Source organism: Bacillus sp. 22475 (assembly GCF_052044835.1).
GTDB classification, from domain to species: Bacteria; Bacillota; Bacilli; order Bacillales; family Bacillaceae_G; genus Bacillus_A; species Bacillus_A cereus.
In genome coordinates, this window is the sequence record NZ_JBQENW010000001.1 from 373,549 (window position 1) to 429,421 (window position 55,873).

Consider the following 55,873-nt stretch of genomic DNA (forward strand, 5'->3'; position numbering starts at 1 on the left):
TAAGTATGAAGCAGTTACACTTCGCGGAGATTCACAAGTGGTACTGCAGCAATTAGCCGGAGAATGGCCTTGTTATGATGAGCATTTAAACCATTATTTAGATCAAATTGAACAAAAGGCGAAGCAAATGAAATTAAAACTTGTATGTGAACCGATATCTAGAAAACAAAATAAAGAAGCACATCAATTAGCAACGCAAGCATTAGAAGGAACAGTTATTGATAGTCATAAAGAAATAACCGAATAGAGAGGTGCAAAGGTGGATAAAAAGCAACTCATTACAGAGGTAAATGACTTATTAGAAACGTATTGTGAAGGATGTTTTTTGCGAGAACATAATCGAAAGACAAATAGTAAGTATTATGCTCATTCATTTTGTATAAGGCAATGTACAGTTGGTGAAACATTGAAAAAGTATGGAGAACAGTTGTCATGAAAAAACATCCAGAGAAAATTCTCTGGATGTTTTTTTAGTGCTTTGCTTCGTTTAATTGCTGCTCGCATTTGCTTAGTTTCTTTTCCTCGTTCATTAAAAAGGGTTCATCTAAATCTACTGCAACAGATTTCATAATTTCAAGCTGTGAGCGAGCTGCTTCTACTGCAGTAGTAGCATGCTCTAATGTATCTGGATCCATTGAAATTGTTGCTGAGCCTACCATTTTTTGTGCTGTTTCTACACGGAATTTTACTTCTTCAAAATCATTTACTTCTGATCCCATTGTTACTGCCTCCTTTGTATATTGCGCATTTCACATAGTTTTTGCTCTGTAAAACGGAAATATACAAAGGAATAATAAAGGAGGTTACCAAGTAAGGTAACCTCCTGTTATATGTTGGATTAAAGTTTTACTACGTTAGCAGCTTGAGGTCCGCGGTTACCTTCAGTAATGTCGAAAGATACTTCTTGACCTTCTTCTAAAGCTTTGTAGCCGTCTCCTTGAATAGCAGAGAAATGTACGAATACATCGTCAGCGCCTTCCATTTCGATAAATCCAAAACCTTTTTCGTTGTTAAACCATTTTACTTTTCCTTGCATGTTATAATTCCTCCTAAAAGCGTTTACTATTTTCATTTAGTGAAATTCATTTAAAAAATAATATAAACTAAAAATGCTATATTCTTGAATATTCTGCTAAATGATTAATTTAAATATACACGAATTGGGAGAATTTAGTCAAGTAAGCGATTTTATTTTTTGTATTTTTAAATAATTTTTCAGTCAAATTTTTAAATAGGTATAGGACAGGCCGAGTATGTAATATTCTTAATTGAATGCTATACATAATGAGGTGAAAGAATGAATAAGTTTTATTTATTAGATAATGAAGGAATAAGAACGAGAACCGACATACCGGATTGGGTTGCAAAAGAATTTGAGATTTTTTCAAGTGTCGTGTTAGAACCAACTTTTCCATGTTATTTCGGTTTAACAGCTTTGAAAAAGAATGAACTTCGTTATTCATTTCTTTCTCATAATGATTGGAGTCATTTGCCGCATACAATGTTATCTTTTTTAGAGTTAATGAAAGAGAGGCCGATTGTAAGAAGGGGCTTTTTCCTTTTTATAGAACCGGAATGTGAAGAACAATCACTCGAATATTACCGCGATTCTTTTTGGAAAGTGCTACAGTATTTGCATGAAAACGATAATCAAGCATGGCCAAAGCAAATTCCTGAAGATCCAGACCATTATTTATGGGAATTTTCATTTGGTGGTGAGCCAATATTCGCATTTGGAAATGCGCCAGCTTATAAACAACGAAAAACTAGACATTTAGGAAATGCTCTCGTTATTGGGTTTCAGCCACGCACTATTTTTGATGGATTAGAGGGAGATCGTCCTAAAGGAGCATATTCAAGACAAATGGTCCGTGAGCGAGTTGAAAAGTGGGATCAATTGCCGAAACATCCGAACATTAGTCATTATGGTGACTCAGAGCATCGTGAATGGAAACAATATTTCATAGGAGACGATGTAGAACCAATAAAAGGGAAATGCCCTTTTCTTCATAAGATAAAAAAGTAAGAGCCATCACCTAGATGGCTCTTTTGTATATTTTGGATAAAAAAGGGTATTTTATTATGAAAGCTAGTCTATTTTTTCAAATTATATCATTAACTAGTAATAAAGAGAGTAGAAAGGATAGAGCGATGTTTGGAGCAATTATACAGCAAATCGTATTAGGTATTTCATTAGCTGCACCAGTAGGGCCGATTAATATTGAAATGTTAAAACGAGGAATTGAACGTGGGTTTTGGCATGCTTGGGTTGTTGGAATTGGTGGAATGACTGCAGATGTTTTATTTATGTTACTCATTTATTTCGGTTTATCTTCTGTGTTTATGTATACATATGTACAAGCCTTCATGTATTGCACGGGTTTTTTCTTGTTATTTTATTTAGGATTTCAAAGTGTAAAACAAGGAATTTTCCACTCGAATATGGAATATAAAAAAGAAGAGGTAGGTGGCCTTAAGCAATCGTTTATGGCAGGATTTTTAATTGCGATATCCAATCCATTAAATCTTGTTTTTTGGTTTGGTATATACGGAAGTACACTTAGCTCATTACTTACGAAGGTAACGAAACAAGAAGCTTTTTTGTACAGTCTTTGCATTATTGCTGGCATTATTTTATGGAATTTAAATATTGCTTTTTCTGTACATTTTGGAAGAACTTTATTAAAACCAAAAGCACTTGGCTACATAACAGCTGGAGCAGGTATTATTTTAGTAGGTTACTCTATACATTTTGCATACAAAGCTTTACAGTTGTTCACATAAGATTGAAGGGGAGATTTTTATGTATCGAACCACTATTGACGGAAAAGAAATTATCATTACGTTAGCGCCAAAAATCCGAAAAGAAATTACTGATAGAAATCCACTATATGAAGCGGTATTTCATAATGCTGCAAGATTGCTACAAACAAAGCAACCGACGTTTGCAGTAAATCATGAAATATTTGGTCTCATTATTGGAGAAGTGCAAAGAGGAGAAGTAACAGTGTTTGCAGTGGAACATATTATTCCGAAGCAAAATATATTTGGACCAAATAATTTTTTCTCGACAATAGAACAGCAGGCAAATTTGTAAAGTGAATAGAATAAGAATAGAAAAGAAATAGTCGTAACGATATGTTGCGGCTGTTTTTTGGGAAAAGGGGGAAACAAGATGAAGAAAGTGGGGAAAGAGTTCTTTTTACAACATGATATCGTTATTATGTATAGCATTCTATTTATTTTCATTATTATTTTAAAAATGCAATTTTTCTCTTGGGTTGGCATGTTAGCATGTATGTTTGGGATTGTTTTCTATACACTTAATGAATATATGACACATCGTTTTTTATTCCATATAAAGCCACCTAAAAACACATTTCTATTAAAAATGTTAAGAAGATTACATTATGATCACCACGTATATCCAGAGGATTTAAAACTTTTGTTTTTACCTGTATGGTTTAGTATACCTAGTTTTACTATTTATTTGCTTATAGCATATGGTATTACAAAAAGTGTTACTATTACACTTTCATTTGGAATCGGAATGATTATCATGCTGCTCGTTTACGAATGGAAACATTATATTGCCCATAGACCGATTCGTCCCGTCACTAAGCTTGGAAGATGGCTAAAAAAACAACATATATTACACCATTATAAAAACGAAAAGTTTTGGTTCGGTGTTTCAAATCCAGTATTCGATTTTATATTTGGAACACTTAAAGACGGAAAAGATGTTGAGTTAAGCGAAACAGCTCGTAATTTGGAAAAGGAAAAAAAGACAAAAGTAGTGCGTTAAGCACTGCTTTTGTCTTAATGAAGAAAAAAAGTAAGGTGTCACTTTATTTTGAAAAAGTATATTAAAAATTTGGGGGAAATTGCCGAAAAATGTCTATCGAAAAATCTTTGCATGAATGTATGGATTGTCTAAAATGAGTATAAGTTTCTGAATATTTATAAAATTTAGCCTTTAGGTATGCAAGGGGGAAGTGTATTTCAAGTAAGAGAGGGGATCGGTTAATGAAACGAGATGATACGTCAGCACGTAAGTTGCAAAATGAGGTGAATTATACAGAGGTTGTTCAGTCGGAAGAATTTCAATTGTTATTAAATACGAAAAAGAAGTTTATCATTCCAATGAGTATTTTCTTTTTTAGTTTTTTTATCGCATTACCTATTTTAACGTCGTATTCAAAGGTGCTTAATACACCTGCATTTGGTGACGTTACATGGGCGTGGGTATTTGCTTTTTCCCAATTTATTATGACATGGGCACTATGTATGATTTATAGCAAAAAAGCAGAGTCATTTGATGAAATCTCCCAAAAAATTCTGCAAGATATGCAAAAAGGGAGGGGCTGAACTTGAATACTACTGCATTTGCACTATTTTTAATTATTGTTCTTGGTACGCTCGTCATAACATATTTTGCATCGAAAAAAACGAAAAATGCGAGTGAATTTTATACGGCCGGAGGGGGATTAACTGGTTGGCAAAATGGTCTGGCCATCGCTGGAGATTACATGTCTGCTGCTTCATTTCTTGGTATAGCCGGAGCAATCGCATTAACTGGGTTTGATGGATTCTTTTATAGTATCGGTTTTTTAGTTGCTTATTTAGTTGTACTGTATCTTGTTGCAGAACCGCTTAGAAATTTAGGAAAGTACACTTTGGCGGATATGATTGCAGCACGCTTTGATGCGAAAAAAGTTCGCGGAGTTGCAGCTCTTAATACGATGACGATTTCTATCTTTTATATGATTGCACAATTAGTTGGCGCGGGTGCACTTATTAAATTATTATTAGGGATTGAATATACGACATCTGTATTAATCGTTGGAACACTTATGACGGTGTATGTTATTTTTGGAGGTATGACAGCAACGAGCTGGGTACAAATCGTAAAGGCTGTATTACTTATGGCTGGTACGTTTATTATTTCTGTTATCGTTTTCGCAAAATTTAACTTCAGCGTGACTGAAATGTTCGCTCAAATGAAAACAGCTACACCTTTAAAAGATTCATTTTTGAATCCAGGTGTAAAGTATAAGGATGGTCTTGATACACTTTCTTTAAATTTAGGACTAGTACTTGGTACAGCTGGATTACCACATATACTTGTCCGCTTTTTTACAGTACGTGATGCAAAAACTGCACGTCAATCTGTCGTATATGCGACGTGGTTAATTGGTGCATTTTATATTATGACGATTTTCTTAGGATTTGGTGCGGCAGCGTTTGTAGGAAATGAAGCGATTATTAAAGCAAACCCAGCTGGTAATATGGCGGCACCTTTATTAGCCAAAGCGTTAGGTGGAGACTTCTTATTTGCTTTCGTATCAGCAATTGCTTTTGCAACGATTTTGGCTGTAGTGGCAGGTCTTGTATTAACAGCAGCATCAGCATTCGCTCATGATTTTTATAATGAAATCATTCGTAAAGGAAAATCAACGGAAAAAGAGCAAGTATCCATGGCTCGTTATGCATCTATTGGAGTAGCGATACTATCTATCATACTTGCATTATTTGCCCAAACATTAAACGTAGCATTTTTAGTATCATTAGCATTTGCAGTTGCAGCGAGTGCAAATCTACCAGTAATTTTATTTACAATATATTGGAAGCGTTTTAATACAACGGGTGCTATTTCGGGTATGATTGTAGGTCTCGTATCAGCAATTGTTCTCGTAGCGTTGAGTCCGAATGTTTGGAACCCTGTAGCTGGAAAAGCTATTTTTGTTGGGGAAGCGTTATTCCCATATACGACACCAGGAATTATTTCAATTCCACTCGGATTTCTTGCAGCATATTTAGGAACGGTTTTATCTAGTAAGAAAGAAGATGAAGCGAAATTTGATGAAATTCTAGTGAAATCTAATACTGGTCATGGCATTAGCGATGCGTCTTCACATTAAATAAAAGAGGAGCTTTTCGATAGATAAGAAAAGCTCTTTTTTCTTTTGTCATTTTCTTGTAAATATTACTGATTTGTAAGTAGGATTTGTCTTAATTTTGTGGAATGAAAATAGCAGGGAGAAATTTAAGTCATCATGGCACCAGCGCAGCTTTTGTGAAAAATAAGTTGTTATGGAAGGTGGAAGTAATGATGAAAACGAAGCAAACTGATGAATTATTAGCAAAAGATGAGCAATATGTTTGGCACGGAATGCGTCCTTTTAGTCCAAATAGTACAATGGTAGGGGCAAAAGCTGAAGGGTGCTGGGTTGAAGATATACAAGGAAAAAGATATTTAGATGGTATGAGTGGCCTTTGGTGTGTGAATAGTGGATATGGAAGAAAAGAGCTCGCAGAAGCGGCTTATAAGCAATTACAAACATTATCATACTTTCCAATGTCACAATCCCATGAGCCAGCTATAAAGCTTGCTGAAAAGTTAAATGAGTGGCTTGGGGGAGAGTATGTTATTTTCTTCTCAAATAGTGGTTCAGAAGCGAACGAAACAGCTTTTAAAATAGCAAGACAATACTATGCTCAAAAAGGTGAACCACATCGTTATAAATTTATGTCACGTTACCGTGGGTATCACGGGAATACAATGGCGACAATGGCAGCGACGGGACAAGCGCAGCGTAGATATCAATATGAGCCGTTTGCTTCAGGTTTTTTACATGTAACACCACCGGATTGTTACCGTATGCCTGAAATTGAAGGACAGCATATTTATGATGTAGAATGTGTGAAAGAAGTCGATCGTGTTATGACGTGGGAATTAAGTGAAACAATTGCTGCGTTTATTATGGAACCTATTATTACAGGCGGGGGCATATTAATGCCACCACAAGACTATATGAAAGCTGTTCATGAGACGTGTCAAAAACACGGTGCCTTGCTTATTAGTGATGAAGTGATTTGCGGTTTTGGACGTACAGGAAAAGCATTCGGATTTATGAATTATGATGTGAAGCCAGATATTATTACAATGGCAAAAGGTATTACGAGCGCATATTTACCATTATCTGCAACAGCTGTGAAAAAAGAAATATATGAGGCTTTTAAAGGTAAAGGAGAATATGAATTTTTCCGCCATATTAATACATTTGGTGGAAATCCAGCAGCTTGTGCATTAGCACTTAAAAATTTAGAGATTATGGAAAATGAAAATTTAATTGAGCGATCTGCACAAATGGGTTCCCTTTTATTAGAGCAACTAAAAGATGAAATTGGGGAACATCCACTTGTTGGGAATATTAGAGGAAAAGGTCTATTAGTTGGGATTGAATTAGTAAATGATAAAGAGACGAAAGAGCCAATTGATAATGATAAAATAGCAAGTGTTGTAAATGCTTGTAAAGAAAAGGGCTTAATTATAGGACGAAACGGTATGACAACAGCAGGATATAATAACGTTTTAACATTAGCGCCGCCTCTTGTTATTTCAAGTGAAGAGATTGCTTTCGTTGTTGGAACGTTGAAGACAGCGATGGAGCGTATTTAATAAATAGAGAGAGGAGCGAGCTGTAATATAAGGCTCGCTCTTGTTTAGTAGGAGGGGACTTTTAATGGAGAAATATGATCCTAACAAACATTATCACATCGGATATTATGAAGACGGATATGATTTAGAAGTGACGGCGTACAAAAGAATAAATGAACCAGTTTGGGATGCTTATATTCCGCACTATGAGGCAGACGATTTTTATAAGAAAGTGGAGGGAATGAAGCTAGGTAAATATATAGATGATTATGGCATTATGGTGTATTCATTTGGGAATGATATTGATGATGATGAAGCACGAATTATTTTTGAAAAATGGTTAAAAAAGAACGGGATTGTTTAAAGATAAAACAAAAAGGAGATTGCTATCTTATAAAATAGCAATCTCCTTTTATTATAGTAAATTTATTTACTTGCTTTCATTGCTTTATCTTTTGCACCAAAAGTGTATTTTAACATTGGTGGTGTAATCATTGTAGTTAAAATAACGACAATAACGATTGCTGTAAAGTAATCTTGTGCCAATAGACCTGAAGAAAGTCCTGTTCCTGCGATGATAAGTGCAACTTCACCACGAGAAACCATTCCAGCACCGATAATTGCAGAAGACTTAGCGTCAAATCCAGTCATTCGTGCACCGAATCCACAGCCGATTAATTTCGTTAATACAGCGATAACAGTTAATGCTAAGATGAACCAAATTTGATTGCCGATACCGTCAAATGTAATATTCATACCGATACTAACGAAGAATACGGGAACGAACATAGCGTAAGCAATTGGTTCTACTTTCTTTTCTACTTCATGTTTGTAGTTTGTTTGAGAAATTGCAATACCAGCAGCGAAAGCACCGATAATACCAGCAATTCCTAATAATTCGCCGAAATATGCGAATGAGAAACAGATGATAAGAGCCGCGCTCACGATAGACTCAGATACGCGCAGTGGTGATAACCAGCGCATAATCGCAGGAACACCTTTCCATCCGATTAAAATAATAGAAGCGAAGAATACTACTTTCTTCAAGATAACCATTGTTAAGTTAACATCATCAGTACCTAAGAAGCTCATTGCAAATGCTAATAAAATAACAACAAGAATATCATCAAATACAGCGGCTCCAAGCATCGTCGTACTTTCACGTGTTTTCATTTTACCTAAATCACGAAGTGTTTGTACGGAAATACTAACACTTGTCGCACATAGAAGTAATCCTAAGAATACAGCGTTTCCTTGTTCCATTCCCATCACAAGACCGGAAACGTAACCACCTACGAATGGAAGAATGATACCTCCGAGTGCAACTGCTAAAGAAGAATTACGATTTGCGTTTAATTCTTCTAAGTCTGTTTCAAGTCCAGCCATAAACATTAAAAGAATAACCCCGACATTACTTAATTGAGTTAGAAGCTCTGAATTTTCAATCCAACCTAATACAGCTGGACCGATAACGATACCGACAATTAATTTACCTAGTACAGAAGGTTGACCTAATCTAACACTAAGATCACCAGCAAGCTTTGTACTTAATAAAATAAGTGCAATTTGAAAGAAAAATTCGAATTCCATCTGATCCTCTCCTCGTCATTTTTAATTTTATCATACGATTTCTCGGAATTTGCCTAATGAAAATATGTAAAACCCATTAAACAAAAGGGTCTGATTACAAGTTCTTTTGAACTCGTAATTTGAACCTGTAATTAATATATAATAAAATTTATTAAAAATCAATGAAAAAATAGCAGATTTTCATGATGGAATTTGATTTAGGTATGAAGGGAATGGCTATATAATAAGAAGAAATAAGGCAATATTTTTAATGAATTGGAGAAGGAAACATGTTATTAAATAAACGCTTTACAATTGGAGAAATGGCAAAAATGCATAATATCGCAGAATCTACATTGAGGTATTATGATGAAAAAGGAATTTTTCATCCGTCCATTGTTGATCCTCAAACGAATTATCGTTATTATACAATCGATCAATTTTCACTGTTAGATACGATTAAATTTTTACGCCAGTTAAATATTCCGTTAAAGGAAATTAAGAAATATATTGATGAAAGAAATCCAACATACGCACTCAATTTACTGGAAAAACAACAAGAAATGATGCTGAAGAAACAAAGAGAAATTGAATATGCCTTAGCAAAAATGGAACATAGAATTCATTTAATTAAGGAAGCAACAAAAGCAAAAGCTGAACAAATGGTAATTAAAGAGATCCCGCAGCGGAAAATTACAGCAATTGCGGTTGCTCCAAATACGACGGATGATATGTTTGAGTACTACATCCATTCGTTGCAAAAAAATATGAGGCAAATGGATGATAGTTTATTTTCTGGAGATATTGGTGTAACTGTTGCGAAAAAAGGATTAATGCAAAATGAGTTTCAAGCATATAGTAGTGTTTTCATTCTTTTGGATTACATGCCCTTTCAAGTGAATAGTTCAGATGAAATTAAAGCAGGTATATTTGCCTGTGTATATCACCACGGGCCATATGAAGAAACTGATGAAACATATAAGAAATTAATAAAATATATTGATCAAGAAGGATATAAAATAGACGGAGATTCGATTGAGATTGCATTAATTGATTGGTCTGTAACAGAAAATCCAGAGGAGCAAGTAACAGAAATTCAAATTCCTATAATGAAAAAACAAAGCAATAAGTTATAGGACTCGTATAATTACAAATGAGCATCAAACGCGATAATTAAGTTACCTATTTTTAAATTCACTATTGACCTTCAAGTTACTTGAAGGTTTAAACTGAGGAAAGAGAGTTGAAAAAAGGAGCATATTAGAGTATGGAAGCAACAGAAAAATTAAGAGAAAAACCCATAAAAAGTTTATTTATTTCTTATTTAATACCAGCTGTTCTAGGAATGGTATTAATGTCAGTTAATATTGTAATTGATGCGGTCATGATTAGTAGAGGAGTTGGGGCGAACGGTTTAGCAGGAGTAAACGTGGCTATTCCAGCGTTTTCGATTTTTTTCTCTATTTCATTATGGATCGGAATGGGCGGGGCAACGTTATATTCCATTGCATTAGGTGAAAATAAACGAGAAAGAGCAAGGTCTATTTTTACTCAATCCATGACGGTAGCAGTTGTTATCGTAGGTGTTTTAGCGGCTATTTGTTTATGGAGAATAGAAGATTTAGCGTACTTATTTGGTGCAAATGAAGTGATTTTACCATATGCGTTAGACTATTTACACGTATTATTAACATTTGGAATGATATACGTTTTAGAAAATATTTTAAGTACATTTATACGAAATGATGGAAATCCTAATTTAGCAATGGCAGGTCTTGTTGTAACGGCTGTATTAAATATAGTATTTGACTATATCTTTATTTTTATCTTTGGATGGGGGGTAACAGGTGCTGCTTCAGCGACTATTCTTTCGGCAGCGATTGGTTTCCTTGTATTATTAACTCATTTCTTTAGAAAAAGTAGTATTTTAAAATGGACGAAATTCCATTTTGAATGGGATACTGTCAAACAAATTATGGTGATTGGTTTCCCAAGTTTTACAGCAGAAAGTACGGTTGCAATCGTAACGATTGGTTTTAATATCGCATTCGTCCAATATGCAGGAGAAGTAGGAGTAGCTTCCTATGCGATGGTGAATAGTATTCATGCAATGGCATTACTATTATTCTTCGGTGTAGGTGCTGCATTGCAACCGATTGCTAGTTTCCATTACGGGGCAAACTTATCAGAAAGATTGCGTGAAGGATTGCAGTTTGCTGTGAAAATTGCTGTTGTACTTGGGGGCATTGCGATAATTGTCGGATTATTCTTCGGGAAATATATCATTGGTCTATTTGATGTCCAATCTCCAGAATTATTGGAGTTAACATTAACGGGTATTAGCCTATTCTTTATTCAATACGTATTTTTAGGCTATAACATTGTGTATGGAGAGTACTTCCAATCAGTGCGACAAACGAAGAAATCAGTACTGATTATAATGAGCCGAGGGTTACTATTTATCATTCCATTGTTATGGATTATGCCGAAATTATTTGGGATAAACGGAATTTGGCTCGTTATGCCAGTTGCTGAAGTAATGACAGCAATTATCGTATTTACGATGAATCGTATGAAACATCCTGTTCCATTAAATATGGCAGGAGAGAAAGAAGCGATATGATGAAGAAAATCCCCTTAAGCAATTAAGGGGATTTTTTTATTCCTTTAAACTAATCGCAAAAGATCCATCCGTTTCTTGAACAGAAGCGAAAGCAACGTTTTTAATATTTGTAATTCCTTTTTCTTTTAATTCTTTATATAACCATTTTTCATCTTTATGGATTAACTTTAAGTTATCGTATTGAATTTGTGAATCGACGATAAGTGCAATTGGTAATCCAGCATACTTAACATCTATGTTTAAATCTTTTGGAGTTAATGGTACAAGTTCTCTTTTTGGTAAAATACTAATAGCTCCGTTCGCTTCTAAAATGGCGTATTCAATTTCATGAACACTCGGATATCCTGCAACGCGAAGATTAGAAAGTAGTTCGGCAATGGGATATCTACTTTTTTGTAAGTTCTCAAAAATAATATCACCATGTTTAATTAAAATGATAGGGTGTCCGAGAATAAAACGATTTAGTTTGTTGAATAGGCTTAATTTTGTAAGGAGTAAATGTAAACATGTAATAACAACCATACCGAGAAATGCTTGTAAAGCACCAGAGACGGGTATGGCCTGGAAAGCTAAATAAGATAAAAAGATTATAGCCCCAAAATCATGAGGAGTTAGTTGTGCTAACGCGGATTTACCGAGTAACTTAAGCGATAGTAAAAATAAGATGAAAAAGAACGACACGTTACATAAAAAGAGAAGCAATAGAGACACTCCTTGGTGTAAAGTTGTACTTACTATTCCCGAAAGTAATATAAATATTACCTTTCAGAGGATAATTTAGGGTTTATTGGAATTTGTCTGTATACAAACAAATAAATGGATATTATCATGAAGGAAGTAAAAGAAAATAGGAGTATATGAGTATGAGAAAGAAGAAAATAATAAAGTGTATTTTAGTTGTTATAATGATTTGCGCCGTATATGCGGGGTTTTTACAATATCACATTTATAAGCATGGACATATGAATGCAAGTAACGATGCTGAGTACATAATTGTACTAGGATCGAAAGTAAATGGAACGAAACCATCTTATTCATTGCAATATCGTATTGATAAAGCAGCTGAATATTTAAAATCACATGAGAAAACAATCGCTATCGTATCTGGAGGACAAGGAAAAGGTGAAGACATTTCAGAAGCATTAGCAATGAAACAAGGACTAATAAAACAAAACATCGCAGAAGACCGTATTATAATGGAGGACAAATCTACGAGTACAGATGAGAATATTACATTCTCAAAACCGTTAATTCCAGCCGATATGAAAAAAGGTATGATCGTAACAAACGATTTTCATATGTTTAGAGCGAAAAAAATAGCTGCCAAACAAGGTTTACAATTAGAAGGTCTTCCGGCAAAAACACCGAAACCAATCATCATTCCATCGAATGTACGAGAATATTTAGCCATTACACAGTATTGGTTTATGAATCGAATATAGTGAAAGTGATCCCGTCTGAAACTTCAGATGGGATTTAATTTGAGGAAAATCTTACAAATATGTCACGTTAGTGAAAGGTAAAGCGATAGTTTCTAGAATGATTTCCTGACATAATGAAAGTAACAAAAACTATTTAGAGGTGAATCGGATGAAAGGAAATAATATTTTATCTTCGTTATGTTACTTTAGTATCTTTTTTGCACCATTTTTACTACCAATTATCGTGTACTTTGTTGCAGAAGATGAAGTGAAGTATCACGCGAAAAAAGCATTTTGGTCACATGTTTTCCCATACGCAATCTTATTTGGAGGACTAGCAGTATCAGGAATGTACGGTTTAGGTTTCAATCAATCTGACGGTGCTGGAATTGGAATGATTATCACATATACAGTGTTCATTCTTGTAGGAATTTACTACTTCATTTGGAATATCGTAAAAGGTATTAAAGTCTTGAAAACGGCGTAATAAGACAAGAAAAAATTTCATTTAAATTACCGTTAATATAATTTCATTTACCGTATTCATAGACGTTTTAAAAAAAGAGCAATTCAAAAAGAATTGCTCTTTTTGTGCTTATAAGTTGTGAATATTGAAAAAGATGTGTTAATTTTTCATTATGAAGAGAAAAAGGAGTGATTTTCATGAATGAGATAATACATAAGATAGAGCAACACGTTTCAGTTCGTAAATATAAAGAAGAATCAATTCCGAAAGATGTAGTAGAAAAAATGGTGCACGCTGCACAGCATGCGGCTTCATCACATTTTGTACAGGCGTATTCTGTCATATATGTAACAAATCAGGAATTAAAGGCTAAACTAGCAGAGTTATCCGGAAATCGCCATGTGAAAGACTGCGCAGCATTCTTTGTTTGTTGTGCAGATTTAAAACGACTTGAAATTGCATGTGAAAAACATGGTACAGAGATAAAGCATGAAGGGGTGGAAGACTTTATCGTTGCGACGGTAGATGCTTCACTTTTTGCGCAAAACTTAGCGTTAGCAGCAGAGTCATTAGGATACGGTATTTGTTATATTGGTGGTATTCGTAATAATCCGAGAGAAGTGAGCGAATTGCTTCATTTACCAGATAAAGTATATCCTGTATTCGGAATGACAGTCGGTGTACCAGATGAAGAACATGGAGTTAAACCACGCTTACCGGTAGCAGCGGTTCTTCATGAAAATGGATATGATGAAAAGAAATATGATGAATTATTAAATGAATATGATGAAACGATGAACTCGTATTACAAAGAAAGATCATCAAACAAGAAAAGCGTAACATGGACGGAATCAATGAGTTCGTTTATGTCTAAAGAAAAAAGAATGCATATGAAAGAGTTTTTAAGTGAAAAAGGATTAAATAAGAAGTGAGTAAAGAGGCAAACCTGTGATGCGGGTTTGCCTTTTTTGAAAGGAGAAATACCTAAGATCAGAAAGTTGTCTATTCTTTCTGATCTTAGGTATTTCGTTTGTTATCATATATATAGAAATAAAAGTTAATAAATTTTTACAAAAGTGATAGAAAATGAGAATGAAATACCAATAGTAAGTAAAGGCAGCTGCTAAAGGGGAACTGAGGAAGGAAGATGCATATGATTTTTGATTCTGAAGAGGATTTAATTATAGCTATGAAAATACATGATCAAGATGCTTTGAAAGAAGTGATTGATCAATATGGAAAATTAATTTTGTACATTATTCATAAATCATTAAGTACCCCTACTGAAAAACAATATGTGGATGATTGTTATAACGATGTATTTACTGTTATTTGGTTTAATATCGACCAATTTGATACAGAAAAGGGAAACTTAAAATCTTGGATGATTGGTATTACTAAATTGAAGGCATTGGAATATAAAAAGAAAGTATATAAAGAGAATAAAATCGATAAGGACGTAGAAATAGATACAAGTGTCCATGATAGGTATGAAATAGAACAAGAAGAAGAGATTATGGAAATTGTTCAAGATTTAAATAAGAAAGATCGATATATCTTTTTAAGGAGGTATATTGATGGGTATTCCATTGACGATATTGCAAAAGAATTAAAAGTAACGGCGGATTATATATACAATCGAATTTCTCGTGGGAAGAAAAAACTTCAAAAACTGTGGAAAGGGAGTGTGTAATATGGATAAAAGATTATTATCGATGTTAAATGAGCTCCAATATTCAGAAGAAGAAATTACACGTTTAGAGAAAGAAGCGAATGAATCTATAAATATAGATAAGTATTATGTGAAAAACGGGGAGTTATTGAAGAAATTAACGGTGCAAATGTTGGAAGAATCAGTTCGGAAAGAGTTGCAAGAAGGAGAGGAAATACAATGTGAAATATTAGTGGAAGAAGGAAGTCTTGTAAATTCTAAAGTTATACCTAATATATTAACCACAGGTGCTACATTTTATTATTACATTGTTTTAACTAATACAAGGTTACAAATTATAGCGTTAGATTGTTATTTTAAAAAGTTAAATGAATACAGTGTATTAGTAAACTCAATTCAAGCAGTTTCGCAACATAAAAAAATGAAAAATGTATATGGAATTAAAATAAATAACAATTATATACAATTAGGAAGTAAAGAGTATAATCAAGAATTAACAGTTTTAATTGGAAAGCTAAAACAATGTGGAGTGAAAGAAGAGAGATATAAAGATTTCGAAAAAAGTTGGATGATTTTTTTCAATGTGTTTGTAATAGCGATAGCTGGGCTTCTAGTTTTAAAATATTTAATGTGAAAATAAAAAGCGGCATAATAGCCGCTTTTTATCGTTTGGTTAGTATTTTATTTATGATTTTGTATTTTGAAAAACTTACTTATAATAAATGCAAACTTTCAATAAGAAGATACATACCCGTGCAACTTAAAAGGATGTACGTAAATATTTTGAAAATTCGTTGATTAAGCCATTTGAAAATAATTTGCCCTATATACAAACCTAGAAATACGATTGGAATAGCGTAAAAACTTGATTCCCAAATTGTTTTGTTTGTGCCAGTAAAGAGTATTTGAGTTAGTAGGCTAATGAAATATATAAATAGATAAAAAGCTAAAGTAGTTGCTCTCAATTTCTCTTTTTTCGTATCAGTTCCTGTAAAGTAAAGTAACAGGGGTGGTCCTGGCATACCGATACTTGTCGTTAAAAGACCGGATAATCCGCCCACTAAGAAATCTCTAGATTTTGTTGATTTAATCTTAAAGTTGCATATTAGCATCAACGTTAATAGTAAAAGCAGGATGCTAATTGCTAATTTAAAAGTGTTGATGTTAATGGAAGTGAAAATGAAAATGCCAAAAGGAACACCAACTATACTTCCGAAAATTAATCTTTTTCAGTAGTATAAAATTAATATCTATTCTTATTTTCCAAATGAGTGATATGGAAATAATTAATGATAAAATGATATTTATTTGTATAGCTTCTTGTGGTAGAAATAACATGAGTAAGAAAGGTGTTGCCATAATAGAAAAGCCAAAACCTGTACTTGTTTGTAAAATAGAAGCTACTAATATAATACATATGAAAATGAATATAATTTCCAAAATAGCCCCCCTACATAATCAAATTTAATAAATATTTTAACATAAAGTGAAACTTTAATCAGTGGGAGGCTTACTGCACGGCAAATAGCCGCTTTTTATGTTGCATTTAATATTCTAATGATGATCCTGTAGTTTTAAAGTATTTTTCTCGTGAAGGAGTCATTACCCGGATTGCTAATAAACAGGAAAGGAAAAGAATGAGTAACGAGCTACTTATTACAGTAAATTGAACGGAAAGAAATTGTGCGGATGCCCCAATTGCTAAAACGAAAAAGATTTGGATGAAATTTTTTATGGAATCAAACACGCTATCGATACGTCCTATCATATATATAGGGATGTTATTTTGATAAAATGTTATAAAGCCAGTACCAGCAAATGATGAAGAAATACCAAGTAAAATGAAACCACCTGCTGCGACTATAAATGAATTTGAAAAGGCGAAAATTACATAGCCTATTGCTGTGAAAATCATACCTAATCCGATACAATGTTGAATTGGTAATCGTTTGGCAAAGAGAGAGACGAGAAATGAACCGGAAACGTAAGCAGCGCCAGTTATACTAACAAGCATACTGTATTCTATATCGGTTAAAAACAGTACTTGCCTCGTAAAAACAACTTCTTGTGAATCGAGTGCCATAGAAACAAGCATAGTCGCTTGAAATAAAACGAATATGAGAATAATGTACGTTTCTGTTCGAGCGAACGAAAAAACTTGTTTCCAATCACTTCGTAATGTTTGTACAAAAGTATTTGCAACTTCTTCGTTTTGCTTTGTTTGTAATGTAATGTTTGGCAAGAAGTAAATGAGAATGGTAGAAAGTAGAAATGAAAGTGAGTTGCAGTAAATAACAAAGGCTGCTGAGTACGTGGTGAGAAGTATTCCAGCAAGAGCTGGACCGATAATAAAAGCCCCGTTTGTACATAGGCTATTCCATGCATTAAATTGAGCGCGCTCTTCAGCTCGTATGAGCATTGTTTTATAAGTAAATGAAGCTGGATCGAAAAATGATGTAGCGATGCGAGTTAAAAAGATGAACATATAAATGGCCCAAATAGAATCAAATAATGGAATACAGCCAATGAGAGCTGCTCGAATTATATCTGTGATGAGCATAATGGACCGTTTGTTTAATCGATCTACTATACTACCAGACCATATTTTTGTAACAACAGTGGCGATTGGACCAACAATCCATAATCCTGCTACAGCAGCAGGTGAGTTTGTGCTATTTAACACCATTAAGTTTAGAGCGATGAGATACATAAAATCACCTAAACGAGAAATTCCTGTTCCCGACAATAATAATAATTTATTTTTCATGAATAAATGGCGCTTTCTTTCATTGTTTTTTAATCCTGCAGGAAATAGCGTATTCCTCTTCAGAGTTTGATTGACGAGCGGTTTTGTTTTCCCAGCGTAATAAAACTTGTGTAATCTCCCAAGTAAGCTGTTGTAATTCCTCTGGAGTTAAAAATAAATGAGATACAATATGACTACCTGTATTCGTTCCTTCTGTGCCGCTTTCTTCAATATAGAAATGAGCAGCTTTTGCTTTATAATATTTTTCAATAATCCCTCGTTTTTCCTTCGTTTCTACTAATTCAAGCAACCCTCCATCATATAAAATTTGAACGTGATAATGTACGCTTCCAGCAGATTTATTTAGTTTAGTAGCAACTTGTTTTGCAGTAAGTGCTTCATCTTTTAAAAGGTGAAGAATTTGAATGCGAGTTGCATTGGAAATGAGCTTCTGCTGCTCAGCTGAAATAGTAAGTCTATCGTCAAACATTATGGCACCCCTTTTCTTATAATCTAAATTTATTGTACATTCTAAAAAATTAGAACGTAAGGAAAATAAATCGTCTTTTTCCTCTGTATTTCGACATAAATAAAAATAGCATGTTTATAAACATGCTATTAAGTAGAAGGAGATTCTTCATTAAATTCCCCGCGATAAAATAAAAACAGCCATATAAAACTTACAAAAATACAACATATAGCTAATAAACTGCCAATCATTTGAGGAGAAAGAATTTCTAACAGCCCTCCTGTAAAAAACATCGATAACTGAATAAGAGATCCGTAAATAGAATAATGGAATGAAAAAACTTTACCTATCATATTTTCGTGTGTGTAAGTTTGAAGTAATGTCGTATCAAGTGGAACGATGATTCCTCCTGCTATACGCATACAGAATAAAGTAATGATACCGATAATAAGTTGATCGGATAGAATGAATCCGAGAAAGAAAATTCCTTGTAATAAGTAGGCCCAACCGAATACTTTTTTCATTTTTTCTTTATTATGGGATATATAAAGATTAACGAGAAGGCTTCCTATCATAAGCCCAGCCCCTTGAACCGTATATAAAATCCCAATGTTCGTATGGAAAATTTTTTCGGCATAGATCGTTAGAAGTAGTTGATAAGCGCCTCCAATAATCCCCCATGAAATGCCGACAAGAATTAATGTTAAAATGATTTTTGTTTGTAATATGTATGTATAACCACCTTTTATATCAGTGAAAAATGCTTTGTTCTTGTTACAAGTATCATGAGCAGGAATACTCATATTATAAATAAAATAGGCTGAAATAAAGTATGATGGCTATTTACTAAAAAAGCGAACTCAATATGTAAAGATTGTGCAATTACTCCGCCCAAAGAAGCCCCCATAATAGACATAAAACCATTAATTGTACTAGAAAGAGAGTTAGCAGTTACGAAATGATTTTGGTGTACGATATTTTTTAGGGTTGCTTGTTTAGCCGGTTCAAATAAACAAGAAAGTACAGATAAACATATATTAGCAATGAAAATAATTTCAATTTTATAGATTGCGAGTAAGTATGTAAGGACTAGAATTCCCCGTGTAATATCGGTGGAAATCATAATATTCTTTTTAGAGAAACGATCTACAATTAAGCCTATGAATGGACTAAGAAGAAGCTGTGGTAAACCTTTACTTATAAAAGTAAGTGCGATCATAAACGGCGATTCCGTTATGCTGTAGACAAATGTTAATAAAGCTACCGTATGGAACCAATCTCCAAGTACACTTAATGTTTGCCCATAAAATAGTTTATTGAAGTTTTTATTTGTTTTAAGAAGTGTGGAATAAGAAACCGACATAAATAGATTACTCCTTATGTAATGACGATGTTTGAATTTGTTCTTTCCACTCACTCAAATACACTTTTTCCGCTGTAGGAAGTCCAACAGGTAATTGTGCAATCAATTCTAAACTATTTCCATCAGGGTCGTTAAAGTATACGGCTGCATGTGCTAATTCCGGAAAAACAATCGGTTCAATTGGTTCCATTCCAAAGTCTTTTCGTGCTGAAATTCCTTTTTGATTTAGCCAATGAATCGCATTTTCTAAATCATGTAAACTTACTTGAAAGGCGATATGTCGTAAAGAGGGGTGATAATTCACTTTGTATTCTGTGCCTTCCCAAAGGCCGAGCCAACTCTCATTTTCTTTAATCCAAAAGAAAGCAATATTATCTCCTCTTTTATATAATTTTAGCCCTAGTGATTCATAAAAAGGTATTGATACTTTTAAGTTGCGGACAGGTAAATGTGCTTCGTAAAGACTTCTAATCATTGTAATCCCCCTTAGTAAAAATGTTTCTTATTCCATAGTAAACAATATGTTGCTAGTTGAAATCGCAAATAAGAGGGATATAAATTCATACGAAAGTATGAAAAAAACAGCTCAAATATGAGCTGTTTTTCTATAGTTTTTAGTTCATTTGTCAAGGATATATTAATATCCGTATCCGCCGCCACCCCAACAGCTACATCCGATGATGATTAGAAGGATGAATAGTACGATAAGCAAAGCAAATCCACCGCCGAAACCAGCGCAACTTCCACCATAACTCATATGTTTTCCTCCTTTTTAGTAAGTTAATCTATATGGTTCATGGACTACTATATACAGTATGTTTTTTGTATAGAAAACGAGCCAGTCTCATTTATAATTAGACAAATGCCTGTAGATTCATTAGGATTGTATGTTAGTGATTTGTAAATAAACCTTTACATGATTCGTAATTTAGGCATAGAAAAATAAAAAATTGTAAAAAAAACCATTTTTTTATTTTTTTATGAGAGAATATGTACTATAATTTTACAAGTAATATTATGGGAAAAGGGAGTTTTAGTATAGAGATGGAGATGGGACAATTACAAAATAAAATAGAAAACAAAAAGAAAGAATTAATTCAACTTGTTGCGAGACACGGATTGGATCATGATAAAGTTTTGTTATTTAGTCGTGATTTAGATATACTAATTAATAAGTTTATGAATATAAAAGACAAAGTGCATAAATAAAAAATTTATAGTTTTTTATATTAAGATGTTTCACAGAAAGGAGAGGACAGTAATTGGAACATTTACAGGAAGAATTGTATAAACAAATAAAAGAAGAAAAAGGTACAGTTACAATTTTCTTAAAGAGTGGCGTTAGAATAGTAGGAGAAGTTGTTGGAGTAGATAAATTTACAGTTTTAATTTTAGTGGATGGAAAACAACAGCTTATTTATAAGCAGGCTATATCAACAATAATGAAATAAGACACTCTTGTTGAGTGTCTTATTTCATTATTGCTTGCATGCCTCAACATCAATGCCGGCAGCAATTAACTTCTTTTCTCCATCTTGTTCAATAATTTTTTGTAATTTAGATAGGAAAGAATCAAAGTTTGTATGCTTTGCTACTTGGAATGTCATTTTATGTTCAATTGGTAGCCACGTATCAATATCAGCTTCGTTATGCTGGATTTTCACCTCAAGTTTATCGAGTGCATTAGCAACTTTTGCTTCGTACGTTTCTTTTGCTTCAAACTCCATCCATAAGTCATATAATTCCTCACCGAGAGAACCTGTTAACGTTTGTTTAATATTTAAAATAGCTTCTAGTTCATTTTTTTGTTTTTGTAGCTGTAATTCGTGACTATTCATCGTATCGAATGCAGGGATATCACCAGCTTCGGCTTCGACTAGGTCGTGAATAATAACCATTTTAAGTAATTTCTCAATATTTACTTTTTGATCCAAATAAGGTTCAACTAAAATGGCCATTAGAGACATACGCCATGTATGTTCGGCAACACTTTCTTGACGTCCGTTGGAAAGCCAGCTATGTCGCATTTCATATTTTAGTTTTTCTGCTAATGCAATGACTTGTAAAATGTTGTGTTCCATCGTGAGCCTCCTCATGTTTTTATACCATAATTCTAATATAGAAATGAAATGTGTCAATTTCATGAGTATATTGCGATAAACAGATGATAAGCGTATAATACATGTTATATGTGAAAACGTATTATTAAAATAAAAAAATGTTATATGAAAATGGAAAGGAAAGGGCAGAAATATGGGAGAAAAAAATCAAGTATTAGCTAGACCACAAAGAAGAAAAAGGAAGTTTGATATTTCTAGCCCAGTGGGCATTATAGTAGGTTTCATCATAGTGATAGCGGCGATTATGCTTGGCGGCGGTGGAATAAAAGCTTTCAAAAACTTTTTAGATATTTCATCTATTTTAATTGTCATAGGGGGAACAACAGCGACAATTGTTGTGGCATATCGATTTGGAGAAATAAAAAAATATACGAAAAGTATTTTCACTGTTTTACATAGAAGAGAAGAAGATTTAGAACAGTTAACGGATTTGTTTGTTGATTTTTCAAAAAAGTCTAAAAAGAACGGCTTGCTTTCTTTAGAGGTTGATGGAGAGCAAGTAGACAATCCTTTTATTCAAAAAGGAATTCGATTAATGTTAAGCGGTTACGATGAAGATGAATTAAAAGAAGTGTTATTGAAAGATATTGAAACGGAAGTGTATGAGTTAAGAAAAGGAGCGGCATTATTAGATAAAATTGGTGATTTTGCTCCAGCTTGGGGAATGATTGGTACGTTAATCGGTCTTATCATTATGCTCCAAAACTTACAAGATACATCGCAAATTGGTACAGGGATGGCAGTTGCGATGTTAACGACATTATATGGGTCTGTACTTGCGAATATGATTGCAATCCCTCTGTCGGAAAAAGTATACCGTGGTATTGAAGATTTATATACAGAGAAGAAGTTTGTAATAGAAGCAATTTCAGAATTGTACCGCGGACAAATCCCTTCTAAATTAAAGTTGAAACTGGATACATACGTATACGAAACAAAGGTAAAAAAGGTAAAAGGAGCAGCCTAATATTTCAAGGAGTGGTATGATGAGTAAAGGACCGCAAAAGGGATCGCCTCGTTGGATGACGACTTTTACAGATTTAACGATGTTATTATTAACTTTCTTCGTATTACTAGTTGCTACATCAAAGCAAGATGCAGTAAAATTGTCAAAGATGCTTGAAAAGTTTAGTGATACGGGGCAAGTAGATGCAAAAGTAATGGAAAATACAATACCAGATATTTCACATGAAAAAAATGATGAAAAAATGATCTCAAAAAAGAGAATGGATGAATTATATAAGAAGTTGAAAGCGTATGTAGATAATAACGGTATTAGTCAAGTGAATGTATATCGAGAGGATACAGGGGTAAGCGTCGTTATAGTAGATAATTTAATATTTGATACAGGCGATGCGAACGTTAAGCCCGAAGCGAAAGGGATAATAAGTCAATTAGTTGGATTTTTTCAATCCGTACCTAACCCAATTGTTGTAGAGGGACATACAGATAGTAGACCTATTCATAACGAGAAATTCCCTTCTAATTGGGAGTTATCTTCAGCACGAGCGGCAAATATGATTCACCATTTAATTGAAGTGTATAATGTGGATGATAAAAGGCTAGCTGCGGTAGGATATGCAGACACAAAGCCAATTGTACCAAATGATTCACCGCAAAACTGGGAAAAAAACCGTCGCGTTGTTATTTATATAAAAGAGTAGTATATTATTATTTTAATAATAAAATAATAAAAATACGAAAATTCTTTTAAAAAAATATTAAATTTTATCATTTTATTTTGTATAATGAGTGAGAATGATAAGGTGAAATATTAAGATATATTTATACATAGAAGGAGAGAATTAAAAAGAATGGCACATAAAATTTTAGTAGTAGACGATGCGATGTTTATGCGAACGATGATTAAAAACTTATTAAAAAGTAATGCTGAATTTGAAGTTATCGGCGAAGCAGAGAATGGGGTAGAAGCAATTCAAAAGTATAAAGAACTTCAACCTGATATTGTAACATTAGATATTACTATGCCAGAAATGGACGGGCTTGAAGCATTAAAAGAAATTATTAAAATTGATTCAAGTGCAAAAGTTGTTATTTGTTCTGCAATGGGACAACAAGGTATGGTATTAGATGCAATTAAGGGCGGGGCAAAAGACTTTATTGTAAAGCCATTCCAAGCGGATCGTGTAATTGAAGCTTTAACAAAAGTAGCAAATAGTTAATATAGAAGGGGTGCCACAAGGAATCAAAACAGTGATAGCGGATCGACGTGTGGCCCCCTTTTTTCTCATTATAAAACACTAAATTGTTATACATAAATGAAATGTTTGTTAGACAGGTAGGGGATAAAAATGCAAACAGATCTATTAAATATATTTTTCGAAGAGTCAGAAGAACATTTACAGTCGCTAAATGAAAATGTGCTAGTGTTAGAGCAAAATCCTGCTGATATGGATGTTGTAGGAGAAATATTCCGCTCCGCTCATACATTCAAAGGTATGTCTGCGAGTATGGAATTTACAGAGATGGCTGATTTAACGCATAAGATGGAAAATGTGTTAGATGAAATTCGTCATGGAAATATAGTTGTAAATGCGGATATTATTGATGTGATTTTTGAGTGCATTGATAATTTGGAGAAGATGGTTGCAGATGTGCAACAAGGTGGAATGGGCAATATTGATGTAGTCTCAACTAAACAGAAATTAGAAGCATTATTGAACGGCAATGTAGAAACTCCTACGGAACATATAGAGCAAAATCATATAGACAACGATGATGCAGTTTCACATGAAGTGCATATAACAGTTGAACAGCAAGCAATTTTAAAAGCAGTACGTGCCATTATGTGTATTGAAGCATTGCAGAATGTAGGGAATATACAAAAAACAGCTCCGAGTATTGAAGAAATTGAAGCAGATGCTTTCGGATTTGAATTTACAGTATTTATGGATACTGATTGTAGTATAGAAGAATTGAAACAAGTAGTACTTCATGTTTCTGAAATTGAGAAAGTGGAAGTAAAGCAAGGAGAACCTATATCGAGGGAAGTAGCTTCTAAAAAAGTTGTTACACAAGAAGTTGTGCAAGTAGAAGAAATGCTACAACCAGCTATGGCTACGCAGGTAGAATCACCGATAGTGGCAACGAATCAACCTACAAGTGCTATGCCAGCTAAAAGTACTACAAAAACGAAAAATGCTAAAGTGGAGAATCGTTCAATTCGTGTTCAATTAGAGAAAATCGAAAGATTAATGAATATGTTTGAAGAAAGTGTAATTGAACGTGGGCGCATTGATGAATTGGCTCAAACGATTCAAAACAAGGAGTTAATTGAACATTTAAATCGATTAGGCGATATTTCAAAAGATATTCAAAACGTACTATTAAATATGCGTATGGTGCCGATTGAAACTGTGTTCAATCGTTTCCCACGTATGGTACGTATGTTAGCGAAAGATTTAGGGAAAAAAATCGATTTACAAATTACAGGTGAAGATACTGAAGTAGATAAAATTGTTATTGATGAAATCGGTGATCCGCTCGTTCATTTAATTCGAAATGCAATCGATCATGGTGTTGAAACTGTTGAAAAACGGCGTGATGCAGGTAAAAATGAGACAGGTACTATTAAATTAGAAGCCTTTCATAGTGGAAATCATGTCGTTATTCAAATTACGGATGATGGAAACGGTATTAATAAAGGGAAAGTATTAGAAAAAGCGATTAAAAATGGCGTTGTAACTGAAGCAGATGCAAATAGATTAACAGATCGTGAAGTGTTTGATCTTATTTTCCAACCAGGATTTAGTACAGCTGAAGTTGTATCAGATCTTTCTGGACGCGGTGTCGGATTAGATGTTGTAAAACATACGATTCATAGTTTAGGTGGACATTTAATCATTGATTCTGAGGAAGGAAAGGGAAGTACATTTAGAATTGAACTTCCGTTAACGTTGTCTATTATTCAATCTATGCTTGTTCAAACGAATGATAAGCGTTATGCTTTACCTCTTGGAAATATCGTTGAAGCAATTCGAATTAAGAGAGAAGACATCCAATCCTTACAAGGAAAAGATGTGTTAAATTATCGTAATCAAATTATTGAAGTGAAACATTTAAGTACTGTATTTGGTGAAAAAACAGTAGATGAGGCGTTTGCGTCATATGATGGTCAAATGGTTCCTGTGTTAATTGTTCGTAATACACATCGCAGCTATGGACTTATTGTAAACACAATTATCGGTCAAAGAGAAATAGTCTTAAAGTCATTAGGTGACTTCTTTGCAGAGAGTTCTAACTATTTCTCTGGTGCGACGATTCTCGGTGATGGACGAGTGGTCCTCATTTTAAACCCAGAAGGTTTATAATAGGAATGAAGGAAAGCTCCCCACTTGTATACAATTGGGGAGCTTTTTGGCTAATCGTTACGAATCTAATAATGGGAATACATACATATTAACGTTTTATATAATAAGTTTGCTAAAATCAAATGAGAGTTTATATTATTTGATAGAAAAACAGAAATGAGGAGGCAGGGAAAATGCCTGAGCAACACACAAAAGGGGATACGAGCACGATTGTGCTAGAAAAAGAAAATGAGCATTTAACGCCTCAAGAATGCGATATTCTTGGCGAAATTGCAAATATATCATTTGGTTCAGCTTCGACTGTATTATCAACGATTTTAAATAGGCAAGTAAGCATTACTGCTCCTCGCATAGAGTTGGTAGATTTATATGATTCAAGAGATGTCGAAGTTCCACATGTTGTATTAAACATTCATTTTACAAAAGGATTAGATATGGAAAACCTTCTTGTTCTTAAACAAGATGTTGCATTGTCCATTGCTGATTTAATGATGATGGGAACAGGTGAAGTAGAGGATGGAAAAGAACTTGGTGAATTAGAACTAAGTGCTGTACAAGAAGCGATGAACCAAATGATGGGATTCGCAGCTACATCTATGTCGGAATTCTTCCAAGATACAGTAGATATGTCTCCGCCGACGATTAATGTTGTAAAGTTATCAGAAGAAATGGAGAAAATCTCTGAAATCGATGGGAATCATACGATTGTTAAAGTGTCGTTTGATTTAAAGATAGATAATCTTGTAAACTCTAAACTTGTACAAATTGTTTCAGTTGAGCATGCGAAACAAATGGTAAATAAATTAATGCAATTATCTGGTGGAGTAGAAGAAAAAGACGAGCCAGCAGAAGTAGTGGAAACTGAGATTGTAGAAGAAGTTGAAAAAGAGCATTTAACACAAGAAGAGAAAGATGTGCTTGGTGAAATTGCAAATATTTCAATTGGTTCCGCTTCAACAGTATTGTCAACGCTTTTAAATCAGCCAGTTACAATTAGTACACCAAATGTGGAAGCAATCAATGTTCGTCATTATGATGGAGTACCAGTGCCATTTGTTATTTTAAATGTTGACTTTGTTGAAGGGCTAAAGAATGAGAATGTATTCGTATTTACGAAAGATGTCGCCTTAACAATGGTAGATTTAATGATGATGGGAACAGGGGAAGTTGATCCGGAAAAAGAGCTTACTGAATTAGAACTGAGCGGTATTAAAGAAATTATGAACCAAATGATGGGTCACGCTGCTACGGCGATGTCAGAAATGTTCCAAGAAAAAATGGACATGACGCCGCCAAATGTTAAATTTGTAACGTTAAAAGAAGAAATGGAGTATTTGGGAGAGTCAATGGAAGTGGACGAACTTGTTCAAATTACGTTCAATCTTGAAATTGGTGATCTGCTTCAATCGAAAATGTATCAAATTTTGCCAATTTCTGAAGCGAAAGAAATGGTAAGGCGACTTCTGTATCCAATGGTGGAAGAAGAAGAGATTGCCACAGAAGAAATTGAAGAAGAAAAAATTGTAGAACCAGTTGTGCAACCTATTGAATTTAAAGAAGTAAAACAAATGGAACCAGTATATATGGACACGTCCATTCTACAAAATGTAGAAATGAACGTGAAATTTGTATTTGGAAGTACAGTGAAAACGATTCAAGATATATTAAGTTTACAAGAAAATGAAGCAGTTGTACTAGATGAGGATATTGATGAACCAATTCGTATTTATGTAAATGATGTATTAGTGGCGTATGGTGAACTTGTAAATGTAGATGGATTTTTCGGAGTAAAAGTGACGAAATCACTATAAGGCATTGAAATAGGAGTTTGAACTAGTAGATGAAAAACGTAAAGTTTTTTCTAATGAGTTGGCTATGCATACATGTGTGCTTGTTCTTCCCCTTGCAAAGTCAGGCTGAGGAACAAATTGAGCCAAATCAAAAAATAAATGAAGTGAATGTACAAGAAGAAAATAAGGAATCTCAAGAACCGCCAGAGCAAGTGGAAACGAAACAAGATGAAGAGAAACAAAAAGAAGCAGAACAACAAGAAGTAGCAAATAAACAATTGAGTGAAAGAAAGATAGAAACAGAACAGGGAATTATTACAGTAAATAAGCTGGAGCTTAAAGTTGGCGAAGAGGTGCGAATTGCTGTAGAACCAAATGGGAAAAACATTCAAAGTATGAAAGGTATATTGCAGTTACAAAAAAATGGCGAGCAATATGCGCAAGAAAGAATGTTATCTTTTGAGTATGATGAAGAAACGAAGAGCTGGGTTGCTAACTATAAAGCAGGGGATTTTGATTTGCAAGGTGATTGGAATCTTCAGCTCGTTCAAAGTTACAAAGAGAATGAGAAAGAAGAGCTCATAAAAAATGAAGTGAAAGTCCCGCTCATTCGTATTAAAAATGAAACGCCAACTATAGATAAAGAATTGCCAAAGTTACAGAAAGTTACTATTGATGAAGTAAAAGAGAACTTAGTTGAACGAAAACAGGGAGATTCTATACAAATACGAGTAAAAGCGTCAGATATAGAATCGGTTGTAAAAGAAGTGCGCGTTACATTAAAAGGGAAAGAAAATAAAGAGCTTTCCTTTTTATTAGACTACAACAAGCATGATATGGATTGGCAAAAAGTATTTGAAATAACAGAAGCATTGCCGGCTGGGCCATACGAATTACTTGTAGAGATAATAGATGCAGCAGGTAATAAACTTGTTGAGGAAAGTGAATATACCATTTCTGTTTTGGCGCCAAAAAACGAAGATGATAAAAAGATAGAAGAGAAAGAAGAAAAATTAGATAATAAACTAGAAAATGAATTAGAAGATAAGAAAGAAAATGAGAAGCAAGAGGATTCGAAAGTCAAAAACCCGCTTCCAGAAGAAAATTTACCAGTCGTTCAAATTCCGAAGCAAGATGAGATAGTAAATAAGTTTATAAAAGAACCATTGAAAGAGAAAGAGGAATTTACTTACGTTATAAAAGAGCCGTTCGAAGACAACAAGGAAGTACATAAGGCGAAGGACCAAAAAGAGAAAAATAACAAACAAGTTGCCTCTAAAAAGAAAGAACAAAAAGAAGAACCGAAAGACAAGAAAGAAGAAAAAGGTGAACAGGGAGTGCAAGCTTCTGATGTGTTTACTATCATGTCAGGTTTATTCGTACTGTTTTTAGTTTTAAAGAGTAATAAAGAATGGGGCTAATTATTTCATAGTAGTGGAGGCGCTTAAATGGAGATTAAACGTACGACAATTGAAGATAAGGCGTTACAACCATTAAAACAGCCTGCAGCTATTTCGGAGCATGAAATCCAGAAAGAACGAAAGCGTAGCAATTTAGTGTTTACTGGACAGTCTAAAATTATTTCGAAAAATAATGAAATAGGTATTTTACTTGCAAGTTTAAGTGATGGAAAGATTATGAAGGAAATGCTTTCTAAAGAGATGGATACAGTGTTACAACTTTTTAAAAAGCTACATACGTTATCTGGAGAAGGTAAGCAAACAGAAAAAATATTTGAACAAGTAATTAGAAGCCTACAAGGGCTTGTTAAGCAGGCGCATATAAAAGAACTTCCTTTGTTAGATGGAACGTATGATTTCGCTGAAGTACAACTATCATTTGGTAGAAAAGTACATATTCCGTTACTAGATGTGAGTGCACTTATCTCTAGAGTGGAAAGTGATTCTTCAGAAGGAAATATAAATTTGATGGTAACGGTTATTACTGCTTATATAACGAAATTGTCTAACGAAACAATTTTAATTAGTGTTACAGACCGCATTGCTAAAGATCGGGATGTAAGTGTATGGAGAGCGCTTGCGGAAATGAACATGACACAATTATCACAGGCATTGAAACAAACGATGCAAGAACATAAATGGTCTATGACGTTTCTTTTTCTCTTTATATGGATTGTCGGTATTATTTTAATTCGAGTTATGTAAAAAGGTCGTCACTCCATTGTGACGACCTCTTTTATATTTTTTCGTAGAAGAATGTATCAAATCGCTGAAGATTGTAACGTTCGGGTGTTAAAATTTGTTCCGTACTACCAACAAATAGTACACCGCCTTTTCGTAAAGAACGACTAAATTTTTCATAAAGTTTTACTCTTGCTTCTTCTGTGAAATATATCATTACGTTGCGACAAATAATCAGATCATAATTTGTATCGAATGACTGCATTAAAAGGTCATGTTGTTTAAACGATACGTTTTGTTTAATGTTTTGATGCAATGAATATATATCATTCTCTTTTGTGAAATGACGTTCTTTCAAATCATTAGGTAATTCCTTTAAAGAACGTTCAGTATATTGACCGCGTTTTGCGGTTTCTAAAATATGAAAATCAAGATCTGTTGCTTGAATTTCAAAACGAAATGGAGCTAGATGCTTTGATAAAATTAGAGAGAGTGTGTACGGTTCTTCACCAGCAGCGCAAGCGGCACTCCATACCTTTAATTTTCCGCTATTTTGTTCGAGTAATTTTGGTAGTGCTTTCGACTCTAAAGTTTGCCATCGTTCTTTATTTCTAAAAAACTCTGAAACGTTAATTGTAATGTAGTCAATAAAATTTAAAAATAAATTTTGATCGGCGCGTAATTTGTTTAAAAAATTAGTGTAGTTTTCGAAGCCTTTTCTCGAAATGAAAGCATCGATTCTACGGCGCATTCTATCTTGTTTATACGAAGCGATATCCATATTGAATTGTTGTTTAAAACTCGCGATAAAATGATCATAATCTTGTTCAATTATCATATTTACAATGGGCACAATAATGATATTGTGCCTCCCCCTTTACATCATACGAATTTTTTGTTCAAAGCTTTTTTTCATTTGCTTTTCATGTAATCCTGGTAAATCATAAATGACAGCATCAATACCTGCTTCTTTTGCAACATCGACAGGGATGACAGATGTATGTTTGTCCCCATTATAAAAACAGAGAACTAAATCAGTGTCTTCAATAATTTGTTTAACAAAAAACATATAATCTGATCGGTAAATGGAGTCAGAAGGATGATCGAAAGCAACATATTCGGCTCCGTGTTTTTTTAAGTAATCAACGACTTCTTGAAATTCATCTGTTATTGCTTGCAATGGTTGCAGCGTGTAAAGGCATAAATTTTGAGCGAGTCTTTCATTCTCAACGAAAAAACGAAGAACCTCATTTTCAATAGATTTATAACATAATATGTAAATTTTATGTTTGTGAGCATAGTCAGTTAAAAATTTTTTAATTTCTTCTTGATCTAATGCTGTTAATTGATTTGAACCACAAAGGAAAATATTCATAGAATTGTGCCACCTCATGCTAAATTGTAACATATCTTTTATAAAAAATAACTGCAAAATATTACTGTTCAGAGTATAATTATAAATAACTGGATTTTACGATTAAGTTTAGGAAGAAATAAAAAAATAAATAGGTGATATATATGCTACGTTCTATCTCGCATAATCCAATTTTATCGCATATACCGCCTGCTACTCAAATGCCGAAAGAAGCAAATGTCAGGACAGGACTTGCATTTTCGGATAATTTGCATGCAGATCCGAAAAAAGATAAATTACTAGAACAAATGGAAGCGTTTGTCGATAATATTGGAGAAATTAAAGAGAAAATTGAAATGGAATTAACGCTTGATAATGTAATGGAATACAAAAATACAGTAAAATCATTTTTGAATTTTTACGTTGATAATGTATTGCAGTATAAAGATGTCATGTCTCGTCACCCACGTTACGGATATTCACAGAAAATGACGATTGTGAAACAGGCAGAAATGGGATTGAATGAATTAGAAGATGTTATGAATTTAATTAATACGAAAACAGGACATTTAGAAATGTTAAATCAAATTGGAGAAATCCATGGTTTAATTGTGAATTTAGTCTTGTAAAAGAAAGGAAGCTATATGTACATACAATTATATGAAAAACTCGTTATTATTCAAAAAGCGTATGAAAATATTCAAGCGCTTGGAGAGCAAATATATGAGAATTTAAAAAGTAAAAATGTAAATGCAGTTCAAAAGTTACAAGTAGAGCAATTGCAGTACATTGATGGTTTAAAAGGGTTATCAAGCTCATTTGAAGAAATGGTTGTTCAGTTTTGTAAAGAACAAGGAGTTGAATCGTTTCGTGTAAGTGCGTTATTTTCGTATTTTTCTCAAGAAGAAATTGAAAAAATGAAAGAATTACAAAAAAACGTAACTGAATTAGAAGAGAATGTAAAAATGATTCTTTTAAAAAATCAATATTACTTAAACGTACTATTAAAAACTACAGAAAGTATTGTGGATTCTGTTTCTGAATATAATTTAGAGCGAAACAATAATTCGCAAATCTTTATGAACGAACTATTGTAAAGGAGAAGTGAAGCTTTATGAGATTATCTGATTATAATACACCGCTATCGGGCATGTTAGCGGCTCAAATGGGGTTACAAACAACGAAACAAAACTTGTCTAACATTCATACACCGGGTTATGTGCGTCAAATGGTGAATTACGGATCTGTTGGAGCAAGCAATGGTCATACGCCAGAACAGAGAATTGGTTACGGTGTACAAACGCTAGGTGTTGACCGTATTACTGATGAGGTAAAGACGAAGCAGTTTAATGATCAATTATCTCAGCTCTCTTACTATAACTACATGAATTCGACTTTATCACGTGTAGAGTCTATGGTTGGAACGACAGGAAAGAATTCATTATCTAGTTTAATGGACGGTTTCTTTAATGCCTTTCGTGAAGTGGCGAAAAATCCAGAACAACCAAACTACTACGATACATTAATTTCTGAAACTGGGAAGTTCACAAGTCAAGTGAATCGTCTTGCGAAAAACTTAGATACAGTGGAAGCACAGACGGCAGAAGATATTGAAGCGCATGTTAATGAATTTAATCGTCTTGCTGCTAGTTTAGCAGAAGCGAATCATAAAATTGGACAAGCAGGTACACAAGTGCCAAATCAACTTTTAGACGAACGAGATCGCATCGTTACAGAGATGTCTAAGTATGCAAATATAGAAGTATCTTATGAATCTATGAATCCTAATATCGCGAGTGTTAGAATGAATGGTATTTTAACAGTAAATGGACAAGATACATATCCACTTCAATTAAATAAAGAAAAAGACCCAATGTCAGTTGAGATTTACGGTTCAGAAATCAATGTAACTAGCGGAGCGATAAAATCAGCGATTGACACGAAAGCGAAGATAGTTGATTATAAAAAAAATCTTGAAGACTTAATGAGTTCGATGAAAAATCAAGTGAATACAGTGATGGGAAAAGATTTCTTCGTTGGAGATCATGCGAAAGATATGAAGTTAAATCCAGAATTCCAAAAAGATATTTCGAAAATGAAAATATCTGCTGAAACAGCAAATAAACTAGCAGCAGTTACAGAGGACGATTATAAAGAAGGTCTTTCTTATAAACAAGCATTAGATCAATTTATAGTTCGTGTTGCATCTGATAAAAGTGCAGTAAATGGTTATCAAAAAATTCATGGCGACTTACTAGAAGGTATTCAACAAGAAAAAATGAGCGTTGAAGGTGTAAATATGGAAGAGGAAATGGTAAATTTAATGGCCTTCCAAAAATATTTCGTCGCAAACTCTAAAGCTATTACTACAATGAATGAAGTGTTTGATAGTCTATTTTCGATTATTCGATAAGTGATAATAATTGATTGGAAATATATAAGGAGGAGATAGAAATGAGAGTATCTACATTTCAAAATGCAAACTGGGCAAAGAATCAGTTAATGGATTTGAATGTGCAACAACAATACCATAGAAACCAAGTAACTTCAGGGAAGAAAAATCTTCTTATGAGTGAAGATCCACTAGCAGCGAGTAAATCATTTGCGATTCAACATTCATTGGCGAATATTGAACAAATGCAGAAAGATTTAGCTGACTCAAAAAATGTATTAACACAAACTGAAAATACTTTACAAGGTATTTTTAAATCTTTAACGAGAGCAGATCAATTAACGGTACAGGCATTAAATGAGCCAAATGGTGAAAAAGAATTGAAAGCCATTGGTGCAGAGATTGATCAAATTTTAAAACAAGTTGTATATTTAGCGAATACGAAAGAGCAAGGTCGTTATATTTTCGGTGGTGATAGTGCAGAAAAGTCACCATTTACAGAAGATGGTACGTACCAGGGAGGAAAAAATGATGTGAACTGGCAATTAAATGATGGTTATGAATTAAAGGCATTTCGTAACGGAGAAGCATTATTATCACCGGTTATAAAAACGTTAAAACAGATGAGCGAAGCGATGCAAAAAGGTGACCAAAAAGCGTTACAACCGTTATTAGGAGAAAATAAGAAAAACTTAGATGGCATCATTAACCGTACAACTGAAGTTGGTTCAACAATGAACACAATGGAGACGTTTAAAACAATTTTAAGTGAGCAAAATTTAGCGCTTCAAGAAAACCGTAAAGAAATTGAGGATGTTGATTTAGCGGTCGCAATTTCTGACTTGGCATATATAAATGCAACGTATGAAGCGACGCTTAAAGCGGTTAGTACGATGAGTAAAACGAGTATTTTAGACTACATGTAATCTATAAGGAGTGAGAAAAATGGCAGGAACAACGATGACAGGTATTGGTGGTAGACAACAAATTTGGAACCTCGGAAATAATATGATCGATACTTCTAACTTCGTCGAATTAGAAATGAATGCTTTAGATATGAGAAAAACACCATATACGAAAGAAAAGAATGACCTTACAAATGATAAACTACTATATACAAGTTTAAAATCAGAATTTAGTTCTTTTACACAAACTTTTAAAAACTTAGCGGCTTTTAAAGGAAATGAGAAAAAAGTAACGACAACACAAGACGGTTATATTAATGTAAAAGCTGATGGTGGTGCGATTGCAGGAACTTTTAATATGACGATTACACAGCTTGCACAGCGTCATCAAATAGCTTCAAATGACATTAAAGATATAAATGCGAAGCTTCCTAAAGATGAAACATTAAAACTAGGTGGTAAAGAACTAAAAGTAACAACTGATATGACATATAAAGATTTAATTAATAAGATTAATGATGGAGATTATGGCGTATCAGCTTATACACTTGGAAATAAAATTTTCATGACCTCGAAAAAAGAAGGAACAGATGGAGTAATTAAGTTTGAGGGGAACACATCTACACTATTTCAAGATATTGGTTTAGCTAATGCGGATGGCGTAGCGCTTAATACAATCAATGAAGCACAAAATGCTAAATATAGTATTAATGGTATTACAGATGAAAGTTCTACGAATACAATTGAAGCTCTTCCAGGTGTGAAAATTGAATTATTAAAGGTAACTGAGCCGAAAGTAGAAGGAGCGCCAGATGCTGGTACAACAACAGATCCAAAAACAAAAGGTATAGATCTGAAATTTACAGTAAATGACTCAAACGTAACAGATGCATCGAATGTTATTAAAAAAATGGTAGCTGATTATAACAAAGCTGTTTCTACAGTAGATATCTTTGCTGGAAAAGGTGGAGCTTTCCAAGGTCAAGCTATTATGCAAAGTGTACGTCAAGCGATGAACAATGTCGTAACATTTTCTCAAGATGGTAATTATTTATTCACATTTGGTATTCAATTAAAGCAAGATGGAACGATGGAAGTTGATGACGAAAAGTTAACGAAAGCATTAAAAGAGAAGCCAGATGCAGCGAAGCAATTTTTCTTTAGTTCTAACGGTTTAGGAAAAATGATGGAAGAACCGCTTGATAAACTATTCGGTGATAAAGGTGTAGTCGGCGAGAGAGTAAAAAACATTGATTCACGTGTAAGTGATTTAGATAAAAAGATTAAAGATATTGAAACGCAAAACTTGCAAAAGCAAGATGAAATTGTGAAGAAGTATCAAAAGCTAGAAAGTACATTGGCGGCGCTTGATAGCCAACTAAAAACAATTAAAGCAATGACAAAACAAAAAAGTGATGATTAATGAAAGTTGAGGAAGTGATCGTATGCAAGCATGGCAACGTTATATGCAAAATGATATTATGACGAGTAATCCGATTAAAAATACAATTTTTATTTATGAAAGATGTATTGTAGAGTTTCGTAATTTAGAAGAACTTTTACATACTTTTAAACTACAAGAAGGGGACGCACTTCTTGAAAAATTAGAACGTATTTTTGAAGAACTAAAGCTTCAATTAAATCCTGAGATTACGAAAGATTTATATGATAGTCTATATGGTTTATATGACTGGATTAGCATTCAAATTCAAACGATGAAAGTAACGCGTGAAGCGAAAGATATTGATGCAATTGTGAAAGTGTTACAAGATTTAATAGACGGTTACCGCGGAGCACTTGAAAATGAACAATGATATTTATCGGACGTTTGTCAGCTGTTTTAATGAAATCGGTGAATTGCAAGTGTCAGACAGAGAGTTTGCTGAGAAGAGTGAGATGTTAAATCGCTGGATGATGACATTGGATGAAGAAACGCGTGCGCAAGTTGCAGCAGAAGTAAGCCCATTCATTATTAAGGCAGCTCAGCATATTCGAGATAAGCAAAAGATTTTGGAAGAAATGATTATGACAAATGATGGGCGAATGAAGGCTAATTCATTTTACGGTAAATATTAATAATAACGTCTGGAAGCAGATCCCCCTTTTAAAAGGGGATCTATTCCTTCGTTTACATAAAGAAATCCGCTGATTGAGGTTTCATTTTATGACTGTGATGAAAAAATAATAGTAATCTAAATAATAGAAAAATGGACTTTAGTTTGTAGTTTATATATTGAAATGTTCTATAGATTACTATGTGTATACAGTTTTTTTGCATTCTTTTTTATATTTTTGTATTTTTCTAAAGACAATAATGAAAAAATGGAATAAAATATGTAAGGGTACATAATAGTAAATATTTTAATAAACGCATATAAGAAAATAAATAATGAAGTGAAACTTCTATCAGTGGATCATTACGTTAGAAAAGGAAGGGTGTGGAATATGCCAGATTTAGTGAGTGATGTAAGCCATTATATGAATTATTTAGTGACGAAACGAAATACTGTTTCTAGTAATATTGCAAATGCGAATACACCTGGCTATAAAGCACAAGATGTAACATTTGCTGAGCAGATGAATAAAAGTAGTGCATTATATAAAAACAATGCGGCTGATTTAAAGAGCAATCCAGATTTATATCAAACGAATGAAATGCACTTGCCGACAGTAAATACGAAAAATACATATGCAAAGATTCAAACAAAATCAATGCAAACGAATAAAGACGGAAATAGTGTGGATGTAACGACAGAAATGCTAGATTTAATGAAAACAAATCAGTTATACGGTATTTCAGTTAACGCAATTAATACACAATATGCAATTAACCAAGCGGCACGCGGACGTTAAAAGTAGAAGGAGAGACAACGGATGTTTCAGGCAATTAATGCAAGTGGCTCAGGGCTAACGACAGCGAGAAAGTGGATGGAAGTTACTTCTAACAATATTGTAAATGCAAATACGACGGCGGCTCCGGGGGCAGATTTATATGAGCGTCGTAGTGTGGTGCTAGAATCAAACAATAGTTTTGCAAGTATGCTAGATGGGGCTCCTACTAACGGAGTGAAGATAAAAAGTATTGAAGCAGACAAAACGGAAAATTTAGTGTATGATCCGACGCATCCGCACGCAAATGAAGAAGGATATGTACGTTATCCAAATATTGATGTAACTGCTGAAATGACGAATGTTATGGTTGCTCAAAAAATGTATGAAGCAAATACGAGTGTATTAAATGCAAATAAAAAAATGCTTGATAAAGATTTAGAAATCGGCCGAGGATAAGGGGGAAGATAGTAATATGAAAATCCAACCAATGTTAAATACACAACCATTTGGAGCAATTCAGTCAATTGGTGCATCGAAAACTTCTCAAACATCTGTAGTTGAGGGGAAAAAGTTTATTGATTTATTGGAAGATATGAATCAAACGCAAAACAATGCGCAAACAGCAGTATATGATTTACTAACTAAAGGGGTAGGAGAAACACATGACGTTTTAATTCAGCAAAAGAAAGCTGAGTCTCAAATGAAAACGGCTGCTCTCGTACGTGATAATCTTATTGAAAATTATAAGTCACTAATTAATATGCAAATTTAGGAAAGTGGACGGGTGTGTTTAAATGGAAAAGATGAAAAATGTTATCCAATCGTTAAAAACGTGGCATAAGTTAGTAATTGGTGCTGCGCTTTTAGCGATTGTAACAGGAGCACTTTTATACTTCACCTTGCCAGATAAATATGTTGTTGTATATCAAAATTTAAATGATACAGATAAACAAGAGATTACAGCAGAATTATCGAAGTTAGGTGTCGATTATCAATTAGCGGCCGATGGTTCGATTCGTGTGCAAAAGAATGATGCTCCATGGGTTCGAAAAGAAATGAATGGGATGGGCTTACCGTTTAATTCTAAAAGCGGTGAGGAAATTTTATTAGAAAGCTCGCTCGGTTCAAGTGAGCAAGATAAAAAAATGAAGCAAATTGTCGGTACGAAGAAGCAATTGGAGCAAGATATTGTAAGAAACTTTGCGACAGTTGAAACGGCAAATGTTCAAATTACATTGCCTGAAAAAGAGACAATTTTTGATGAAGAAAAAGCAAAAGGAACAGCGGCGATTACGGTTGGAGTGAAGCGTGGCCAATTGTTAACAGCTGATCAAGTTGCAGGTATACAGCAAATGATTAGTGCAGCAGTTCCTGGCGTGAAGGCAGAAGAAGTAAGCGTTATTGATAGTAAAAAAGGTGTTATCTCAAAAGGGACAGATGAAGCACATTCTAGTAGTTCTTCTTCTTATGAGAAAGAAGTAGAGATGCAGCATCAACTTGAAGGTAAATTAAAGCAAGATATTGATGCAACGTTAATGACGATGTTTAAACCAAATGAATATAAAGTGAATACGAAAGTATCTGTAAACTACGATGAAGTTACACGTCAGTCAGAAAAGTATGGTGATAAAGGTGTACTTCGTAGTAAACAAGAGCAAGAGGAAAGCTCTACTGCGCAAGAAGGGGCAGATACGAAGCAAGGTGCTGGTATTACAGCGAACGGTGAAGTGCCAAACTACGGTACGAACAATAATCAAAATGGTAAAGTTGTCTATGATAATAAAAATGGTAACAAAATCGAAAACTATGAAATAGATAAAACAGTTGAAACAATTAAGAAACACCCAGAATTAACGAAAACGAATGTTGTTGTATGGGTAGATAATGATACGTTAGTAAAACGTAGAATGGATATGACAACTTTTAAAGAAGCAATCGGAACAGCGGCAGGACTTCAAGCTGATCCGAACGGTAACTTTATAAATGGTCAAGTTAACGTTGTAACTGTTCAGTTCGATCAGCCGAAAGCCGAAAAAGAGAAAGAGCCAGAAAAAAGTGGTATGAACTGGTGGTTATTCGGTGGAATTACAGCTGGCTTATTAGCAATCGGTGGTCTAGTATGGTTCTTATTAGCAAGACGTAAGAGAAAGAAAGAAGAAGAGGAATATGAAGAATACTTAGCAGAAGACGAAATTGCTGCAAGTAATGAAAGTATCTTGGAAATTCCTGAAGAAAAAATAGTGCCAGAGCCAAAACCTGAACCAGAAGAACCGAAAGAACCAACGTTAGATGAACAAGTGCAGGATGCTACGAAAGAACATGTAGAAGGAACTGCAAAAGTAATTAAAAAATGGTTAAACGGACAGTAAGGGAGGAACAACGATGTTAGATGAAATCTCCTCCAAAGAAAAAGCTGCCATCCTTATTCGTACATTAGAAGAAGGGGTGGCAGCAAAAGTCATTGAATATATGACAGCTGAGGAAAAAGAAGTATTACTTCGTGAAATCGCAAAGTTTCGTGTATACAAACCAGAAACGTTAGAAAATGTACTAGGAGAGTTCTTATATGAATTAAATGTAAAAGAATTGAACTTAGTCACTCCAGATAAAGAATACATTCGTCGCATATTTAAAAACATGCCAGAAGACGAACTGGAAAAATTATTGGAAGATCTTTGGTATAACAAAGATAATCCATTTGAATTCTTAAATTCACTTACAGATTTAGAACCACTTCTTACAGTGCTTAATGATGAGTCACCACAAACAATTGCAATTATCGCTTCTTATATTAAACCGCAACTTGCGTCTCAATTAATTGAGAGATTGCCAGATCATAAACGAGTAGAGACGGTAATGGGTATTGCGAAGTTAGAACAAGTTGATGGTGAATTAATTAATCAAATTGGTGAGTTGTTAAAATCGAAATTAAATAATATGGCATTCAGTGCAATTAATAAAACTGATGGCTTGAAAACAATCGTAAACATTTTAAATAATGTTTCACGTGGTGTTGAAAAAACAGTCTTCCAAAAGCTGGATGAAGTCGATTATGAGTTATCTGAGAAAATTAAAGAAAATATGTTTGTCTTTGAAGACTTACTTGGTCTTGAAGATCTTGCGCTTCGCCGTGTATTAGAAGAAATTACAGATAACGGTGTTCTTGCGAAAGCACTTAAAATTGCAAAAGAAGAAATTAAAGAGAAACTATTTACATGTATGTCTTCAAACCGTAAAGAGATGATTCTAGAAGAATTAGATGGCTTAGGACCGCTTAAGATGACGGATGCTGAAAAAGCACAGCAAACGATTACTGGTACAGTGAAAAAGCTAGAGAAAGAAGGAAGAATTATCGTTCAAAGAGGTGAAGAGGATGTCCTTATTTAAAAACAGAATTCCGAAGAATTCTGTTTCTTTTTCTGAAGAAACGTATGAATTACAATTTCCAAAACCAGCTTCAGTCCAAATAGAAGAGGAAGAATTACAAACTGATCATGCAGAGCTTCGCGCCCAGCAAGAGTCATTACATATCGAAATGAATCAGCTAAGGCAAGAGCAACAAATGCTAGAACGAGAGCGGCAGCAGTTATTACAAGATAAAGAACAATTTCAAATGCATATTCATGAACAAATGGAACAGATGGAAGCAGCGCGTGTGCAGTTTCAAAAAGAACAACAAGAAACAGCATATGAATGGACAGAGTTATTATGGGATCAATCTTTTCATCTAGCAGAAAAAATCGTGAATCAAGCGGTAGATTCACGATCGCTTGATGTGTTACCTATTTTAACTGGCATCGTGCAAACATTGCCAACTTCGTTTGAAAAATTAATCATTACAGTACATCCAGAAACGTTTGAACGTATTCAAGAAGAGAAGGAGAATACGAAAGAATATTGGTTACTACAATTAGTAGAATGGAAATATGATTTCTCCCTGCAGTTTGGTGAATTTGTTCTGGAAGAAGAGAAAGAGTTCTTTGAATTTAAATTTGCACCTATATTTGCGAAACTTCGTCAGAAATGGGAAGAAGAGAAGTTATTTGAGGAGCAAAATGTATGAGCCGCCTGTTAATGAATGAGAACGAAAAATGGAATAAGTTCATTGAAACACCGCTGTATACGAAAGTAGGCAAAGTTCATAGTGTACAAGAACAGTTTTTCGTAGCAAAAGGGCCGAAAGCGAAGATCGGAGATGTTTGCTTCGTTGGAGAACATAACGTCTTATGTGAGGTGATTGCCATTGAAAAAGAAAATAATATGCTACTTCCATTTGAACAGACAGAAAAAGTATGTTATGGAGATTCAGTGACATTAGTTTCAGAAGATGTTGTTGTACCACGTGGTAATCACTTGCTCGGAAAGGTGTTAAGTGCAAATGGTGAAGTGTTAAATGAGGAAGCTGAAAACATTCCATTACAGAAAATTAAACTAGATGCACCGCCTATACATGCATTTGAACGTGAAGAGATTACCGATGTATTTGAAACAGGAATAAAATCAATTGATTCTATGCTAACAATTGGTATCGGTCAAAAGATTGGTATTTTTGCTGGGTCAGGTGTTGGTAAATCTACTTTACTTGGAATGATAGCAAAAAATGCAAAAGCTGATATAAACGTTATTAGTTTAGTAGGAGAACGTGGCCGGGAAGTAAAAGACTTTATTCGAAAAGAGTTAGGCGAGGAAGGGATGCGAAAAAGCGTCGTTGTTGTAGCGACGTCAGATGAAAGTCACCTTATGCAACTTCGTGCCGCGAAACTCGCAACGTCTATTGCTGAATACTTCCGTGATCAAGGCAATAACGTATTACTTATGATGGACTCTGTTACTCGTTTCGCCGATGCACGAAGAAGTGTTGATATTGCTGTTAAAGAGTTACCGATTGGTGGTAAAACACTGTTAATGGAAAGTTATATGAAGAAGCTGTTAGAGCGGTCCGGAAAAACACAAAAGGGATCTATAACAGGTATTTATACGGTGCTTGTTGATGGGGACGATTTAAATGGTCCCGTACCAGATTTAGCACGTGGTATTTTAGATGGACATATTGTATTAAAGCGTGAGCTTGCAACGCTTAGTCATTATCCTGCAATTTCAGTATTAGATTCAGTAAGTAGGATTATGGAAGAAATTGTTTCGCCACATCATTGGCAACTTGCAAATGAAATGAGAAAAATTTTATCAATTTATAAAGAAAATGAATTGTATTTTAAGTTAGGAACGATTCAAGAAAATGAAGAAAATGCTTATATTTTTGAATGTAAAAATAAAGTAGAAGGTATAAATACATTTTTAAAGCAAGGTCGATCGGATAGTTTCCAATTTGATGATATCGTTGAAGCGATACACCATATAGTATAAGGCCTCTGCCGAAGAGGTCTTATTTTTTTGTTTTTTAATATTTCACAGATTTTTTTGGAAAAAAACTATATAATAGAAAAAGAGAACGTTATAATAGGAAGGGGCTATGAAAACAGGTGGATAAACAGCAGTACGACACAATAAAATTGCAAATAAATCAAGAAAAAGAACATATTTTAAAAGAAGTGTATGAATTAACAGCTGAAAAAAGAAAAATAGAACAAAAAAAAGAATATGATTTATATGTTGTGAAATCGCGTAGTAAAGTCGTACAAACTGGGCAACGTATTATGGCGGGCATGCTTTCTTCACATACGTTTTCACCTGAAAGAATAGAAGAATGGAATCGAAAAATTAAAAAAACGGAAGGTTTTATTCAAAAAAATGAAAGCCTTTTAGAGCAAGTAAAAGAAAAAGAACGTGTCATTGATGAGATGTATCAAGAAAATTGTAAAAAGCTTGCGAAAGCACAAGAAAAGCTGGAAGAAAAAATGCTTCTGGATTTGAAAATGTGTATGAATGGATGAGGTGAATGTAGTGATACAATCTGTATTACCGGTGCAACAAAGTTTACCTCCGCAAAAAGAAAAAGGGCTAGAAGTACAATCAAAAAATGAAGATTCTTCATTCGATCGTACGATGAGAATGGAAAATAAAAAACAGCCGCAAACGGAGAAAACGAAACGAGAAGAAGCACCAACAGAAGAGAAAAAAGATTATATTCTTTCTAAAAAATCGGTAACGAAAGAAGAACCAAATGTAAAGAAAGAAGAAAAAAAAGAGACAGAACAGTTGTTATTAGCTGTATCTGAGCAAATGGTTGCAATTGAGCAATTACATGTGCAGCCGGAATTGTTATATCAATACATACAAAAAATACAAGAGCTATATAAAGAATATGGCAATATTAAACTTAATGAATTACCTGCAGCTGAATTACAACAATTACAAGAACTTCTTTCAAATATGAATATCAAAAATGCTATATGTTTAGAAGATACAATGCAAATGGTATTAGACAAAATGAAGATGCCAGAGCAAACGATGCAAGCATTGAAAGTTGTAGAAACAGAAACTTGTAATATTGCAAAGGAACAAGAAGAGTCTAAAGAGGTAGATCTTCCGAAACTTGAGAGCGATGATGCAAAGGTAGAGTTGCCAGAGGTTGATGCATTAAATGATTCGAGCTCTGCAGGTGCAGAGTTATTAAATAAAACGACAAGTACCGAACAAGTAGGGAAATCAAATAGTGGTGCTGAGAAAGTTTCATTACCTGATTTAGGAAAGAAAATGGAAGCGCAAGTAGAAGCGCTGCAAAAATTTGTAGTGAAACAAGAACGTGTTTTATTCCAGTTAAATCCAGAAAAACTTGGTACATTAACAGTGTTTATGAAAAAACACGGAGATCAAATTGACGTTCACGTAGAAATGGAAAAACACGATGCGAAAAAACGTGTTGAAATCATTTTTGATGAATTGAAATTAAAGTTAAAAGAAAAAGAAATCAATATTCAAATTAGCTATTCAGATAAAGATGAAAATCGTAAAGAACAGCGAGAACAAGAGCAAAGGCAAAAACAGAAATTAGCAAATACAAATCATGAAAAACAACAATCAACAGAATTTGCGGGATTATTGGAGGAATAAAGCGTGCCAACAGTTGGATTAAATACAACGAGTACAAATCATATTCCGTTACAAGCAGGAGCGCAAAAAAGTAATGTACCTGTTAATGGTGTACAATCGCCAGTGCAACAAAGTAATGGAGTTTCGGCAGGAGCGCAAAAGACTCCTGGGGTAATGGGGAAAGATGATTTCCTAAAATTGTTTTTATCAAGTTTCCAACATCAAGATCCATTTAATGCGATGGATATGAATCAAATGATGAATCAGACAGCACAGTTATCTCTAATGGAACAAGTACAGAATATGACGAAAGCAGTAGATAAGCTACAATCAACGATGTATTCAACAGCACTTGATGGTGGAATGAAGTTTTTAGGTAAATACGTAAGAGGTGTTGACGGTGACGGAAACAAAGTAACCGGTCAAGTAGAAACGGTTCGCCTTGCGGAAAATAACGATGTACAGCTCGTTATTAATAATAAGGTTGTATCTCTTCGTTTCGTTGAGAGAGTGTCTGATAAACCGATTGGGGAAACGAACCCAGAAGACGCAAAGAAAGACGATCAAAAAGTAACTGAAGAAGTAAAAACTACAAATTCATAAGGAGTGTCCATACGTTATGATTAAAGCGTTATATACAAGTATTACAGGGATGAATGCAACACAAAATGCATTAAGTGTAACTTCAAATAATATTGCCAATGCACAAACAGTAGGTTATAAAAAACAAAAAGCAATGTTTGATGATTTACTATATAACAATTCGATTGGTGCAAAAGGTGACGGTAAATACGCAGGAACGAATCCGAAAAGTATTGGTAACGGTGTGAAAATGAGTGGTACTGTTACGGATTATAGTGATGGTACAATTACGTTAACAGGTGGCAAAACACAAGCCGCAATGGAAGGTAATGGTTTCTTCGTTGTAGGTGATTCAAAAGGCGGAAATATGGAATTTACTCGTAAAGGTACGTTTGGGATATCTTCAGATTACTATATTACGAATACTGAAGGTCAATACGTATTTGCATACCCTGCAAATGAGGCAACTGGTGAAGTTGATTTATCTGGAATTCCAGGACCGTTGCAAATTCCAATGGGAACAGCAATTGGTGGTATTCGAACATCGAAAGGGACCATTAAAGGGAATATTCCAACTGGTGAAAAACAAATCACACAAGATTTACCTGTATATGATAATGCGGGGAATACATGGACAATGCGTGTAGAGTTTAAACAAACGAGCGAACATAATTATACATATAAAGTACAAATGCGTAATGACTCGAAAAAAGAAACAGAGTTTAAAGATGTTCCAGGTGCAGGTGGTAATATGACATTTGATGCTGTTGGAAATCCAAATCCGAAAGAGCAAGGAGCCAATATTCCATTTGATGGCGGCTCTATAAAATTAGACTTAAGTCATTTAACAAACCATCCAACAGATAAAACATTATCAGTAACAGACGTAGATGGTAGAGCAGCAGCGACGGTTAAAGATTGCTTCATTGCTGACGGTGGATATGTGATGGTAAAATATTCTGATGGAAGTATGAAATCTGCAGGTCAATTAGCTGTTGCGATGTTCCCGAACGAAGGCGGACTAATGAAAACAGGTAATGGTAACTATACAGCGACGAATACAACAGGTATTTTAGCTCTTGGTGCATCTGGTCAAAACGGTGCGGGTAAAGTACGTGGTGGTGCACAAGAAGGTGCAAACGTAGATTTATCTGTAGAGTTCGTTGACTTAATGTTATACCAACGCGGATTCCAAGGAAATGCGAAAGTAATTAAAGTTTCAGATGAAGTATTAAATGAAGTTGTAAACTTAATTCGATAATATATCGTAATGAAAAAATGTAATGGAGTAGAAAGGGTTTTTTATTCGTATGACAAGACAAGAGCGAATTTTACAATTGCCTTTTTTCGAAAATAAACGTGAACTTGCCGAGCAAGTATTAAAAATAGAACGAGAAGAGCATGTATATTTACCAGATCAATTTGAAATTAAGCAAGTGCCTCCGTATTCATTTGGCGAAAAACAAGCAATCATTGGCCGCATCCATGAGTTTTATTTCATAAGTGTTGGTAGCGATAGCGTTTGGAAGTATCAACTGTTTAAGGATGAGATGAAGTGTCGTGAGTTTTTTGTTATGTTGCCAAATATTACGGATCAGCAGATAGCGTTTTGGTTTAATAACATAGAGTTATTGAAAGGTTCTTAAAAGCACTTTTTAGGTTTTGAGAGAGGACCTGGCGATGTTTTGGAGCGGTTAGTGCCTAATAGAGTCCCGACCGATGTGTAAGACCAGAGATATGTAGCGTTACTAGAGTAGTATGGTAGTGTAAGAAGTGGTAATATAAAATAGTTTTAAGTTAATTTAAGGTAGTTGTAGTATACAATTAGACTGAATTTCTATAAAAGGAGAGGTGAGGAGGATGGCGCAAAATAAGTATCGCGTTACATTCATTTCGCCGAGTGAGATTGAGCAGCGGACTGTAATGGCGGCGAATAGTTTGCCAGATTTAATTCGTAAAGTAGAGAGTATTATTGCAGATCCAAACGGTTATTTTGTGAATGATAAAAAAAATAATTGTTATTTTAAAGTGATTAAAGAAAATGTTACGTTTATTCAGTATGAGTTACTATTTTCGGATAAGGAAATTCATATTGAAAAATTAAAACATATAGCACCGGTGGTATTAAAACGATTATTCGAAAAAATAAATGACCCGGAATTATATGCACTCGCGCTACTTGATGTTGATATAGCAACGAAAGAATATGTGCTAGCAGAAATGAATTCTGAGTTGAGAATAAGAGTAGAGACCGAGCTTTCGAAAAAATGGGAAGCAATGCCGACGGAAGTTGTAGGAGCACAAGAAGTGTTATTAGAGGCACTTGCTTCGTTTATACAAGATTAATTGTTTTTTTATAAAATGAATCGTTCGACTATCTATATTTTTTTATATAGGTAGTTGACTTTTTCGCTTTTATAAAGCTTAATAATTAGATATACGGAATTAATGGAAGGGGAGCGACACCTTTATGTCACAAGCACAAAGTATTTTATTAGAAAGCGGAACAAATGAATTAGAGATTGTTACGTACACTGTTGGTGAAAACCTATTTAGTATTAATGTAATGAAAGTACGTGAAATCATTAATCCATTCCCTGTTACAACTGTGCCAGAATCTCATCATGCAGTTGAAGGTGTTGTTCAAGTACGTGGTGAAATTTTACCTGTTATTAACTTGGCAATGGCTCTTAATTTAAAGTCAACAAAGCCACTTGATCAAACGAAATTTATCATCTCAGAATTAAACCAAATGAAAGTTATTTTCCGCGTTGATGAAGTGCATCGTATTCAACGTATTTCGTGGGAACAAATTGATGAACCAGCTTCATTATCTATGGGACTAGAAGAAACGACATCTGGTATTGTAAAACTAGATGGCAAAATCATCTTACTATTAGATTATGAAAAAATTGTATGTGAAATTAGCGGCACTGGTTATGACAATAAATCAATTGCAGGGTTAGAACAAAAAACAGATCGAGCTGAAAAAGTAATTTATATTGCAGAAGATTCAGCGATGCTTCGCCAAATATTAGAAGAAACATTATCATCAGCTGGATATACGAAAATGAACTTCTTCAGCAATGGTGCAGAAGCGTTAGCACAAATTGAAAAATTAGCGAAAGAGCAAGGCGAAAAAATGTTTGAACATATTCACCTGCTAATTACGGATATTGAAATGCCAAAAATGGATGGACATCATTTAACGAAAGTGGTTAAGGATAGTGAAGTAATGAATCGTTTACCAGTCATTATTTTCTCTTCATTAATTACAAATGAATTATTCCATAAAGGTGAAGCTGTAGGAGCAAATGCTCAAGTAAGTAAGCCAGATATTCAAGAGTTAATTGGTTTAGTTGATAAGTTAGTGCTTTAAAAGCTTCTATCTAGCCAGAATAGAAGCTCTAGCTAAGTGTTGAGCGGTCAGTGCTTAATAGAGCCCTATGCGATGTTGAGACCAGAGATATGGAGTGGTTATAGGTAAGTAGAAGAGCTGGTGTATAACATTTTTCTATTTAGTAGGAATAGGGGAAACTACTTATGTAAGTAAGTTTTCAGTGATTAATAGAGTCTCATGCGATGTGAGTTCAGAGTTATGAAGTAGTTTTAGGTAAGAAGAAGTGAGACTTCGATTGAGAATTTGAAGACTGGGTTTATAACTCTATTCTGTTAGAGAGAGGAAGGAATTAGCCAATGCTACATATGGCTAATTCCTTTTTGGTATTCTATATTTTAAGCTGGTAGAAAAATGAAAGGTTTCTGGGGTGTTTGGTGCTGTATGTATGAAAATTCTTCATTTGAAGATTTTTGATTTAAAAATATAAAAGAACGTATTTTCGATGGTTATTTTATTAATATTTCGTGGTAACGCAAATTTTTTCGGTGAAAAAATATTCAAAATACCATATAATATAATTAAATGTAATTAATATGCAATTTTGCATATTAATAAAAAACATTTTCCAAATTTTTATACTTTCTATACATTTTTGTATGTTTAATATTTGACAGATAATTTCGAACTGTTATAATATGGATATGTAAAAATTGCTATTTTCTTAAAAGACATGGGAGTCAGATGAGAATTGTGAAAGGATGAGGGGGAGTGGCACAGATTATGTATCACCACACAGCAATTAATGTATTAGGTCTTTTACAAAACATGTCAAATAATAAAATGAACGATATGCAACTAGAGGTGGAATTAAAAAAAATAGAAAAAGAATTCCAAGTAAAGTATGAAGAATTAGTTGATTTACATAATAGAATGGTATTATTTCAAATAGATATAGAAAAAAATGGCGGGATGCGAGCATATGAAAAATCAGCAATTACATGGCTGAAGTCTGAACTAGAGCTACTGTATGAAGTGTATCAATTTTGTCAACGTCACGGTTTAAACATTTTAAATATTTCAAAATACGTAAGTAAAAATGAACTAAATCTTTTTCCAAAAACAGAAAGTCAATTGCAAAATACGTATTATAAATTGAAAAAACGTGAAATACCGTTTGAAAATATTGAAAAACAAAAACCAGGACGAAAGCGAAAATATATACCAGTAAAAGAGACAATCGTTGCAAGAAAACAAGAAAACGAGTACGAATTAAAAGAAGAAATCCAGCATAAAGAGGATGAAAAAAATCTTGTAACAGTTATATCTGGTATCGTTGATAACTTTGAAACAATTAATCAATGTAGTGAAAGGAAAGAAGACGAACTACATCAGTTTATGGAAGGTATTTATAAGCTTTCTAGCATGGCGGCAGGGCGTTCTAGAGAAGCAAAGAATACACGTAGCTTAGAGGGTGAATTGCAGTCGTTACAACTAGAAAATGAAAGGCTAAAACGAGAGAAAGAAGAGCTTGTACAAGATATTAAAGGTATGACGCAGCTTTTAATTCATTTCATTACAAGTTCTGATATCGATCAAATTCGTAAATTACCAACTTTCGTACAAGATTGTAAAATGGAATTACATAAACTCGGGCTATATAATGCACAAGACGGAAAAATGAAAATAATGGTTGACCGTAGCGGACAAGTTATGACGGTAACACAGTAATAAAATTTGGGTACAAAATAAAAGGGAGATACATAGTTTATATGTATTTCCCTTTTATTTTGTATGGAATCGTTCCAAAGAAGGGAGGTGAACTTTTACGATTGTAGTAGTTTAGAAACCATTTGCGGAATTTGGTTCGCTTGTGAAACCATACTAAGGGCAACTTCAGTTAATAATTTGAACTTTAAAAAATCACTCATCTCCTGCGCCATGTCTGCATCTTCAATTCGAGATGCAGCATCTGTTAACGCCATACTTTGACTATTTAAATTTTCAATATTAAATTGTAAACGATTTATCATAGCACCAAGGTCGGCACGATGAAGTGACACACTTTGCAAAGCCTCTTCAATTTTACGGATTGCCGCTCTTGCTTCTTGTTCTGTTGAAATCTTGATGTCATGTTGTGTAGGGGAAGGGGGAATATGATTCGTCATATTTACCGTATGACCGATATCGTCTAATGTAACTGGGCGGTTTTGACCGTCAAATACGGATAAATCATTAAACTCAGTCATCTCGCCAATATAGCCAATTTGTTCTGTTAAAGACTGAAACTCTTTATTCAGCGAATCACGATTTGCATTTGAATTTGTACCGTTCGCGGATTGAACAGCTAAATCACGCATACGCTGCAAAATATTCGTCACAGTTTGAAGGACAGCTTCTGCCGTGCGAAGCATCGATATCGCATCCTCATTATTACGAATCGCCACACGCATACCACTTGCTCTCGCATGCATACGAGTCACAATCGCAATATTAGCTGGATTATCAGAAGCATGGTTTAACTTCTTACCAGTAGCCAGATGCTCCATCGCAACATTCATACGTTTTTCATTCTTATATAGCGATTGCCTAGCATTCATACTCAAAGCATTCGTACCAATACGCATAATAGAAACTCCTTATTTTATAGATTCATATAGGATTTTAAAGGCAATAAACAGTCATAAAAAGAAAAAGGGACTTATGCTAAGCTTCTAGTTGTGTTTTAACATAAGAGGAGATAGGGATTGACCACTTTTACACAACGTGGATGCTCTATCCTGCCAAAAAAAAAGAATTTACAAAAAATTCATTTATATAGAAAAATAAACCTCTCTGCAAGCAGAGAGGTTTATTCATGAAACTAAATCAAATGGCTTATTGTAATAATTTAGAAACCATTTGTGGAGTTTGGTTTGCTTGAGAAAGCATGCTGATTCCAGCTTCGTTCAAGATTTTGAACTTAGTCATTTCAGACATTTCTTTCGCCATGTCAGCGTCTTCGATTTGAGAAGCAGCTGAAGCCATAGAAGAAGATTGGCTCTTCAGGTTGTTTACGTTAAAGTCAAGACGGTTTAATGTAGCACCTAGAGTTGCACGGTTAGATGCAATGTTTTCTAGTGCAGAGTCAATTGCAGCGACAGCAGCATTAGGATTAGCAACAGTTACTTTTGTTTTATCGAACGCAGCGCCTAAGACTTTAGCTGCAGCAGCTTTAGCTACATCTGTATCTGCGGCATTATTGTAGTCTGTTAATTTATCAGTAACGGCTTTAGCATCTGCTGCAGACATAGATCCTTTAACTTTATCGAATTCCTTCATAGCAGCATCAACTTCTTTTTGAATATCAGCTTTGTCAGTAGTAGCTGTTGTTTTAAGTGCAGTAAATTTGCCTGCAACATCATCAATTGTTTTTTGTGATGCGCCACCAATTGTTAGTTTATCAATACTTAGTGATTGTGTAGAAACGTTTGCTAATTTAATATCAATTTTCTTACCTTCATCAGCGTTATCTAATGTTTGAATTGCAATAGTTTCATTAGAACCATCTAATAATTTTTTATCATTAAATTCAGTGTTTGTAGAGATGTAATTGATTTGCTCTTTTAATGCGCCGAATTCTTTATCCAGGGCTGCTTGGTTCTCAGATGTATTTGTACCATTTGCAGATTGGTTTGCAAGGTCACGCATACGAAGTAAGATGTTAGATACTGAGTTCATTGCTGAATCAGCTGTACGGATTAATGAAATACCGTCTTGTGTGTTGTTAGCGGCTACTCCTAATCCACTTTCACGAGCACGCATACGAGTTGCGATTGCAAGACCTGCTGCATCGTCAGAAGCGTTGTTGATACGTTTACCGCTTGATAAACGGTCCATAGCGTTACTCATTTTAGCTTGGTTTTGGCGCATGTACTCTTGAGTACGCATGCTGTTAATGTTTGTATTAATTCTCATGTTAAGAAACCCCCATTTTTTTATATTGACTTTTCTGCAAATTGAAAAACGGTAATATGCGAAAAAATCAATTTCGAGATTTATTGTAATCCCTGTCATAGCGGGTGTCAACTAAAAATTCGAATTAATAAATATAAAAAAATAACAGTTTAACAATATATTCATTTTTTTATTACATAATTATTAAAAGGATTATTGCAAACTTTAAAAAAAAACTCTAATATTAGATTATCTTTGTTTACCGAAAAGGTGATATTATGATAGTTGGAAATATAGTAAAAGAAGTGCTTGCATATAAGAAAGGGCAAATTCAGCAAAAGCTAAGTAGTCCACAAGCATTCGTTAGTAGTCGTTTTCAAGAGAAGTTGCAGAGTGAGCCTGCGAAGGAGACGAAAGAAACTACGCAGCCGGCAAAAGTAGAAGATATGAGTCAGCCGGTACAATCTACGAAAATAGAAGCGGTTGTTAATAAACCGGCAGAAACTATTAATAAAGTAGATGAAGCGAGTAAGCCTGAAGAAAAAGCTGAAACGAAGAAAGCAGATGAAGTGCAAGTTGCGCAAAAAGAGTTTGAACGACGTTTCCCAGAAACGAAAAATGAGGCCGCTGATACGTGGGAATTAACGAAGAAGTATAATATTCAAAAAATACGTTCTTCCAATGAAGGGAAGTATGAGGATATTATTGATCGCGTCAGTCGTACATACGGAATTCCGAAAACGTTAATTCAAAAAATGATTGAAGTAGAGTCTAATTTTAATCCGAAAACGGTGTCACATGCAGGTGCGATGGGTCTTATGCAGCTTATGCCAGCGAATGTGAAGGAGATGGGTGTGAAGAATCCCTTTTCACCAGCTGAAAGTATTGAAGGTGGCGTGAAAGAGTTAAGCGGTTATTTAAAGAAAAATAACGGCGACTTAGTATTGGCACTTGCTTCTTACAATGCTGGTCCTGGTAATGTAAGAAAGTACGGAGGCGTACCGCCATTTAAAGAAACGCAAGGATATATTAAAAAAATATTAAATATCGACGTTTCAAAATAAGAAGTTTCATATATAGAGAGAACATGAAATTTTCGTGAACATGATATGGGAGTTGGCTAGATTTGAAATTACAAGATGATATTCCGTTAACAATTTATTTTGAAATCGGAAATACGAAAAAGAAAATTGAAGATCTGCTTCATATTACGAAAGGTACATTGTATCGTCTTGAAAATTCAACGAAAAATACGGTGCGTCTTATGCTTGAGAATGAAGAGATTGGAACCGGAAAGATTTTGACGAAGAATGGGAAGATGTACGTTGAAATCGTTGAATTGAAAAGGTAGGGAAGGGGATTGTCATGAGTGGCGAAAAATTAAGCCAAGAGCAAATTGATGCCCTGCTGAAGGCGGTAAATGAAGGCGAGGAAATGCCAGCTTTCGCACAAGAAGCAGGAAAGCAAGAGAAATTTCAAGAGTATGATTTTAATAGACCAGAGAAGTTCGGTGTTGAGCATTTACGTAGTTTGCAAGCGATTGCTTCTACGTTTGGAAAACAGACGTCACAGACGTTATCAGCGCGTATGCGTATTCCAATTGAACTAGAGCCTTCGACAGTTGAGCAAGTTCCATTTACGAGTGAGTATGTGGAGAAAATGCCGAAAGATTATTATTTATATTGCGTGATTGATCTCGGTTTACCAGAGCTTGGAGAAATTGTTATTGAGATTGATTTAGCATTCGTTATTTATATTCATGAATGTTGGCTTGGCGGAGATAGTAAGCGTAACTTTACAATGCGCAGACCGTTAACAGCGTTTGAGTTTTTAACGCTTGATAATATATTCTTGCTTCTTTGTAAAAATTTAGAGCAATCATTTGAAAGTGTTGTTGCGATTGAACCGAAATTTGTAACGACGGAAACAGATCCAAATGCATTAAAGATTACGACAGCGAGCGATATCATTTCATTACTTAATGTAAATATGAAAACCGATTTTTGGAATACGACGGTGCGTATCGGGATTCCGTTCTTATCTGTTGAAGAAATTATGGATAAGTTAACGTCTGAAAATATTGTCGAACATTCTTCGGACAAACGTAGGAAGTATACGTCTGAAGTGGAAGTGAAAGTAAATCAAGTGTACAAACCTGTTCACGTTGCAATTGGTGAGCAGAAAATGACAATGAGTGAGATTGAACAAATTGAAGAAGGCGATATTATTCCGCTTCATACGAAAGTTTCGGATGAATTACTTGGTTATGTAGATGGAAAGCATAAATTTAATTGTTTTATTGGAAAAGATGGAACGCGTAAGGCGCTCCTATTTAAAAGTTTTGTAGAGTAGGAGGATCCATATGAAGCATGAAGTATCTCCTGTGTCATTAATGGGATTAGAAGATTTTGCAGGAAAGCGAAATGAAGCAGGTAAAGCACATATTGATACTGTTTCAGATATTTCGATTGAACTTGGTGTAAAGCTTGGAAAGTCATCTATTACGCTCGGTGATGTAAAGCAGTTAAAAGTTGGCGATGTTCTTGAAGTAGAGAAAAACTTAGGACATAAAGTAGATGTGTATTTAAGTAATATGAAAGTCGGCATCGGTGAAGCAATTGTAATGGACGAGAAATTCGGTATTATCATTTCTGAAATTGAAGCTGATAAGAAACAAGCGGCGCTTATGAAAGCGCAAAGTCAAATGCAAGATAAAGAGTAGAGGAGGAGTCATATGTCGTATATGACGACCTTATTTCAAGTCGTTTTACTGTTTGGTGCGCTCGGTTACGGTGCATATTATATGACGAAAAAGACGCGCAAACAGCAGTTTTTTAAGCAGGGTGAAAATGGCCATATTCAAGTAAAAGACGGCGTGTATTTAAATCATCAAACGAGTGCCTTTTTATTTGAAGTGGACGGAAAGCAAGTGTTCACTGTTATTAGTAATAACGGTGTACAGTCTGTGCAATTAACCGGAACAGGAAATCAGTTTCAACAAGCACTAGAAGACGCGGTGAAGACTGAAACGAAAAAAGTAGAGGATCCATCATGAGAATAAAGAAACAGTTATCATTATTAGCCGTTATTTTCGTATTTTCTATCGTTTTTTCAATTATTTTTGTAAATCCAGCGTATGCGGCCCCGAACGGTTTTATTAATTTCGAAAATGGAAAAGAGTTTACGGGTAATTCAAGTGTACAACTATTTGCGCTCGTTACCCTTTTATCATTATCTTCTTCTATCGTTCTATTATTTACACATTTTACTTATTTTATGATCGTTCTTGGGATTACACGTCAAGGACTTGGGGTAATGAATTTACCACCAAACCAAGTGCTTGTTGGACTTGCATTATTTTTATCACTCTTTACGATGCAGCCTGTACTCGGG

At 34.3% G+C, this 55,873-nt stretch carries 67 protein-coding genes and 2 pseudogenes (2 of these 69 running past the window's edge); 54 read left to right on the forward strand and 15 right to left on the reverse strand.

Annotated features, from left to right (window positions below):
- Both ACTJJY_RS02055 and ACTJJY_RS02060 read left to right on the forward strand, forming a co-directional pair.
- Positions 1-247: the final stretch of a ribonuclease H family protein gene (locus tag ACTJJY_RS02055; RefSeq protein ID WP_000875548.1), read on the forward strand. 413 nt of this gene lie to the left of the window's left edge; only the last 247 of its 660 coding nucleotides appear in the window; its start codon lies beyond the left edge, outside the window; the stop codon is at positions 245-247.
- A gap of 12 nt (positions 248-259) precedes the next feature.
- Positions 260-436 (forward strand): zinc-finger domain-containing protein, encoded by a 177-nt coding sequence (locus tag ACTJJY_RS02060; RefSeq protein ID WP_000358801.1) that lies wholly within the window; start codon positions 260-262, stop codon positions 434-436.
- Positions 437-470: 34 nt separating this feature from the next.
- On the opposite strand, the gene ACTJJY_RS02065 is transcribed toward ACTJJY_RS02060, so the two are convergent.
- A complete protein-coding gene (locus ACTJJY_RS02065) occupies positions 471-719 on the reverse strand; it encodes a DUF2564 family protein (protein ID WP_000534400.1) in 249 nt (82 codons plus the stop codon).
- A gap of 119 nt (positions 720-838) precedes the next feature.
- Positions 839-1,036, reverse strand: coding sequence for a cold shock-like protein CspB (gene cspB, locus ACTJJY_RS02070; RefSeq protein ID WP_001161731.1), 198 nt, complete (start codon positions 1,034-1,036; stop codon positions 839-841).
- A gap of 261 nt (positions 1,037-1,297) precedes the next feature.
- Here cspB and ACTJJY_RS02075 point away from each other — a divergent pair, with 261 nt between their 5' ends.
- The 8 genes from ACTJJY_RS02075 (at position 1,298) to ACTJJY_RS02110 (ending at position 7,805) form a co-directional block, all read left to right on the forward strand.
- Complete coding sequence (locus ACTJJY_RS02075) at positions 1,298-2,026, forward strand: YqcI/YcgG family protein (RefSeq protein ID WP_440604885.1); 729 nt, start codon at positions 1,298-1,300, stop codon at positions 2,024-2,026.
- A 14-nt stretch (positions 2,027-2,040) separates the two neighbouring features.
- Positions 2,041-2,784, forward strand: a complete 744-nt coding sequence (locus ACTJJY_RS02080; protein ID WP_113304022.1) for a LysE family transporter — start codon at positions 2,041-2,043, stop codon at positions 2,782-2,784.
- Between the two features lie 19 nt (positions 2,785-2,803).
- The gene (locus ACTJJY_RS02085) at positions 2,804-3,097 is read left to right on the forward strand and encodes a hypothetical protein (RefSeq protein ID WP_000286361.1); all 294 of its coding nucleotides are present in this window, start codon (positions 2,804-2,806) and stop codon (positions 3,095-3,097) included.
- A 78-nt stretch (positions 3,098-3,175) separates the two neighbouring features.
- The gene (locus ACTJJY_RS02090) at positions 3,176-3,805 is read left to right on the forward strand and encodes a sterol desaturase family protein (RefSeq protein WP_440604886.1); all 630 of its coding nucleotides are present in this window, start codon (positions 3,176-3,178) and stop codon (positions 3,803-3,805) included.
- Positions 3,806-4,026: 221 nt separating this feature from the next.
- Positions 4,027-4,368: a DUF485 domain-containing protein gene (locus ACTJJY_RS02095; protein WP_023521588.1), complete on the forward strand. Its 342-nt coding sequence runs from the start codon at positions 4,027-4,029 to the stop codon at positions 4,366-4,368.
- A 2-nt stretch (positions 4,369-4,370) separates the two neighbouring features.
- A complete protein-coding gene (locus tag ACTJJY_RS02100) occupies positions 4,371-5,921 on the forward strand; it encodes a solute symporter family protein (protein WP_001098240.1) in 1,551 nt (516 codons plus the stop codon).
- Positions 5,922-6,112: 191 nt separating this feature from the next.
- Positions 6,113-7,462: an aspartate aminotransferase family protein gene (locus ACTJJY_RS02105; RefSeq protein ID WP_000850962.1), complete on the forward strand. Its 1,350-nt coding sequence runs from the start codon at positions 6,113-6,115 to the stop codon at positions 7,460-7,462.
- 64 nt (positions 7,463-7,526) lie between these two features.
- Complete coding sequence (locus ACTJJY_RS02110; protein WP_000417068.1) at positions 7,527-7,805, forward strand: DUF3986 family protein; 279 nt, start codon at positions 7,527-7,529, stop codon at positions 7,803-7,805.
- A 62-nt stretch (positions 7,806-7,867) separates the two neighbouring features.
- Here ACTJJY_RS02110 and ACTJJY_RS02115 read toward each other — a convergent pair whose 3' ends face one another.
- Entirely contained in the window at positions 7,868-9,031 is a 1,164-nt protein-coding gene (locus tag ACTJJY_RS02115; protein ID WP_000393901.1) for a cation:proton antiporter, read from the reverse strand.
- A gap of 269 nt (positions 9,032-9,300) precedes the next feature.
- Here ACTJJY_RS02115 and ACTJJY_RS02120 point away from each other — a divergent pair, with 269 nt between their 5' ends.
- Together ACTJJY_RS02120 and ACTJJY_RS02125 are read left to right on the forward strand one after the other, a co-directional pair.
- The gene (locus tag ACTJJY_RS02120; RefSeq protein WP_440604887.1) at positions 9,301-10,146 is read left to right on the forward strand and encodes a MerR family transcriptional regulator; all 846 of its coding nucleotides are present in this window, start codon (positions 9,301-9,303) and stop codon (positions 10,144-10,146) included.
- 131 nt (positions 10,147-10,277) lie between these two features.
- The gene (locus tag ACTJJY_RS02125) at positions 10,278-11,633 is read left to right on the forward strand and encodes an MATE family efflux transporter (protein WP_000388396.1); all 1,356 of its coding nucleotides are present in this window, start codon (positions 10,278-10,280) and stop codon (positions 11,631-11,633) included.
- A 36-nt stretch (positions 11,634-11,669) separates the two neighbouring features.
- Here the strand turns inward: ACTJJY_RS02125 and ACTJJY_RS02130 are convergent, their stop codons facing one another.
- Positions 11,670-12,335 (reverse strand): DUF421 domain-containing protein, encoded by a 666-nt coding sequence (locus ACTJJY_RS02130; protein ID WP_000923922.1) that lies wholly within the window; start codon positions 12,333-12,335, stop codon positions 11,670-11,672.
- A 161-nt stretch (positions 12,336-12,496) separates the two neighbouring features.
- Between ACTJJY_RS02130 and ACTJJY_RS02135 the strand changes: the two genes are divergently transcribed.
- From ACTJJY_RS02135 to ACTJJY_RS02155, 5 genes are all read left to right on the forward strand, one after another.
- Positions 12,497-13,075 (forward strand): YdcF family protein, encoded by a 579-nt coding sequence (locus tag ACTJJY_RS02135; RefSeq protein WP_440604888.1) that lies wholly within the window; start codon positions 12,497-12,499, stop codon positions 13,073-13,075.
- Positions 13,076-13,223: 148 nt separating this feature from the next.
- Positions 13,224-13,541 carry a DUF4870 domain-containing protein gene (locus ACTJJY_RS02140; protein ID WP_063546959.1) on the forward strand — a complete coding sequence of 106 codons (318 nt, stop codon included), beginning with the start codon at positions 13,224-13,226 and terminating at the stop codon, positions 13,539-13,541.
- 176 nt (positions 13,542-13,717) lie between these two features.
- On the forward strand, positions 13,718-14,452 hold the full coding sequence (nfsA, locus tag ACTJJY_RS02145) for an oxygen-insensitive NADPH nitroreductase (protein ID WP_001002379.1): 735 nt from the start codon (positions 13,718-13,720) through the stop codon (positions 14,450-14,452).
- Between the two features lie 215 nt (positions 14,453-14,667).
- Positions 14,668-15,213 (forward strand): sigma-70 family RNA polymerase sigma factor, encoded by a 546-nt coding sequence (locus tag ACTJJY_RS02150; RefSeq protein ID WP_440604889.1) that lies wholly within the window; start codon positions 14,668-14,670, stop codon positions 15,211-15,213.
- Position 15,214: 1 nt separating this feature from the next.
- Positions 15,215-15,826, forward strand: a complete 612-nt coding sequence (locus ACTJJY_RS02155) for a flagellar motor switch protein FliG (RefSeq protein WP_000361356.1) — start codon at positions 15,215-15,217, stop codon at positions 15,824-15,826.
- 79 nt (positions 15,827-15,905) lie between these two features.
- Here ACTJJY_RS02155 and ACTJJY_RS02160 read toward each other — a convergent pair.
- The 6 genes and pseudogenes from ACTJJY_RS02160 to ACTJJY_RS02185 all read right to left on the reverse strand — a co-directional run bounded on the left by ACTJJY_RS02160 (position 15,906) and on the right by ACTJJY_RS02185 (position 20,527).
- Positions 15,906-16,632, reverse strand: a pseudogene (locus tag ACTJJY_RS02160) (sulfite exporter TauE/SafE family protein).
- A 106-nt stretch (positions 16,633-16,738) separates the two neighbouring features.
- The gene (locus ACTJJY_RS02165; protein ID WP_000791674.1) at positions 16,739-17,959 is read right to left on the reverse strand and encodes an MFS transporter; all 1,221 of its coding nucleotides are present in this window, start codon (positions 17,957-17,959) and stop codon (positions 16,739-16,741) included.
- A gap of 19 nt (positions 17,960-17,978) precedes the next feature.
- Positions 17,979-18,428 carry an ArsR/SmtB family transcription factor gene (locus ACTJJY_RS02170; RefSeq protein ID WP_000459089.1) on the reverse strand — a complete coding sequence of 150 codons (450 nt, stop codon included), beginning with the start codon at positions 18,426-18,428 and terminating at the stop codon, positions 17,979-17,981.
- Positions 18,429-18,556: 128 nt separating this feature from the next.
- Positions 18,557-19,770, reverse strand: a pseudogene (locus ACTJJY_RS02175) (MFS transporter).
- A 7-nt stretch (positions 19,771-19,777) separates the two neighbouring features.
- Positions 19,778-20,245, reverse strand: a complete 468-nt coding sequence (locus ACTJJY_RS02180; RefSeq protein WP_440604890.1) for a VOC family protein — start codon at positions 20,243-20,245, stop codon at positions 19,778-19,780.
- Positions 20,246-20,407: 162 nt separating this feature from the next.
- Positions 20,408-20,527 carry a YjcZ family sporulation protein gene (locus ACTJJY_RS02185; RefSeq protein ID WP_000120179.1) on the reverse strand — a complete coding sequence of 40 codons (120 nt, stop codon included), beginning with the start codon at positions 20,525-20,527 and terminating at the stop codon, positions 20,408-20,410.
- Positions 20,528-20,760: 233 nt separating this feature from the next.
- Here ACTJJY_RS02185 and ACTJJY_RS02190 point away from each other — a divergent pair, with 233 nt between their 5' ends.
- Positions 20,761-20,979: an aspartyl-phosphate phosphatase Spo0E family protein gene (locus tag ACTJJY_RS02190; RefSeq protein WP_000291691.1), complete on the forward strand. Its 219-nt coding sequence runs from the start codon at positions 20,761-20,763 to the stop codon at positions 20,977-20,979.
- A 53-nt stretch (positions 20,980-21,032) separates the two neighbouring features.
- Positions 21,033-21,221: an RNA chaperone Hfq gene (hfq, locus tag ACTJJY_RS02195; protein WP_000400665.1), complete on the forward strand. Its 189-nt coding sequence runs from the start codon at positions 21,033-21,035 to the stop codon at positions 21,219-21,221.
- A 27-nt stretch (positions 21,222-21,248) separates the two neighbouring features.
- Here hfq and ACTJJY_RS02200 read toward each other — a convergent pair whose 3' ends face one another.
- The gene (locus ACTJJY_RS02200) at positions 21,249-21,851 is read right to left on the reverse strand and encodes an HD domain-containing protein (protein ID WP_016513063.1); all 603 of its coding nucleotides are present in this window, start codon (positions 21,849-21,851) and stop codon (positions 21,249-21,251) included.
- A 172-nt stretch (positions 21,852-22,023) separates the two neighbouring features.
- On the opposite strand from ACTJJY_RS02200, the gene ACTJJY_RS02205 reads away from it, so the two are divergent.
- The 7 genes from ACTJJY_RS02205 to ACTJJY_RS02235 all read left to right on the forward strand — a co-directional run bounded on the left by ACTJJY_RS02205 (position 22,024) and on the right by ACTJJY_RS02235 (position 30,176).
- On the forward strand, positions 22,024-22,857 hold the full coding sequence (locus tag ACTJJY_RS02205) for a flagellar motor protein MotP (protein ID WP_000504186.1): 834 nt from the start codon (positions 22,024-22,026) through the stop codon (positions 22,855-22,857).
- 19 nt (positions 22,858-22,876) lie between these two features.
- A complete protein-coding gene (locus ACTJJY_RS02210) occupies positions 22,877-23,554 on the forward strand; it encodes an OmpA family protein (RefSeq protein ID WP_000033627.1) in 678 nt (225 codons plus the stop codon).
- Between the two features lie 150 nt (positions 23,555-23,704).
- Positions 23,705-24,073, forward strand: a complete 369-nt coding sequence (locus ACTJJY_RS02215; protein ID WP_000940568.1) for a response regulator — start codon at positions 23,705-23,707, stop codon at positions 24,071-24,073.
- 129 nt (positions 24,074-24,202) lie between these two features.
- The gene (locus ACTJJY_RS02220; protein ID WP_440604891.1) at positions 24,203-26,221 is read left to right on the forward strand and encodes a chemotaxis protein CheW; all 2,019 of its coding nucleotides are present in this window, start codon (positions 24,203-24,205) and stop codon (positions 26,219-26,221) included.
- Between the two features lie 173 nt (positions 26,222-26,394).
- Complete coding sequence (locus ACTJJY_RS02225; protein ID WP_001115016.1) at positions 26,395-28,032, forward strand: flagellar motor switch protein; 1,638 nt, start codon at positions 26,395-26,397, stop codon at positions 28,030-28,032.
- Positions 28,033-28,061: 29 nt separating this feature from the next.
- Positions 28,062-29,432 (forward strand): transglycosylase, encoded by a 1,371-nt coding sequence (locus ACTJJY_RS02230; protein ID WP_440604892.1) that lies wholly within the window; start codon positions 28,062-28,064, stop codon positions 29,430-29,432.
- A gap of 27 nt (positions 29,433-29,459) precedes the next feature.
- Positions 29,460-30,176, forward strand: a complete 717-nt coding sequence (locus ACTJJY_RS02235; protein ID WP_086389329.1) for a hypothetical protein — start codon at positions 29,460-29,462, stop codon at positions 30,174-30,176.
- 31 nt (positions 30,177-30,207) lie between these two features.
- Here ACTJJY_RS02235 and cheR read toward each other — a convergent pair whose 3' ends face one another.
- Positions 30,208-30,990, reverse strand: a complete 783-nt coding sequence (gene cheR / locus ACTJJY_RS02240) for a protein-glutamate O-methyltransferase CheR (protein WP_135278202.1) — start codon at positions 30,988-30,990, stop codon at positions 30,208-30,210.
- Positions 30,991-31,029: 39 nt separating this feature from the next.
- Positions 31,030-31,527 (reverse strand): flagellar motor switch protein FliG, encoded by a 498-nt coding sequence (locus tag ACTJJY_RS02245; protein WP_001020110.1) that lies wholly within the window; start codon positions 31,525-31,527, stop codon positions 31,030-31,032.
- Between the two features lie 143 nt (positions 31,528-31,670).
- Between ACTJJY_RS02245 and ACTJJY_RS02250 the strand changes: the two genes are divergently transcribed.
- From ACTJJY_RS02250 to ACTJJY_RS02355, 22 genes are all read left to right on the forward strand, one after another.
- Positions 31,671-32,135 carry a YaaR family protein gene (locus ACTJJY_RS02250; RefSeq protein ID WP_000946323.1) on the forward strand — a complete coding sequence of 155 codons (465 nt, stop codon included), beginning with the start codon at positions 31,671-31,673 and terminating at the stop codon, positions 32,133-32,135.
- Between the two features lie 15 nt (positions 32,136-32,150).
- A complete protein-coding gene (locus ACTJJY_RS02255) occupies positions 32,151-32,603 on the forward strand; it encodes a hypothetical protein (RefSeq protein ID WP_074554099.1) in 453 nt (150 codons plus the stop codon).
- 17 nt (positions 32,604-32,620) lie between these two features.
- Complete coding sequence (gene flgK / locus ACTJJY_RS02260) at positions 32,621-33,919, forward strand: flagellar hook-associated protein FlgK (protein ID WP_016082184.1); 1,299 nt, start codon at positions 32,621-32,623, stop codon at positions 33,917-33,919.
- A gap of 41 nt (positions 33,920-33,960) precedes the next feature.
- Positions 33,961-34,824, forward strand: coding sequence for a flagellar hook-associated protein 3 (locus ACTJJY_RS02265; protein WP_001266403.1), 864 nt, complete (start codon positions 33,961-33,963; stop codon positions 34,822-34,824).
- Positions 34,825-34,843: 19 nt separating this feature from the next.
- Positions 34,844-36,226, forward strand: coding sequence for a flagellar hook-associated protein 2 (locus ACTJJY_RS02270; protein WP_023521601.1), 1,383 nt, complete (start codon positions 34,844-34,846; stop codon positions 36,224-36,226).
- Between the two features lie 22 nt (positions 36,227-36,248).
- Positions 36,249-36,617 carry a flagellar export chaperone FliS gene (locus tag ACTJJY_RS02275; RefSeq protein ID WP_001149516.1) on the forward strand — a complete coding sequence of 123 codons (369 nt, stop codon included), beginning with the start codon at positions 36,249-36,251 and terminating at the stop codon, positions 36,615-36,617.
- Positions 36,607-36,879 carry a hypothetical protein gene (locus tag ACTJJY_RS02280; RefSeq protein ID WP_001058088.1) on the forward strand — a complete coding sequence of 91 codons (273 nt, stop codon included), beginning with the start codon at positions 36,607-36,609 and terminating at the stop codon, positions 36,877-36,879. Before ACTJJY_RS02275 ends, ACTJJY_RS02280 begins: the two co-directional genes overlap by 11 nt.
- Before the next feature lie 318 nt (positions 36,880-37,197).
- The gene (gene flgB / locus ACTJJY_RS02285; RefSeq protein WP_074789290.1) at positions 37,198-37,656 is read left to right on the forward strand and encodes a flagellar basal body rod protein FlgB; all 459 of its coding nucleotides are present in this window, start codon (positions 37,198-37,200) and stop codon (positions 37,654-37,656) included.
- A gap of 21 nt (positions 37,657-37,677) precedes the next feature.
- Positions 37,678-38,091, forward strand: coding sequence for a flagellar basal body rod protein FlgC (flgC, locus tag ACTJJY_RS02290; protein WP_000484680.1), 414 nt, complete (start codon positions 37,678-37,680; stop codon positions 38,089-38,091).
- Between the two features lie 16 nt (positions 38,092-38,107).
- A complete protein-coding gene (fliE, locus tag ACTJJY_RS02295) occupies positions 38,108-38,407 on the forward strand; it encodes a flagellar hook-basal body complex protein FliE (RefSeq protein WP_000701684.1) in 300 nt (99 codons plus the stop codon).
- Between the two features lie 22 nt (positions 38,408-38,429).
- Positions 38,430-40,004 carry a flagellar M-ring protein FliF C-terminal domain-containing protein gene (locus ACTJJY_RS02300; RefSeq protein WP_000413958.1) on the forward strand — a complete coding sequence of 525 codons (1,575 nt, stop codon included), beginning with the start codon at positions 38,430-38,432 and terminating at the stop codon, positions 40,002-40,004.
- Positions 40,005-40,017: 13 nt separating this feature from the next.
- Positions 40,018-41,022, forward strand: a complete 1,005-nt coding sequence (gene fliG / locus ACTJJY_RS02305; RefSeq protein ID WP_000883364.1) for a flagellar motor switch protein FliG — start codon at positions 40,018-40,020, stop codon at positions 41,020-41,022.
- A complete protein-coding gene (locus ACTJJY_RS02310) occupies positions 41,009-41,698 on the forward strand; it encodes a FliH/SctL family protein (protein ID WP_440604893.1) in 690 nt (229 codons plus the stop codon). Before fliG ends, ACTJJY_RS02310 begins: the two co-directional genes overlap by 14 nt.
- Complete coding sequence (gene fliI, locus ACTJJY_RS02315) at positions 41,695-42,999, forward strand: flagellar protein export ATPase FliI (RefSeq protein ID WP_000088692.1); 1,305 nt, start codon at positions 41,695-41,697, stop codon at positions 42,997-42,999. Before ACTJJY_RS02310 ends, fliI begins: the two co-directional genes overlap by 4 nt.
- A gap of 116 nt (positions 43,000-43,115) precedes the next feature.
- Entirely contained in the window at positions 43,116-43,526 is a 411-nt protein-coding gene (locus ACTJJY_RS02320; protein ID WP_000360860.1) for a hypothetical protein, read from the forward strand.
- A 10-nt stretch (positions 43,527-43,536) separates the two neighbouring features.
- Positions 43,537-44,646: a flagellar hook-length control protein FliK gene (locus ACTJJY_RS02325; RefSeq protein ID WP_033666553.1), complete on the forward strand. Its 1,110-nt coding sequence runs from the start codon at positions 43,537-43,539 to the stop codon at positions 44,644-44,646.
- A 3-nt stretch (positions 44,647-44,649) separates the two neighbouring features.
- On the forward strand, positions 44,650-45,228 hold the full coding sequence (locus ACTJJY_RS02330) for a flagellar hook assembly protein FlgD (RefSeq protein WP_001143462.1): 579 nt from the start codon (positions 44,650-44,652) through the stop codon (positions 45,226-45,228).
- A 16-nt stretch (positions 45,229-45,244) separates the two neighbouring features.
- On the forward strand, positions 45,245-46,468 hold the full coding sequence (locus ACTJJY_RS02335) for a flagellar hook protein FlgE (RefSeq protein WP_000588320.1): 1,224 nt from the start codon (positions 45,245-45,247) through the stop codon (positions 46,466-46,468).
- Between the two features lie 49 nt (positions 46,469-46,517).
- Positions 46,518-46,853 (forward strand): DUF3964 family protein, encoded by a 336-nt coding sequence (locus ACTJJY_RS02340; RefSeq protein WP_000198166.1) that lies wholly within the window; start codon positions 46,518-46,520, stop codon positions 46,851-46,853.
- 214 nt (positions 46,854-47,067) lie between these two features.
- A complete protein-coding gene (locus tag ACTJJY_RS02345; RefSeq protein ID WP_063546972.1) occupies positions 47,068-47,553 on the forward strand; it encodes a hypothetical protein in 486 nt (161 codons plus the stop codon).
- 124 nt (positions 47,554-47,677) lie between these two features.
- Positions 47,678-48,586, forward strand: coding sequence for a chemotaxis protein (locus ACTJJY_RS02350; RefSeq protein ID WP_000075943.1), 909 nt, complete (start codon positions 47,678-47,680; stop codon positions 48,584-48,586).
- A 741-nt stretch (positions 48,587-49,327) separates the two neighbouring features.
- Entirely contained in the window at positions 49,328-50,275 is a 948-nt protein-coding gene (locus ACTJJY_RS02355) for a DNA-binding domain-containing protein (RefSeq protein ID WP_136997003.1), read from the forward strand.
- Between the two features lie 95 nt (positions 50,276-50,370).
- Here the strand turns inward: ACTJJY_RS02355 and ACTJJY_RS02360 are convergent, their stop codons facing one another.
- Positions 50,371-51,171, reverse strand: a complete 801-nt coding sequence (locus tag ACTJJY_RS02360) for a flagellin N-terminal helical domain-containing protein (RefSeq protein ID WP_440604894.1) — start codon at positions 51,169-51,171, stop codon at positions 50,371-50,373.
- Positions 51,172-51,421: 250 nt separating this feature from the next.
- Positions 51,422-52,501 carry a flagellin N-terminal helical domain-containing protein gene (locus tag ACTJJY_RS02365; RefSeq protein ID WP_440604895.1) on the reverse strand — a complete coding sequence of 360 codons (1,080 nt, stop codon included), beginning with the start codon at positions 52,499-52,501 and terminating at the stop codon, positions 51,422-51,424.
- Between the two features lie 257 nt (positions 52,502-52,758).
- On the opposite strand from ACTJJY_RS02365, the gene ACTJJY_RS02370 reads away from it, so the two are divergent.
- The 6 genes from ACTJJY_RS02370 to ACTJJY_RS02395 form a co-directional block, all read left to right on the forward strand.
- Positions 52,759-53,544 carry a lytic transglycosylase domain-containing protein gene (locus tag ACTJJY_RS02370; RefSeq protein WP_440604896.1) on the forward strand — a complete coding sequence of 262 codons (786 nt, stop codon included), beginning with the start codon at positions 52,759-52,761 and terminating at the stop codon, positions 53,542-53,544.
- Positions 53,545-53,606: 62 nt separating this feature from the next.
- Entirely contained in the window at positions 53,607-53,831 is a 225-nt protein-coding gene (locus tag ACTJJY_RS02375) for a flagellar motor switch protein FliN (protein ID WP_000775712.1), read from the forward strand.
- Positions 53,832-53,845: 14 nt separating this feature from the next.
- Positions 53,846-54,832, forward strand: a complete 987-nt coding sequence (gene fliM, locus ACTJJY_RS02380; protein ID WP_000012361.1) for a flagellar motor switch protein FliM — start codon at positions 53,846-53,848, stop codon at positions 54,830-54,832.
- Between the two features lie 10 nt (positions 54,833-54,842).
- Positions 54,843-55,202, forward strand: a complete 360-nt coding sequence (gene fliN, locus ACTJJY_RS02385; RefSeq protein WP_000680010.1) for a flagellar motor switch protein FliN — start codon at positions 54,843-54,845, stop codon at positions 55,200-55,202.
- Between the two features lie 12 nt (positions 55,203-55,214).
- Complete coding sequence (locus tag ACTJJY_RS02390) at positions 55,215-55,535, forward strand: hypothetical protein (RefSeq protein WP_000121178.1); 321 nt, start codon at positions 55,215-55,217, stop codon at positions 55,533-55,535.
- On the forward strand, positions 55,532-55,873 hold the beginning of the coding sequence (locus tag ACTJJY_RS02395; RefSeq protein WP_440604897.1) for a flagellar type III secretion system pore protein FliP. 417 nt of this gene lie beyond the right edge of the window; only the first 342 of its 759 coding nucleotides appear in the window; the start codon lies at positions 55,532-55,534; its stop codon lies off the right edge, out of view. Before ACTJJY_RS02390 ends, ACTJJY_RS02395 begins: the two co-directional genes overlap by 4 nt.

What these genes read in the sequence shown, in the direction of transcription:
- ACTJJY_RS02190 (WP_000291691.1), top strand. Translation starts at nt 20,761, where the DNA reads ATGTACTATAATTTTACAAGTAATATTATGGGAAAAGGGAGTTTTAGT.
- ACTJJY_RS02165 (WP_000791674.1), bottom strand. Translation starts at nt 17,959, where the DNA reads ATGAAAAATAAATTATTATTATTGTCGGGAACAGGAATTTCTCGTTTA.
- ACTJJY_RS02075 (WP_440604885.1), top strand. Translation starts at nt 1,298, where the DNA reads ATGAATAAGTTTTATTTATTAGATAATGAAGGAATAAGAACGAGAACC.
- ACTJJY_RS02225 (WP_001115016.1), top strand. Translation starts at nt 26,395, where the DNA reads ATGCCTGAGCAACACACAAAAGGGGATACGAGCACGATTGTGCTAGAA.
- ACTJJY_RS02115 (WP_000393901.1), bottom strand. Translation starts at nt 9,031, where the DNA reads ATGGAATTCGAATTTTTCTTTCAAATTGCACTTATTTTATTAAGTACA.
- ACTJJY_RS02250 (WP_000946323.1), top strand. Translation starts at nt 31,671, where the DNA reads ATGCTACGTTCTATCTCGCATAATCCAATTTTATCGCATATACCGCCT.
- ACTJJY_RS02110 (WP_000417068.1), top strand. Translation starts at nt 7,527, where the DNA reads ATGGAGAAATATGATCCTAACAAACATTATCACATCGGATATTATGAA.
- fliM (WP_000012361.1), top strand. Translation starts at nt 53,846, where the DNA reads ATGAGTGGCGAAAAATTAAGCCAAGAGCAAATTGATGCCCTGCTGAAG.
- ACTJJY_RS02085 (WP_000286361.1), top strand. Translation starts at nt 2,804, where the DNA reads ATGTATCGAACCACTATTGACGGAAAAGAAATTATCATTACGTTAGCG.
- ACTJJY_RS02350 (WP_000075943.1), top strand. Translation starts at nt 47,678, where the DNA reads ATGTCACAAGCACAAAGTATTTTATTAGAAAGCGGAACAAATGAATTA.
- ACTJJY_RS02310 (WP_440604893.1), top strand. Translation starts at nt 41,009, where the DNA reads ATGTCCTTATTTAAAAACAGAATTCCGAAGAATTCTGTTTCTTTTTCT.
- ACTJJY_RS02120 (WP_440604887.1), top strand. Translation starts at nt 9,301, where the DNA reads ATGTTATTAAATAAACGCTTTACAATTGGAGAAATGGCAAAAATGCAT.
- ACTJJY_RS02170 (WP_000459089.1), bottom strand. Translation starts at nt 18,428, where the DNA reads ATGTTTGACGATAGACTTACTATTTCAGCTGAGCAGCAGAAGCTCATT.
- ACTJJY_RS02230 (WP_440604892.1), top strand. Translation starts at nt 28,062, where the DNA reads ATGAAAAACGTAAAGTTTTTTCTAATGAGTTGGCTATGCATACATGTG.
- ACTJJY_RS02280 (WP_001058088.1), top strand. Translation starts at nt 36,607, where the DNA reads ATGAACAATGATATTTATCGGACGTTTGTCAGCTGTTTTAATGAAATC.
- ACTJJY_RS02245 (WP_001020110.1), bottom strand. Translation starts at nt 31,527, where the DNA reads ATGAATATTTTCCTTTGTGGTTCAAATCAATTAACAGCATTAGATCAA.
- ACTJJY_RS02150 (WP_440604889.1), top strand. Translation starts at nt 14,668, where the DNA reads ATGCATATGATTTTTGATTCTGAAGAGGATTTAATTATAGCTATGAAA.
- ACTJJY_RS02365 (WP_440604895.1), bottom strand. Translation starts at nt 52,501, where the DNA reads ATGAGAATTAATACAAACATTAACAGCATGCGTACTCAAGAGTACATG.
- ACTJJY_RS02180 (WP_440604890.1), bottom strand. Translation starts at nt 20,245, where the DNA reads ATGATTAGAAGTCTTTACGAAGCACATTTACCTGTCCGCAACTTAAAA.
- ACTJJY_RS02185 (WP_000120179.1), bottom strand. Translation starts at nt 20,527, where the DNA reads ATGAGTTATGGTGGAAGTTGCGCTGGTTTCGGCGGTGGATTTGCTTTG.
- ACTJJY_RS02215 (WP_000940568.1), top strand. Translation starts at nt 23,705, where the DNA reads ATGGCACATAAAATTTTAGTAGTAGACGATGCGATGTTTATGCGAACG.
- ACTJJY_RS02275 (WP_001149516.1), top strand. Translation starts at nt 36,249, where the DNA reads ATGCAAGCATGGCAACGTTATATGCAAAATGATATTATGACGAGTAAT.
- ACTJJY_RS02210 (WP_000033627.1), top strand. Translation starts at nt 22,877, where the DNA reads ATGAGTAAAGGACCGCAAAAGGGATCGCCTCGTTGGATGACGACTTTT.
- ACTJJY_RS02135 (WP_440604888.1), top strand. Translation starts at nt 12,497, where the DNA reads ATGAGAAAGAAGAAAATAATAAAGTGTATTTTAGTTGTTATAATGATT.
- ACTJJY_RS02355 (WP_136997003.1), top strand. Translation starts at nt 49,328, where the DNA reads ATGTATCACCACACAGCAATTAATGTATTAGGTCTTTTACAAAACATG.
- ACTJJY_RS02080 (WP_113304022.1), top strand. Translation starts at nt 2,041, where the DNA reads ATGGCTCTTTTGTATATTTTGGATAAAAAAGGGTATTTTATTATGAAA.
- ACTJJY_RS02335 (WP_000588320.1), top strand. Translation starts at nt 45,245, where the DNA reads ATGATTAAAGCGTTATATACAAGTATTACAGGGATGAATGCAACACAA.
- ACTJJY_RS02065 (WP_000534400.1), bottom strand. Translation starts at nt 719, where the DNA reads ATGGGATCAGAAGTAAATGATTTTGAAGAAGTAAAATTCCGTGTAGAA.
- nfsA (WP_001002379.1), top strand. Translation starts at nt 13,718, where the DNA reads ATGAATGAGATAATACATAAGATAGAGCAACACGTTTCAGTTCGTAAA.
- flgK (WP_016082184.1), top strand. Translation starts at nt 32,621, where the DNA reads ATGAGATTATCTGATTATAATACACCGCTATCGGGCATGTTAGCGGCT.
- ACTJJY_RS02270 (WP_023521601.1), top strand. Translation starts at nt 34,844, where the DNA reads ATGGCAGGAACAACGATGACAGGTATTGGTGGTAGACAACAAATTTGG.
- ACTJJY_RS02095 (WP_023521588.1), top strand. Translation starts at nt 4,027, where the DNA reads ATGAAACGAGATGATACGTCAGCACGTAAGTTGCAAAATGAGGTGAAT.
- ACTJJY_RS02090 (WP_440604886.1), top strand. Translation starts at nt 3,176, where the DNA reads ATGAAGAAAGTGGGGAAAGAGTTCTTTTTACAACATGATATCGTTATT.
- ACTJJY_RS02390 (WP_000121178.1), top strand. Translation starts at nt 55,215, where the DNA reads ATGTCGTATATGACGACCTTATTTCAAGTCGTTTTACTGTTTGGTGCG.
- fliN (WP_000680010.1), top strand. Translation starts at nt 54,843, where the DNA reads ATGAAGCATGAAGTATCTCCTGTGTCATTAATGGGATTAGAAGATTTT.
- ACTJJY_RS02345 (WP_063546972.1), top strand. Translation starts at nt 47,068, where the DNA reads ATGGCGCAAAATAAGTATCGCGTTACATTCATTTCGCCGAGTGAGATT.
- ACTJJY_RS02235 (WP_086389329.1), top strand. Translation starts at nt 29,460, where the DNA reads ATGGAGATTAAACGTACGACAATTGAAGATAAGGCGTTACAACCATTA.
- cheR (WP_135278202.1), bottom strand. Translation starts at nt 30,990, where the DNA reads ATGATAATTGAACAAGATTATGATCATTTTATCGCGAGTTTTAAACAA.
- ACTJJY_RS02205 (WP_000504186.1), top strand. Translation starts at nt 22,024, where the DNA reads ATGGGAGAAAAAAATCAAGTATTAGCTAGACCACAAAGAAGAAAAAGG.
- ACTJJY_RS02265 (WP_001266403.1), top strand. Translation starts at nt 33,961, where the DNA reads ATGAGAGTATCTACATTTCAAAATGCAAACTGGGCAAAGAATCAGTTA.
- ACTJJY_RS02200 (WP_016513063.1), bottom strand. Translation starts at nt 21,851, where the DNA reads ATGGAACACAACATTTTACAAGTCATTGCATTAGCAGAAAAACTAAAA.
- ACTJJY_RS02220 (WP_440604891.1), top strand. Translation starts at nt 24,203, where the DNA reads ATGCAAACAGATCTATTAAATATATTTTTCGAAGAGTCAGAAGAACAT.
- ACTJJY_RS02300 (WP_000413958.1), top strand. Translation starts at nt 38,430, where the DNA reads ATGGAAAAGATGAAAAATGTTATCCAATCGTTAAAAACGTGGCATAAG.
- flgC (WP_000484680.1), top strand. Translation starts at nt 37,678, where the DNA reads ATGTTTCAGGCAATTAATGCAAGTGGCTCAGGGCTAACGACAGCGAGA.
- ACTJJY_RS02370 (WP_440604896.1), top strand. Translation starts at nt 52,759, where the DNA reads ATGATAGTTGGAAATATAGTAAAAGAAGTGCTTGCATATAAGAAAGGG.
- ACTJJY_RS02340 (WP_000198166.1), top strand. Translation starts at nt 46,518, where the DNA reads ATGACAAGACAAGAGCGAATTTTACAATTGCCTTTTTTCGAAAATAAA.
- ACTJJY_RS02125 (WP_000388396.1), top strand. Translation starts at nt 10,278, where the DNA reads ATGGAAGCAACAGAAAAATTAAGAGAAAAACCCATAAAAAGTTTATTT.
- ACTJJY_RS02140 (WP_063546959.1), top strand. Translation starts at nt 13,224, where the DNA reads ATGAAAGGAAATAATATTTTATCTTCGTTATGTTACTTTAGTATCTTT.
- ACTJJY_RS02155 (WP_000361356.1), top strand. Translation starts at nt 15,215, where the DNA reads ATGGATAAAAGATTATTATCGATGTTAAATGAGCTCCAATATTCAGAA.
- fliE (WP_000701684.1), top strand. Translation starts at nt 38,108, where the DNA reads ATGAAAATCCAACCAATGTTAAATACACAACCATTTGGAGCAATTCAG.
- cspB (WP_001161731.1), bottom strand. Translation starts at nt 1,036, where the DNA reads ATGCAAGGAAAAGTAAAATGGTTTAACAACGAAAAAGGTTTTGGATTT.
- ACTJJY_RS02360 (WP_440604894.1), bottom strand. Translation starts at nt 51,171, where the DNA reads ATGCGTATTGGTACGAATGCTTTGAGTATGAATGCTAGGCAATCGCTA.
- fliI (WP_000088692.1), top strand. Translation starts at nt 41,695, where the DNA reads ATGAGCCGCCTGTTAATGAATGAGAACGAAAAATGGAATAAGTTCATT.
- ACTJJY_RS02255 (WP_074554099.1), top strand. Translation starts at nt 32,151, where the DNA reads ATGTACATACAATTATATGAAAAACTCGTTATTATTCAAAAAGCGTAT.
- ACTJJY_RS02105 (WP_000850962.1), top strand. Translation starts at nt 6,113, where the DNA reads ATGAAAACGAAGCAAACTGATGAATTATTAGCAAAAGATGAGCAATAT.
- fliG (WP_000883364.1), top strand. Translation starts at nt 40,018, where the DNA reads ATGTTAGATGAAATCTCCTCCAAAGAAAAAGCTGCCATCCTTATTCGT.